Source organism: Paenibacillus physcomitrellae (assembly GCF_002240225.1).
Taxonomy (GTDB): Bacteria; Bacillota; Bacilli; order Paenibacillales; family Paenibacillaceae; genus Fontibacillus; species Fontibacillus physcomitrellae.
In genome coordinates this window covers 115,344-173,014 of sequence record NZ_CP022584.1, presented here as the reverse complement: position 1 = coordinate 173,014, position 57,671 = coordinate 115,344, and the positions used below count along the sequence as shown (strand labels likewise).

Sequence of the window (57,671 nt, the reverse complement as noted above, 5' to 3'; positions counted from 1 at the left end):
ATTTTATTCGGTAAATTCACAACTCATCCTCCCCGTAAAAGTTCCGGACTTTACTTGTCCTTGCTTCTCTCGACCCTAAGCCGTTCATGATGTTTTCCCCCAATGATGCAAATTATTAAACCACCCTAAATATATCCTAACAAGTATAATATACGGCAAAATCAGAGTCAAAATATCCAGTGGAGGAGATCTTTACAAACTTTCTTAAACCAATTAAAGGCCGATGACTACTTAAAGTTCGTAAATTGGAGATCGAGCTGTATGTCGGCATTTCTAAGCAAGGCCATAACCGATTGAAGATCGTCTTTACTTTTACCAGTAACTCGGATCGAGTCTCCTTGGATCTGGCTTTTTACTTTCAGCTTCGAATCCCGAATGAGCGTATTGATTTTCTTGGCCACATCCTGTTCAATGCCCTGCTTAAGCTTGATCCGTTGACGGACGGTTCCCAGAGATGCCGGTTCTACTTTGCCGTAATCGAGATTTTTGATCGGCAGGCCGCGTTTGATCATTTTGGACTGCAAAATATCGATGACTGCTCCCAGCTTATATTCATCATCTGATGCAATAACCAGAGCGTCCTTCTCAAGTGTCAAGCTGCTTTTGCTGTTCTTGAAATCAAAACGGTTGTCGATTTCCCGTTCCGTCTGATTAATCGCGTTGGTGAGCTCCTGCATATCAAATTTGGAAACAATATCAAATGAGCTTTCTGAAGCCATATAATCACTTTCCTTTTCTCTATTTTGTGGTGTTATCTATTATAGGAAAAACAACGCTGCAAGTCCATTTTCTTGAAACTGGCAGGAATGAAAGGACAGCGAAACCGGAACAAACACAAAACAGGCGCTTTTCCGTTTAGAAAAGCGCCTGCTCGGGTTAAGTTTGCCCTCAATGTGTACTTCTTTCGGGCGTTCTGAACATATTTAACACGCCAAGTACAATATGAGCCAATCCAAATCCCAATATTCCGTAACCCCAAGCATTTGGAGTCAGATAGTAGCCGACCAGCGATACGATGATCCCGATTCCCGCCAAAATCCAGCTTGTTATCACGATGCACACCTCTCTTCATAGTCAAGATCCATTGCCGGCTGACCCAAGCAGTAGCAACGTTTATTCTTTCCTATGAAGAAAACGGTTATTCGAACGAGCTTATGAGCTTATGAGCTTATGGGGCTGATGTTTCGGTTCCACCGTTCGTTGTATCATTAGTTGAACCGGTCGAATCGTCGGTAGAACCCGCGGCTGAACCCTCAGTTGAACCTGCCTCATCCGCAGATACCAGGTTCAATTGAATTTTAGCCGTATTACGCTCGTCCACAACTGGCTGGCCTCCAACTGTAATGGTCGTATACGGAGAGGCGCCCGATTTGATGAACATCCCTTGGCTGTCCAGGTCATAGGTAATCGTTTGACCGTCCTCCATCGTAGCATAGAAGAGCTTCTCTCCACTGCTATCTTCCTTACGCACTTCCACCCAGCTTCTGCCCCCGCTTGCCGTGATCACCACGGGAACGGAAGCCCCTTTCGGGCTTTGTACATTAAACTGTACAGCGCTGCCCTTTTTGCCGTCCGGTGTCACGACAACACCATCTGTTGCCGGAGGAGCCGAACCGTCTGCATTCCCCGCTGCATCCGAGGACACGGGATCTGATGCAGGAGGAGCCGTCGGCGGAACCGAAGCTTCGCCGCCTGCCGCCTCGGACGGATCCGGACTTGCCGACGGTATCCCAGCTGCCGCATCGCTTGGCGACACTTCACCGCTTGTGACTGGCGTAGGATCTGCTGTTTGATTCCCGTCTCCTTTGTTGTTGATCACCACCAAATAAATAACCGCAACAATAATCACCAGGAAGGACCACATAAGAACGGTGGAAAGCCATTTGGAATTCCCTTCAGAAGCCGTCTTGGTTCTTCTCCGCTGCAGGACAGGCTCCATAACCGGTTCCGGATCGGCGGAGGGCACCGTTTGCTGGTGTTCATTAAGCAGCTCTTCCGAGCTCACACCTACGGCTTCCGCGTAAGTTTTTATAAAGGCTCTGACATAGAAACTGCCTGGAAGAACTTTATAATCACCGGCCTCGATGGCCTCCAAATATCTTTTTCTAATTTTCGTCATTTCTTGTACATCATCCAGCGATAAGCCGCGTGCCAAACGCGCTTCTTTAAGCTGCTGGCCTAAATCTGACATAACCATCACCTCCTGCTTTTAATATGGCTGAATCTGCCTTTAAATTTCCTCGTTATAAATGGTAACAAACGTATCATAAACGATTTCCTCGTCCGGATTGTTTCGCAATTCGATAATAATGTCAAAATCGTCATAAGTGTATTCGGATTCTTTCATAAATACGTCCGGATGCTCCACCACCTTGGTGGAAGGCATGGACATAATTTGCTGCAGTAGCTGGTAGTGTTTCTCATTAGAACGCAAAGTACTCACAATCCCGTCAATAATGAATACATTTGAAGGATTGCACTCATCTTCAGAAAGCTGACTTCTAACCGTTTGGCGCAGAAGAGTAGAGGAGACAAAAGTCCAATGCTTCATGGCACAAACGCTTCCCGCTATGATGGATTCCGTCTTGCCCACCCTTGGCATTCCCCGCAAACCGATAACCTGATGACCCTCTCTTTTAAATAATTCACCCAAAAAGTCAACAAGCAACCCAAGTTCGTCGCGGGTAAAACGGAAAGTTTTCAAATCGTCTGAATCCCGATCAATATACCGGCCATGACGAACAGCCAGAATGTCCACAAGTTTAGGGTGTCTCAGCGCTGAAACAGTAACGCTGCTGACGGTTCTCAGCATATCGCCAAGCAGCTCAATTTTTCGCTCATCATCTGTTTCCAGCAGCATTCCCCGGGTTTTCCCTTCAACACCGTTGATGGTTAAAATGTTCACCTCAAGCATCCCCAGCATAGAGGCGATATCTCCAAGAAGACCTGGACGATTCTTATGTATGGTATATTCCAGATACCACTGTTGTTGTTCTCCCAAAATCTACACCCTTTCCCCTGCTAAATCTTCATTCGACAATGAAGGCCATGATTCCTCCCCATTCGATCAAAGTCGCTATAGATCACGAACAACACATCATTTTTAATGATATAGAAAATGGTATTGAAAGGCAAGCAGGGGTATAAAATTAAGGACATACGAAAAGCTCCCTCCCGGGAGCTTTCCGCTGCATATGGACCCTATACAACTCAGGATCTTGCTTGCCAGAACATGCGGGAATTTGTTACAGATTAGAAATCCCGCCTGTTTATGCGTGTTTCTTGGCCAGCTTTACCATCAAACGAGCAATGGTTCTGCGCTCTTCATCGTCTCCGACTTCCCAAAGTTCTTTCAACGCACGGTTGGAAGGATTTTGCGGATCTACTTTATCTTCCAGGAATCCCCCGATTTCAAAAGCCAAATTCGCAATGGTTTCTTCACTCATGCCGGAATTTTCAGCGTGTTTGACACGCTCACCAAGGAACTTTTTCCAGGAATCAAAATTATTCAGTACAGATGACATTGCTTTACTCCTCCTATCACTTGAGCGAATGGAATGGGTCAACACTCGTAATATGTGATAAATGGAGCTTATTTATGCAGTCTCCGCACGGTCTTGGCAGATGGTAAAATAAACGCCAGCAGGCTTTGATTTCAAACAAGACTTCTGCTTAGCTTGGAAGGAGAGCCTAGACTGGGCCCGGGCAGCTATCAGGTGATCCAGCCCCCGTTTGGGCTGATGATCTGTCCCGTGATATACCCGGACTCCGGCAGCGCCAGAAAATAGACAAGCGAGGAGATTTCCTCGGCGGTTGCAAGTCTGCCCGCAGGAATTTCTTCCTCCAGCTGCCTAATTTCCTCCTCCGAGAAACTGCTCATCATATCTGTTTGAACCGCTCCGGGAGCAACAGCGTTTACCGTAACTCCGGAAGGAGCAAGCTCTTTGGCCAGCGCTTTCGTAAAAGCGTTAACCCCGCCCTTGGCCGCCGAATATACGACTTCGCAGGAAGCACCGGATATGCCCCAAATCGAGCTGACATTGATAATCCGGCCGTATTTCTGGCTGACCATGTACGGTATAAAAGCCTGACTGCAAAGGAAAACGCCCTTGAGGTTAACGTCCATCACTTCATCCCAGTCATCCTCCGTGACATCAGCGAGCATGCCGTATTTGGCAATCCCTGCGTTGTTCACAAGAATATCCGGATATAATCCATGATCCTCTAAACGGGCTTTCATTCTTGCAATGTCATCCTTGTTTCTCAGATCCGCCGACACCGTGTAAACTTTAGCCCCAAGCTCCATGCAGCGCCTTGCCACTTCATTGGCCGCTTCATGCGACTTGCTGTAATGAATGACAATATTCATGCCAACCGCGGCAAAACGTTCGGCGATTTTGGCGCCGATTCCCCTGCTTCCCCCCGTCACGAGGACGGTCATTTCACCGATATTCTTCTCTCCCCCGTTGATCACTCCGGACTCACCACAAGCGATACCGCCAGCTGGTTCCAGTCCGCATGCTCGCGCAAGCGTTCATTGACCTCATCCAACGTGATGGATTCGTACAGTTGAACCACGGAGAACAAATCGCCGCCGCGGAAGCGGTAGCGGGTGAATTCGTGAGCGATATTTTCCGGTGAGTTCAGCATGCGCAGATGACCGCCGATTTTCTTTTTCACAGCCCGTTCAAAATCGGATCGTTCAAAGCCGCTGCCCGCGAGTTTGGACACTTCTTCCTTTACCGTTGAAAGCAGCAGATCCGGATCGCGTGTATCTCCGCCGACAGCCGAAAAGGAATAATTCTCGTCGCTGTTATATTCATGACCAAAGCTGTCTGAGATCAGTTCCATGTCATAAAGCTTCTGATACAGTTTGGTGCTGGACCCGAACAGCAGATCAAGCATCAATTTGGTGACCAGATCACGCCGGATCAAAGCCTCGCCGGTCAAGCCCACCTTAGTGTCCTTGAAGCCGAACAGGCATTTCGGCAGCGAAACCGGGAGCTTGATGATTTTCTTAGCTTCCGCGACAGCCTCAGGTTCCTGTTCAAACAGCCGTTCGATACTGCCCTGCGGCTTGTAATCCTTGCCCGCTTGATTGTCACGGATCAGCTTAAGCACCTGCTCGGGGTCAACGCCACCAACGACAAACAGCAGCATGTTGCTAGGATGGTAAAAAGCATTGTAGCAGGTGTACAAAGTCTCCTTTGTAATAGTGCCGATTGATTCGACCGTGCCGGCAATATCAATATGAACCGGGTGTACTTTATAGAAAGCTTCGATTAATCCGAAATAAACACGCCAGTCCGGATTGTCCTGGTACATGTTGATTTCCTGTCCGATAATCCCTTTTTCCTTCTCCACGTTCTGATCGGTGAAATAAGGATTTTGAACGAAATTGACCAACGTCTCAATGTTCTCGTATACATGATCTGTCGCCGAAAACAAATAAACGGTCTGATTGAAGCTCGTAAAAGCGTTGGCGGAAGCGCCATGGGAAGCAAAGGTGGAGAAAATATCCCCCTCCGGCTCCTCAAACATTTTATGCTCCAGGAAATGAGCGATCCCGTCCGGAACCTTCACTTCATCTTGGCCTTCGACCTTAAAATGATTGTCAATTGAGCCGTATTTGGTTGAGAAGGTGGCGTAAGTTTTTGAGAAACCGGGCTTCGGCAGTACATATACCTCAAGCCCGTTCTCCATTTTCTCGTGATAGAGCGTTTCCTGAAGTTTATCGTAAGTAATCTTCTCCACCGGTTATTCCTCCTTCTGTCCTGTCAGGAAATAAATCGTATCCAAATGGAAGGTTTGCGCCGCATCGACGATATCCTGCTTGGTAACGGCTTCGACCTGCTCCAGCAGCTGCTCCGCCGGACGGTCCTTACCGGACAAGACGCGGTTGAAATCGTAAGCGATCATCTCAAACGCCGAATCCTGCATTTCCCGCAGCTGGTTACGGATCATCGCTTTGGTCTGGCTCATTTCAAGTTCGCTGATCTCGCCTTGACGCAGGCTTTCAAGCTGTTCTTTAATGATGCCCAGCGCCTTCTCATAATTTTGGATTTCAATTCCCGATTGGATAGTGGCCAAACCTTTATGCCCGTCGTAGCGGGAAGAAGCGTAATAAGCCAGGCTGGCTTTCTCACGAACATTAACAAACAGCTTGGAATGCGGATAACTTCCTAGGATCCCGCTGTACATCAATGCTGAAGCGTATTGATCATCCCCATAGGTGATCGGCGTCCGAAGCCCCATGTTGAGCTTGCCTTGATTCACGTTCAACCGCTCGGTTACGCTGTTCACTTCTCTTGGCTCAAACTCTACCTTCTCATGGGCATATGCCGGAGTGGAGGTGCGTTTCAGCGAGAAATGCTCCTCTACTAAAGAAGTGACTTCTTCCAAAGAAGTGTCTCCGACCACATAAAGGTCTAAATGGGCCTGCTGCAGCCACTGCTCATAAGCTTGGTACAGACTTTGCTCAGTAATGTTCTCCAGCTTCTCACGGCTCCCAAGCGGGTTCAGGCGGTAAACGTCCTGCTTGAACATTTCCTCCATGCAGCGTTCCGCAGCGTATCTGGCTTTATCATTAATGATGGATTCCAGCTTCTTGCGCACATTGTCTTTCTCCGCTTTCACATAGGAAGCTCTGAACGCCCCCTTTTCGGTAAGGGGCCGGGTCACTACCTCCCCCAGGAAAGCAAAGCTTTGCTCCAAAAGGGAATCTTCGGCTTTCACAAATGAATCATTGATCGTATCCATACGGAACGTAATAATCTGATAATTACCTCGTTTATATACGTCAAAACCGAATCCGGCGCCGTACATATGCTCGAGCTGCTCGCGGAAAAGGGTCGTTTCCGGATAGGAGGACGTCCCCCTGCGCAGTACAAACGGTGTCAAAGCCGTTGGTGTGACGAGTTCTTCCTTTAGTGGTATGCCGGCGTAAAGTGAGACGGCAAATGTTTTGAAGCGTTTAGTTGGCAGCACATGAATCCGGATATGATTCGCTTCGCCTCGTTCAAACTGCATCGTTGTCAAGAGTCAAAACCCCTTTTCAAAAGACTGTTTTAAGATGGTCCCGAAAGTAGTTCCATTCTATACCAATTAACAGGAAAGAAGCAACCAAGATGAACTCCCGGCTGCTTCTGCCCAAGCATGGTTACATGCAAAAAATATGTTTGCCAATCGTCTTCACCTGAGGACGGCTGCAAATCCATTTGGAGGTTGCTGTCTCCGGGTTGAAGTAATACAAACATCCGCCGGAAGGATCCCAGCCGTTCAGAGCCTGACGGACAGCTTTCTCGGATGACTCGTTAGGCGTAAGCCAGATTTGACCATCCGCTACTGCGGTAAATGCACCTGGCTGAAAAATAACGCCAGAAACCGTGTTAGGAAAACTTGGCGATTTCACACGGTTCAGAATAACGGCAGCTACCGCTACCTGACCTTCGAACGGTTCGCCCCGAGCTTCACCGTTGACGGCATTGGCCATGATCTTTAGATCATTTTCAGTCAAATTCAAAGCGTTAGCTGAACCTAATGAAGAGGCGTCTTCAGATTTTCCGCCAGCCGGCGCCTCATTCGTTGTTCCCTCCGCTCCGGCTTGATTATTGCCGGCAGCTGCTCCCTGATTCGGATTCGGGTTATAGGAGGAAGCTTCGGGTTTCCAGTTTTTCGTAGCGTTATAAAGCTTTAATTTCGTCTTAGCCCCAACTATGCCGTCCGGCTTCATGCCGAATTGTTTCTGGAACGTATAAACGGCATCGCGGGTTGTTGTGCCGTAATGGCTATCCAGGTCGCCTTTATAGAAACCAAGAAACTTAAGTCGGCCTTGCAATTCGTATACATCCTGGCCATAGGCGCCCGTCTGCATAACCTGGGATGTGAACGCAGGCTTGGACTGATCGGAAACAGGCTGACCTTGTTGCGCAGCGCTGCTTGCAGGCTGATGGAAATATAACGATCCCAAAACCATGCCGACGAGAGTAAGCATCAAACCGGCTGAAATCCAGTTTTTCATGTTTGTCATACGCTTTAGCTCTACCTTTCTCTGTGGTTTAACCAAGTGTGGGTAACTTTAGTATGACAACCCCTTCCCGTTCCTATGCATCAATTTAAAGCTAAAGCAAGCAAAATCACCCGGCGAGCGGGGAGACGGTCCTTTGTTCCCCGAAGCCCTCAGGCGCTTCATTCATAAGGGTTTGCAGCGAGGTGGAAACTTATTGGTTTCAACAAAAAAAGCCGTTCAGCAGGTGAATGCTGAACGGCTTGGTTACACCGGTAGTCAGGAACTTATCCGGCTTTGATTATATTGTTCTACGGATACGAGAACCTCGCGGGGTTTGCTCCCCTCATAAGGCCCCACAATACCGCGGGCTTCCATAGAGTCGATCAAACGTGCGGCCCGGGTATATCCGATCCGCATTCTCCGCTGCAGCAGCGACACCGAAGCCTGCTTTGCTTCCAGAATAATCTGGACAGCTTGGTCATAAAGCTCATCCAGCACTTCTTCCATCTCCTGCTGGGTATCGTCGACTTCCGGCACCAGACTTTCGTCATATTCTGCCTGTCCCTGACTGCTCACATACTGGACGATCGTTTCGACCTCCTGGTCACTCATAAAGGCTCCTTGAACACGGACCGGCTTGGAAGCGCCCATCGGCATAAACAGCATATCCCCCCGGCCCAGCAGCTTCTCAGCTCCGGCCATATCAAGGATTGTACGTGAATCAACCTGCGAGGATACGCCAAAGGCAATTCGGGACGGGATGTTGGCTTTGATTACACCGGTAATAACGTCAACAGACGGACGTTGGGTAGCGATGATTAAATGAATGCCGGCTGCCCGCGCCATCTGGGCCAGACGCGCAATGGCGTCTTCCACGTCATTTGCAGCAACCATCATCAAATCCGCGAGCTCGTCCACAATCACCACAATATAAGGAAGGATCGCGTCAGGGTTATCTTTCATCAGGTTGTTATAGCCTTCGATATTCCGTGTGCCCGATTTGGAGAACTTCTCATAACGTTTCTCCATCTCGACAACAATTTTCTTGAGCGCCAGCGAAGCCCGTTTCGGGTCCGTAACGACCGGCGCCAGTAAATGCGGAATGCCATTATATACATTCAGCTCGACCATTTTGGGATCGACCATCATAAATTTCACTTCATCCGGCTTCGCTTTAAACAAAATGCTGGTGATAATCCCGTTAATACAAACGGATTTCCCCGAGCCGGTTGCACCGGCAACGAGCAAATGGGGCATCTTGGCCAGATTGCCGACAATGGTCTGGCCTGATATATCCCGGCCAAAAGCGATCGACAGCTTGGACTCCGCTTTCTGGAAGGTCGAGGTTTCCATAACCTCCCGCATCGTCACTATGGAGACCTCGCTGTTCGGCACCTCAATGCCGATGGCAGACTTGCCGGGAATCGGCGCTTCCATCCGAATATCTTTGGCTGCCAAAGCAAGCGCAATATCATCCGTCAAATTGACGATCCGGCTTACCTTGACTCCGATATCCGGCTGGATTTCGTAACGCGTCACCGCAGGCCCGCGTACAACCTCAAGCACCCGGGCTCTGACGCCAAAGCTTTCCAGTGTAGCCTCCAGCTTCCTGGCCGTATTCATATAGTCGGCCTGATCTCCGCCCTTGTTCCCGTCGCTCGGTCTGGCCAGCAGGCGGAAAGGCGGCAGCTTATAAGGTTTTGGCGGCGGTTTTGGCGGGTCAACCGGAACGGGCTGTGCCGGATTGTTACCGGCTCCACTATCATCTCCGGCCCCTTCCCTGTTAGGAGTAGGAGCGGCAGAACCTGTATGATCCAGCGGTTCCACGTCTTCAAAATCCCCGCTCGAAACTCCAGGTTCTTGTCCGTCCTGCGATTCTCCCGGCTCCCAGCTACCTGGTTCCGCGTCTTCAAATCCTTCAGGCTCCGTGTCGCTTAAGGCTGGTGATGAGCCGCCATGGTTAGCGGGACCTGTATTCAGTGCTGAGGAGTAGAATTCATCTTCATGATCCTCTGCTTCATCTCCATTTTCCTTGCGGATTTGATCAAAGAAGTCACGGATAATCAGCCCCCGTTCTTTCTCCTGCTGCGGGGTCAGCTCGACGGCAGGTCCTATTGATCCTTCACTCCCTCCAGATCCTATAGCCCCTACATGCCCAGCAGGTTGATCCATGCCGCTGAACTTGACCTCATTCCAGTCCACCGGATTAGAAGCTGGACCCGTTATAATGGCTGGAGAGCCCTGCTCCTCAAAAGAAGCATCAAAATCGGCTTCATCCAGCGGGGCCTGCTCCTGCTGATTTCCTTTAAAACCAAGAAGCTGGAAGAAAACCGGCTTCTTGGCTGCTGCAGGAGCTGCCGGAAGCTCGGATTCCGGATCATAATCTTCGTCGTCATCGTCCAGATCAAACTGGGGGGGAGCTGCCGCTTTAACGGCTGGTTTCGTTTTCCGTTTCTGACCGGCCGGAACAGCCCTTAACAACCTTAATTTTCGGGAGATTAACTCTCCCAGGTTGAACACCCTTGTCCGTACCAGCCGTCCAAGTTCTACTACCGACAAATTCGTAATAAGCATAAAACTGATAGCAAACATCACAATTAAAATCAGCTTGCTGCCGGTAAGGCCAAACAGCATGCTGAGCAGCGCAAATTCTGCCGCTCCTATGTATCCGCCGCTGATATCCAGTTTGAAGATAGATACGGCTCCGCCATATCCAGGCAAACTTAAAGCCTGCTGCAAATCAATCCGGGTCTGGTTAAAAATATGACTTGGCGTTAATGCCCCTACAGGCGCAAGCTTTAATTCCATAGCGGAAATCGTACTCATCAAGGCAAAAGACAAGACGACCAGTACCAGGCCGCTCTTTCTGCTTGTCCATTTATTGGGCCAGCGTCGTTGAATCATTACCGTTAATCCGGCATAAATGCCGATAAGCGGAATAACAAAATAAAATTTGCCTAGCAGCAAGGCTGCCATTTTGGACAACGATCTGCCGACCGCCGCTTCTCCCGACAATGCGATAATTGACAGAGTGATCAGGATGATCCCGTAGATTTCATATTTCAATGTTCGGGTTAATGCTGATTTCTTTTTCTTGCGTTTCTTACCGGCCACAGGAACACCTCCAGATGAATATTATACCATATTCTCCGGAGGGTACCTAGAGGAATCCCGCGCCGTTATGGCTTTTTCATGATCACCGGCATAAAGGCGATCTCTTGGCCTGGCGCATAGGCCGGATTCAAATAATCCTCCAAACCGCAGCGAAGCAAACGGACAATGGTAGCTCTATGATCCGCTTCCAAGCGCACCTGCATGAGAACACCTCCGAGCTCCAGCTCCGCGTAGTTCTCCTGCGAATCATACCCTTCCCACAGCGCTTCTTCCGGCACAATCGTATAAATACTCATTGTGTCAGCCCTCCTTGAGCTGAAAGTGTCTTTTTGGCTTGAATCAAGCTGTTCAGCTTCAGCATCGCGTCTCCGATCCCGCCCAGGGCGTCGATCAGTCCGTATTTCACGGCATCCGAGCCTCCTACGGCCGTTCCGATATCCCGGTTCAGTTCGCCGGTTTTGAACATCAATTCCTTGAATTTCTTCTCCGTTATAGCGGAGTGGCTGGTGACAAACTTGACCACCCTTTCCTGCATCTTCTCAATGTATTCAAAGGTTTGCGGCACCCCGATGACCAGACCGGTCATCCGAATCGGATGAATAGTCATCGTAGCGCTTTCCGCAATCAGCGAATAATCGGAGGAAACAGCTATCGGCACACCTATGCTGTGGCCTCCGCCAATAACTACAGTCACGGTTGGTTTCGTCAGCGACGAAATCATCTCGGCAATGGCTAATCCGGCTTCAACATCCCCGCCCACTGTGTTGAGCATCACTAAAATGCCCTCAATCTTCGGATTTTGTTCCGCCGCTACCAATTGGGGAATCAGATGCTCGTATTTGGTGGTTTTATTTTGCGGCGGCAGCATAATATGACCTTCAATTTGTCCAATGATCGTCAAGCAGTATATATTGGAGCCTTCCGCAGCGGGCACTGTCGTTTGTCCCAACTGCTGAATCGCTTCCACAACAGGCGAACCTGTCCCTTCAGGTGCTGCAGGCACAGGAGAAGGAGCTGGTTCGGGCGTTTCATTCTCTGTATCTTTCATGAAAAATTGTTCGCTCATGTCCTCATTCCTTTCGGCTTCGTTACGCCGATTAGTATGCCGACAAATTTCTTCTGGCATGCAAAAAAGCCCCTTCTCCCCAAGAAGCCGTCCAATGCTTCAGGATAGAGAAGAGGCTCGTGTGCCTGGTTATGCAGAATGAGGTCTGTGATAACTCCGGCAGCCGAACATTAATTGACTTCCATAATGATTGGAAGAATCATCGGTCTGCGGCGGGTTTGTTCGTAAAGGAAACGTCCAAGCGCGTCTTTGACATTGGTCTTCAGTGAAGCCCATTCGTTGACTTTCTCGCTCATCAGCTTCTCAAGCGTACTGCTCACGATCCGGTTTGCTTCATCCAGCAAACCTTCGGATTCACGAACATAAACGAAACCTCGGGAAATGATATCCGGTCCGGAAACGATTTTGCCATCCTGTTTGCTTAGTGTTACGACTACAACCAGAATGCCGTCCTGACTCAGCAGCTTGCGGTCGCGCAAAACGATGTTACCTACATCGCCAACGCCCAATCCATCGATCAAAACGTTGCCTGACTGTACTTTGCCTGCTTTGCGGGCCACTCCGTTTTGAATCTCGACTACGTCGCCGATATCAACCAGGAAGATGTTCTCGTGCTCGACGCCAACGCTCTCTCCAAGCAAAGCGTGTCTGCGAAGCATCCGGTATTCACCGTGGATCGGAATGAAATACTTCGGTTTCATCAGGTTCAGCATCAGTTTGAGCTCTTCCTGACTGCCGTGTCCGGATACGTGAACGCCGGAATTGGAACCGCTGTAAATTACATTTGCGCCAAGACGGAACAATTCGTCAATCGTGCGGCCTACATATTTCTCGTTGCCTGGAACCGGTGTAGCTGCGATGATAACGGTGTCACCTGGCAGAATGTCCACTTTACGATGCGTAGAACGAGCCATTCTTGTCAGCGCTGACATGGGTTCGCCTTGAGAACCCGTGCACAGAATCACTACACGATCAGCAGCCATTTTGTTCACTTCTTCCGGTTCAATAATCAAACCGTCCGGGATTTCAAGATAACCCAGATCAGAAGCAATGCCAACCACGTTTACCATACTGCGTCCAATAATGGTCACCTTGCGACCTGTATTGTAAGCGGCATCCATCACCTGCTGAATGCGATGCACGTTGGAAGCAAAGGTTGCAACCACTACACGCTGAGCAGCTTTGCTGAAAATATCATCCAGCACAACTCCGACATTCTTCTCCGATGGTGTAAAGCCCGGCTTCTCAGCATTGGTACTATCAGACAACAACGCGAGCACGCCGCGTGCGCCAATCTCAGCCATACGCTGCAGGTCCGCAAACTGACCGTTTACTGGAGTATGATCAAATTTAAAGTCACCGGTGTGGACTACATTGCCTTCCGGAGTCTCTACACATACGCCAACCGAATCCGGAATACTATGGTTTGTAGCAAAGAAGGTTGCTTTAAGGGTGCTGCCCAGCTGAATTTCCGAATCAGCATCAATCAGGATCCGTTTCGTTTCACCGAGCAGGTTTGCTTCTTTCAATTTGTTCTCAACAAGTCCGAGTGTCAATTTGGTTCCATAAACCGGAACATTCAAATTTTTAAGTACGTAAGGCAAACCACCGATATGGTCTTCATGCCCGTGCGTCAGTACGATACCTCTGACTTTATCGCGATTCTCGGTCAAATAAGAGATGTCGGGAATGACGATGTCAATGCCGAGCATGTCCTCTTCAGGGAATTTAAGGCCCGCATCAATGACAACGATGTCATTGGCATACTGAATTACGTACATGTTCTTCCCGATTTCGGCTACGCCGCCGAGCGAGAAGATGCTTAGTTTGTCATTATTATTTTTTTTGGACAAGACGATCTAACCCTCCTATAAATTTGGACGTCATATTTTGTTTAACGATATAAGAAAAGGACCTACTCCCCTTAAAAGACAACATAAACGCAGTTGAAGAATAAACTTCCGTTGCCGGCGGCCCCAATGCGCATGTAGAATTTTCTGTGGAAGTTTGTTCTTATACTAAATTTCTAAAATATACCGCACCCAGTCACTTGAACCCATTATACATGATTATTTTGTCAAAACACAAGTCGGCCTTCTCTCCCACTACTGCTTACCTTGTCACGATACAGAAAAACCGATGCCCCCAAGGGAGCATCGGTTTTTAACAGCATGACCTTTATTTGGATAAGTTCTGCAATTCATTTAGGCAAGCAGCGAGCGGATAAAAATCTGTTCTTCTTCCGTTGCAGGAACAAGAGGCAGTCTGACAGAACCGACCGATAGCCCGCGTTCATTCAAAGCAAATTTGACAGCAACCGGATTTGGAACCGGATGCGGAGCTTCAAATAAGCCTTTAAATAACGGAAGCAGCTTCTGATGGAGTTTGGCCGCTTTTTGCACCTCTCCGCTCAAATAAGCTTCGATCATTTCCCTCATCTCGGTACCCGCAATATGACTCGCGACACTAACGATTCCATGGGCTCCGACAGCCAGCGTCGGCAGCGTTGCCGCGTCTTCGCCGGAATACACTCTGAAGCCGGCAGGCGCAGCTGCAGCAATCTGGGCCACCTGCTCAAGCGGAGCGCACTCTTTTACAGCTACAATGTTATGAATCTCAGCCAAACGAAGAATTGTTTGCGTGCTTAAGCTGGCTACCGTTCTGCTTGGAACGTTATATAGCATAATCGGCAGCGTCGTCGAAGTCGCAATGGCTTCAAAATGCCGGAACATGCCTTCCTGATTCGGTTTATTATAATAAGGCACCACCAGCAGCGCACCGTCCACGCCAAGCTTCTCCGCTTCTTTCGTCATCTTAATGGATGCCTCGGTGGAATTGGTGCCGGTTCCGGCAATGATTTTACAGCGGCCCGCAGCATGTTTAACCGCAAAGTCGAACAAAAGCAGCTTCTCCTCGGTCGACAGTGTTGGCGATTCGCCTGTGGTCCCGCTGATCACAAGCGTGTCGGATTTCTGATTTTCCACTAAATAATCTATAAGCTTTGCGGTCTGATCCCAATCAATTTGTCCAGCTTCATCAAATGGGGTGACCATCGCTGTCACTAATCTTCCGAAATCCACAATTCGTCCTCCTAATCTGTATTTGACTTCCTTCAAGCTGCCGATGAATCGGCTTAGATATGAAGCTCAAATTTTTTATGAAGTGCCCTTAAGGCCTGCACCATATCTTCCTTGTGAACCAGCACCCAGATCGTCGTGTTCGAGTCGGCGGACTGCAGGATCTGAATGTCTTTCTCGGCAAGAGCTTCGACAATTTTGGCCATAATCCCCGGTACTCCGTTGATTCCGCCGCCTATGACGGATACCTTGGCGCAGCCGCTCAAGATCTTAGGTGTAAACCCCAGTTCCCTGAGCTTATCGGCTGCTCTCTCAGCCTCATAATCCAAGACCGTATAGACAACTCCGGTTGGGGTAACATTAATAAAGTCTACACTTATATCATTCTCTGCCATGGCTTTAAACACCTGCAATTGAAGTTTGTAACTTCCTTCGCCGGATTCGACCATGATCTGCGTGACATTGCCGACATAGGCTATTCCCGTCACAAAACGGTCCACTACACCCGCCTGGACATCCTTAAAGCCCTCAGGATTGGCGACAAGCGTCCCCTTCTCGTCACTGAACGTAGACCGGACACGAACCGGAACGCCGGCCTGCATCGCGATTTCAACGGCCCGGGGATGAATGACCTTCGCTCCCTGGTGGGCCATATTGCAAATTTCAGCATAGCTGACATAAGTCAAGGGCTTGGCATCTTCGACAAGACGCGGATCAGCCGTAAGAATACCGTTGACGTCTGTATAAATATCGACCATTTCAGCACGCAAAGCCGCTCCGAGCGCCGTAGCCGAAGTGTCGCTTCCCCCTCTGCCCAGCGTGGTGAAGTCGCCATTTGCGCTTACGCCCTGGAATCCGGTCACGATGACTACACTTTTGTCTTCAAATTCCTTGAAAATCCGGTCCGGCACGACATCCAGAATACGGGCGCTGCCAAAATGATCATCCGTTCTGAACCCGGCCTGCGCACCGGTTAAGACGGTCGAAGAGATCCCCTTCGCTTGAAGCAGGCTGCATAAGGTTGCCGCCGATATGATTTCACCGCAGCTCATCAATAAATCCTTTTCCCTTGGAGGGAGCGCATTGCCGTTGGCAGCTGCCAAATCCAGCAGGGTGTCCGTCGCATAGGGGTCTCCCTTGCGTCCCATCGCCGATACGACCACAACCAGGCGGTAACCTTCCGCCAATTCTCTTTCTATATGCTTAAGCACAAATTCTCTCGCTTCCGATGTAGCCAAAGAGGTGCCGCCAAACTTTTGCACCAAAACACGCATGGAACTCAACCTCCAACAGAAGTAAACCTATTTTGCGATTCATGAATGTGATGTATAAAAAATTTTTATTTTGCCGTTATGAAGAAAAGAACGGCCGATTGCTCGGCCGGTCTTGTTTATCCCAAATTAAGATTTGGCTACAAATTGTTCGGCGATTTGAACGGCGTTCCAAGCGGCTCCCTTAAGGAGATTATCCGACACGATCCAGAGATTAAGGCCACGGCTGTTCGTCAAATCGCGACGAAGTCGGCCGACGAACACTTCATTTTTACCAGCAGCCTCAGAAGCCAGCGGGTAAGCCTGCTGAGAAGGATCATCAACCAGCACGACTCCCGGCGTTGCCGAAAGCAGCTGCTTCACTTCCTCAAGATCGTAATCCTGCTTGAGTTCCACGTATACCGATTCGGAGTGTCCGTAAACGACCGGAATACGTACGCAGGTTGCCGTCACTTGAACCGAATCATCACCGAAGATTTTTTTCGTTTCGCGAACCATTTTCATTTCTTCCAGGGTATATCCGTTATCCTGGAACTTGTCGATTTGAGGAATGGCATTAAACGCAATCTGATGCTTCACCGGCAGAGAACCTACCGGAAGAATGTCAGGCGTTGTGGAGCCATTCTCGAGAATTTCACGTGTTTGGCGATGCATCTCGTCGATCGCCCTTGCTCCCGCGCCGGATACGGCCTGATAGGTCGATACGATAATCCGGTCAATACCAAACTTATCATAAAGCGGCTTAAGCGCCGCAACCATTTGAATGGTAGAACAGTTCGGGTTGGCGATAATGCCCTTATGTTCCCAAATCTTCTCAGCGTTGACTTCAGGAACAACCAGCGGGGTATTTTCGTCCATCCGAAAAGCGTTTGTGTTGTCAATACATACAGCGCCATGGCGAACCGCATGAGGGGCCAGCTCTTTCGAAACATCGCCGCCTGCGCTGAACAGCGCAATGTCGATGCCTTCAAAGCTTTCCGGACGAGCTTCTTCAACGACAATTTCCTGTCCCTTAAAGGTTACGACAGTTCCCGCTGAACGGGCGGAGGACAGCAGCTTAAGCTTTCCTACCGGAAAATCCCGTTTCTCTAGTAGTTTTATGATTTGTTCTCCAACGGCTCCCGTCGCCCCTACTACAGCGACATTCCATCTCGTTTTGCTCATCTGGTGCGTCTCCCCTCAACTATCTAATGTTTATAGTATTCGAATTTTGCAGTTACACCGAGCTGCCGCAATCTTCATCAGTCCTGAACCCGCTGAACAAGCATCGGCTGGATTTGTTTGCCCTGCAAAGCCGCATAGCAAGCTTCCGGAATCAAATTCATGTCGGCCACAAGCGAATTCGGCTTGCCGGTCGGATTATCCTGGCCAAACGGCACAAAATAAAAATTCTTGGCCGCCAGCAACTTGGCAATATTAGCTGCATTCAAGCCAAGACCGTCATTAGTGGAAATAGCAATTACTACCGGTTTATGGTTGCGCAGCATTCCTTTGGCTGCCATCAGAACAGGACTGTCTGTCATGGCATTGGCCAGCTTGCTTGTGGTATTCCCCGTGCATGGGGCAATCACAATAATATCGAGCATGTTCTTAGGTCCAAGCGGCTCGGCATCTACAATTGAAGAAATGATATCATTCCCTGTCAATTCTTTCAACTGCTTTTGCCAATGTAATGTGGTGCCAAACCGCGTATCCGTGGTCATTACGGACTGCGATGCGATCGGAATGACCTTGGCCCCGAGCTGCACAAAACGTGAAACCTGCTCCATAACCTCTTCAAGCGTACAATGTGAACCCGTAAGCGCGTAGCCTACCGTTTTGCCTTCAAAATTCACCATTCATCCCCCCGTGTCGTTAACTCCTCTTCCAATGACTGACAAATACAATTGGCCATAATAATTCCGGCCGTTCGGGGAGCGACAATTCCGGGTAGACCTGGCGCCAAAATCGCTTTGATGCCCCGTTTCTCGGCAAACCGAAAATCGGTGCCGCCCGGGGCGGAAGCAAGATCGATAATGACTACCTTTGGCGATAATTTTGATAGGACTTGTGCTGTGATAATCATATTCGGAATTGTATTAAAAATCAAGTCAGCGCCGCTCGCCTCATCGGCCAAATCCTGCGTCAGAAAAGGGTTCCAGCCCATCTCTTCCGCTCTAGCAAAATGATCCTTCCTTCTGACGCCCATCTTCACCCTGGCTCCGATTCCCTGCAGCGTCCTTGCCATCGTAAATCCTGTCCTGCCCATGCCAAGCACTACACTTGTTGAACCGTGCAGGGTGATATCGGTATTTTGTATCGCCAGCATCAGCGCGCCTTCAGCAGTAGGAATGGAATTGTAAATCGCAACATCGTCCCGGTCCAGCACCTGAATGACCTTTATGCCGTACTTCTCGCACAGCTTAAGCAGGTAAGGCTTCGCCACACCTGTATAGATCAAAGCATGCTTGGGAAGCGCAGCGATCAGCTCCTCTTTAAGCACCGGCTTCTCTTCTGAGAATGAGGTGCTTATGACTCCGGTGTCACTGCAGCTGAGTACGGGCAAAATGAGCACATCCGCTTCCGACATCAGATCTTCGGTCAGCTTCCCCCCCGTAACTCCCTGAGGCAGCGGCTGCAGCTGATCGAACCCCGCAAGCTTGACGGTAGCATCCTGTTCGGTGCACTTACCAATCACTTCCAGTTGGCGCGCATCGCCACCCAGAAATACAATCGTCAGTCCGGTAAGCATTATAGGATGTCACTCCCTTCAGACTAACTTAATCGATGTATCTTATGCAGCTAAACGTCCAGGGGTGAAGCGCCCTGAGTGAAGATAAGATGAGGTCCAGGATCCGGATCACAAGCTCACTTCCTTGGACAACAAAAAAACCGCCTGACAGTCAACAGTTTCGTTGACCGCACAGACGGTTTCATCGATCCATTTACATGAATAATCCAAAATAATCTAATCAATTTCGGCCAGTGTGGCCAAACCCGCCGCTGCCGCGTACGGTTTCAGACAATACGTCCACCTGCTGAAGCTCTACAGCCGGTACGGTCTGGAACACCATTTGCGCGATCCGCTCGCTGCGTTTGATTGTAAACGGCTCCTGCCCGAGATTGATTAGCAGCACTTTGATCTCTCCACGATAATCGGCGTCAATCGTTCCCGGCGTGTTCAGGCAGGTTATGCCCGCTTTAAGCGCCAGTCCGCTTCTCGGACGGATTTGGGCTTCCAAACCGGCCGGCATCGCCAGCGCAAAGCCGGTCGGCACAAGTCCGCGTTCGCCCGGTTGCAGCACGAAATCTTCCGCTACAGCGGCATAAAGGTCAAAACCCGAGGCCAGCTCAGACATTTTACGGGGAAGTTCAATATCTTCATTGCCCGGAAGGCGATTAATTTGTACCAGATACGACAAGCTCATCTCTCCTTAATCCTGATATTACTTTGTCCGAAGACCCAACCATGGCAAGCGCAAAAGGCTGCTTGAACATGCGGGCGATAACCTCCTGGACATCCTCCATTTTAACCGCTTCAATGCGGCTGATGATCTCGTCCAAGGTGTAGTGTTTGCCCAGCATCAATTCGTTTTTGCCCAGCCGGTTCATACGGCTCCCTGTCCCTTCCGATCCCAGGATCAGACTGCCTTTCATCTGTTCCTTGCCTTTGTGCAGCTCGTCTTCGGTCAAACCCTTGTCACGAACCTCGAGCAGCAGCTCTTTCGTTAGCTCCAAAACCTCTTTGGTTTGTTTCGGAGCCGTTCCGGCATAGATCGAAAACAAACCGCTGTCCACATAAGAGCTGTGGTATGAATAAACCGAATAAGCGAGTCCGCGTTTCTCCCGGATTTCCTGGAACAGCCTGGAGCTCATACCGCCGCCAAGCGCGTTGTTCAGCAGCAGCATGGCATATTGGTTGTCATGTCCGCTCGGGAGACCCGGGAAGGTCAAGCAAATATGGTTCTGCTCGGTCTTTTTCTTGTAAAAGCGCAGATCGCCCATGAAATCGGGATCGACCAGCTGCTGCGCGCCCCCGGAAATGTTGAAGCCGCCGAAATATTTCTCCAGCAGTTCGATAATCCCGTCGTTATAATTACCGGCAATACTGATGACCGTATTGTCCAGCGTATAATGCTCCTTCATATACTGGTGCAGCTTGGCGGAATCCATGGGCTGAAGACGTTCCTCTGTACCCAGAATCGGAAAAGCCAAAGAATGGCTGCCATAAGCCGCTTCAGCAAGAAGATCATGCACCATATCGTCAGGTGTATCTTCGTACATGGAGATTTCTTCGAGAATTACATTTTTCTCTTTTTTCAGCTCTTCTTCATCAAACTGGGAATGGAAAAACATATCCGAAAGAACGTCCATGGCGATCTCCAAATGCTGATCCAGCACTTTGAAGTAATAACACGTATATTCTTTGGAAGTAAAGGCATTCACGTTCCCGCCGATCGCATCAAACTGCTCTGCGATTTCCTTGGCGCTGAAGCGTTCCGTGCCTTTAAAGAGCATGTGCTCGATAAAATGGGAAATTCCATTCTCCTCGATCTTTTCGTTTCTGGAACCCGTCTTCACCCAGATGCCGAAGGAGACGGAGCGGAATGTCGGAATTTTCTCCATCACGACTCTAAGGCCGTTGTTTAGCTGCGTCTTGATCACGAAAGGACCTCCTAGAGTTCCTTGCCTGCTGTCTTCAGCGGCAAAATTAATAAAACCATTGGTTATGATTGCATGCGGCCGGCTTCTCGTTCATCCGCTTTCGAAACAGCCTCTTCCGAAACAGCCCCTTCCGATGCGCGTCTTACTGATCGTACCAAAAAAAGGCGATGCACTCAACCTTCGGGATCATCAAGCCGGTCAGGGGATAAGGTTTCGGCCACTGTGCCCGGCTTAAGCCCTTTCGATTTCAGCGCCTGGATGATGCCTTTCAACGAGGCTTTGGAGGAGGCGGTCGGATGCATCAGGATGAGTGATCCCGCTTCGGCTTTTCTGGAAATCTTGGTAACGACTGAACCTGGATCAGGATTTCTCCAATCGACCGTATCGACCGTCCAAAGGACGGTTTTCAGCCCCTGCGCTGCCGCAATCTCTACCGTACGTTGATTGAAATCGCCTGAAGGCGGGGCAAACCAGGTATTATTGACTCCCAGCGTGTCCTTGAGCAGCTGTTTAGTTTTGACGATCTCGAGTGTCGCCCGTTCCTTGCTAAGCTGGCTCATGTTCGGATGCGAATAAGCGTGATTTTCGATTTCGTGTCCGCGGGCCTGAATTTCCTTGGCCATTTCGGGATTTTTCTTCAGCCAGCTTCCATCCAGGAAGAAAGTAGCCTTAACCCCTTCTTGTTCCAGCGTATCCAGCATCGGCTTTATGTACTCGTTGCCCCAGGCAACATTGATCATCAGGGCAGCCATTTTCTTATGCGGATTCCCCTTATAAATAGGCTGAGGCCCCAAATCCTCCAGCGACTTCTGCGGTTTGATTTCCCGGTAGACATAATAAATCTTCGATGCATCGGCACTTCCCGGCTCTGCCAGCTTCCGTTTCTCTATCGTCCTTTGATACGTGGCCTCAACATCCACTTCACGTCCGTTATAGCCCGGAATGGCTTTCCAGACGCGGTCGACGACGGCATCAATCGGCTGCTCATTTAATTTCTGCGCCTCAGTCTCAATCTCCCGCTTCAGATCTGCTTCCGCTTGCCCCTGTTCATCTTCAGGCTGCATAGCCCATACAGCTTCAGCCTTCGGCTGCCCGCCTGAATACCAGCCCTCTTGAATAAACTCACGCACTCCCCCTGCTTGTCCGAGCAGAAGAATCGCCCCTGCTCCCGCCACAACCGCTATCGCCGTTCCCCTCTTTCGATTCACCGATCATTCTCCCTTTCACCTGTATGTCCCATTATTATGTTGGTCACGGGGGGATTATGAATCGGCGAGGAAGCTCTTAACGGTGGACACTTATAAACGGGCACGTAAAAAAAGAGCCAGAATCTGTGTTCTGCCTCTTTCTTTCCCGGTCACCCTGCGGATAACTGGCAATGTTAGGTTTAGTCTTGTTTAACCGCTTCCGGTGTCAGCGTAGCTTTACGGGAAAGGTTGACGCGGCCCTGCTGATCGATTTCGGTAACTTTTACCGTAATTACATCACCAATGGCAACTACATCTTCTACCTTGCCTACACGTTCTGTCGACAATTGCGAGATATGCACCAAACCGTCTTTACCCGGCAAAATCTCCACAAATGCGCCGAACTTCTCGATACGTTTAACCGTACCGGTATAAATTTCGCCGACTACTACTTCCTTCACGATACCTTCGATGATTGCACGGGCTTTATCGTTCATTTCCGGGTTGGAGGAAGCGATAAATACACGGCCATCCTGTTCGATATCGATCTTCACGCCGGTGTCTTCAATAATTTTATTGATAACTTTACCGCCTGCACCGATCACGTCGCGGATTTTGTCCGGATTGATCTGCATAACCATAATCTTAGGCGCATAAGGGGACAGATTTTCTTTTGGTTTGGAAATGACTTCCGTCATTTTATCCAAAATGAACATCCGGCCTTCTCTCGCCTGCTCCAGCGCTTCATTCAAAATCTGGCGGTCGATGCCGTCGATTTTGATGTCCATCTGAATAGCGGTTACGCCTTCTCTTGTACCGGCCACTTTAAAGTCCATGTCGCCGAGATGATCTTCCATGCCTTGAATGTCAGTCAAGATGGACACATGATCTTTGTCTTTGATCAGACCCATTGCTACACCGGCTACTGGAGCCTTAATCGGTACGCCAGCATCCATCATAGCCAGCGTGCTGGCACAGATACTAGCCTGGGAAGTCGAACCGTTGGATTCGAGCACCTCGGAAACAAGGCGGATTGTGTAAGGGAATTCCGTTTCGGAAGGAATAACCTTGGACAGCGCACGTTCACCCAAAGCGCCATGACCGATTTCGCGGCGGCCAGGTGCGCGGAGCGGACGAGCTTCGCCTACGCTGAACGGCGGGAAATTGTAGTGGTGCATAAAGCGTTTGGTTTCTTCCAGATCGATACCGTCCAGAATCTGCACATCACCAAGCGCGCCAAGCGTACAAATACTGAGAGCCTGGGTTTGTCCACGTGTGAACAAGCCGGAGCCGTGCGTACGCGGCAGCAGGTTGATGTCGCATTCAATCGGGCGGATTTCGTTAAGCTTACGACCGTCAGGACGCACTTTATCATGCGTAATCAGGCGGCGCACTTCTTCTTTGACAATATCATGCAGCACTTCTTTGACATCGCTCAAGAGCTCTGGAGTCTCTATGTACTCTTGCTCAAAGAAAGTAACGGCATCATCGTTAATGGCGTCGATCGCATCCTGTCTGGCATGTTTCTCGGCGATTCTCACCGCTTCTACCAAACGTTCTGCTGCAAATTCACGAACAGCACGGTTCACTTCCGCATCTACCGCGTGGAGCTTGACTTCCATCTTCTCCTTGCCCGCAATCTGCGCGAACTCCTCGATGACCGCTACGATGTTCTTGATTTCGTCATGGCCAAACATAATCGCTTCCAGCATGACTTCTTCCGGAACCTCGTTGGCTTCGGCTTCTACCATCATGATCGCATCTTTAGTCCCTGCAACCACGAGATACATGTCGCTGGCTTCCTGCTGGGCGATGTCCGGGTTGATAACAAACTCGCCGTTAACCCGCCCTACTGCTACACCACCGATAGGCCCGTTAAACGGAACATCGGAAATGCTCAGCGCTGCGGAAGTACCGATCATCGCCGCGATTTCAGGTTCGCAGTCCTGATCCACACTCATAACCAGGTTTACGATCTGTACGTCATTGCGGAATCCTTCCGGAAACAGCGGACGAATCGGACGGTCTGTCAAACGGCTGGCCAGAATGGCTTTTTCACTTGGGCGTCCTTCACGTTTAATAAAGCCGCCTGGAATTTTGCCGACCGCATACAATTTCTCTTCATAGTTGACCGTAAGCGGGAAAAAGTCGAGGTCTTTCGGCTCCGAAGACGCCGTTACCGTACAAAGTACAGCCGTTTCGCCGTAGCGTACCATCACAGCCGCGTTGGCCTGCTTGGCCAATCGGCCCGTTTCCAGCACAAGAGGTCTTCCTCCAAGCTGCATTTTCACTTGCTTCTCCATGAAATCCCTCCTTCAAAGGTTACCTTCTATATTCGGTTCTATACCATTATTTCCTGCAAGACCGGCGTAATTCATGCCTACGCTAAAAAGCAACCAGGCAGGCCGCCGTTCGCTTTCATACGAGCGGTAACAGCGGCAACCAGGCTGCTTCCAAAGTAAGGTTAAAAATTAGCGGCGCAGACCGAGTTTTTCGATCAATGCACTGTAACGTCTAACATCTTTGTTCTTCAAGTAAGCCAAAAGCTTACGGCGTTGTCCGACCATTTTCAACAATCCACGGCGGGAATGATGATCTTTCTTGTGTGTACGCAAGTGGTCAGTCAAGTTAACGATGTTCTCAGTAAGGATAGCAATTTGCACCTCTGGAGATCCTGTATCGGACTCGTGAGTTTTGTGCTCTTCGATCAGTTGAGTTTTACGTTCTTGAGTCAATGCCATCCTGTTCACCTCCTTCATTATAATCGCCATTAGCCTCGTAGCCGCCGGTGAGAACGGACAACCAAGCTAAGGTTATGTGTCCCATAAGAACACTTTGAAAATTATAACACAACATAAGTGCAAAAGTAAACTTGTATCTCTTAATAAGCAGATAAAGTTAGGAGAGCAGTTCTCTTGCCGTATCCGCGTCCCGGCCGATTTGCGCAATCAATTCGTCGATGGACGAAAACTTCCGTTCGGGTCTGATATAAGAGATGAGTTCAATCGTAAGCTCATGTTCGTAGATGTCCTGGCTGAAATCGAACAGATGAACCTCCAGCGAAGGTTTCGTCACCCCTTCATGAAAGGTTGGTTTCACCCCAAGGTTCATGACTCCGGGCAGCCAGCGGTCCTCACCTTCAAGCTGTGCTTTCACCGCATATACGCCTTTTACCGGCAGAACAAAATGCTCGGAGGGTTCGACGTTCGCCGTCGGAAAGCCGATGGTACGGCCTCTCTTCTCTCCGTTGATAACCTTGCCTCTTACGAGATAAGGACGCCCGAACCAGCCAGCCGCAAGATCAACGCGGCCTTCATGCAGCCATTTTCGGATGCCGGAACTGCTGACCTTCTCCCCATCTATTAAAAAAGGCGGAACGGTATGTACCGTAAACTGCGGCTTACCCAGCTCGCAAAGCATGCCGGCGTCTCCGGCGCCTTTGTGTCCAAAATGAAAATCAAAGCCGATCACAGCCGTTTGAATGTTCAGCGGCAGCAGCATGCCGGCCACAAATTGTTCAGGGCTTACCTTCGAGAACGCTTCGTTAAATTCCACGACGTAAAAATAATCGATGCCAAGCTCCCGGAGCAGACGCTCCTTCTCGGCCGGCGGGGTCAAATACCCATCGTAATCCCCTTTTTTCATGACTTCTTTGGGGTGCGGATAAAACGTCATGACTGCGGCGGGAAGACCAGCTTCCCTTGCCAAAGAAATAGCGGCTTTGATGACGCTAATATGGCCTAAATGCAGCCCGTCGAACTGACCCAGGGCCAGCACCTGCGGAGCCGCAAAACGTTCCACCACATTTTCCGATAACGGATAAGACAAATTTACGGTTTCCATAAACCTCTCACCTGCATTCCAATAAGTTGTCCCCGGCAAACCGGCGTACATCCTAGAGGGCCGGCGTTGCGGAATTAGGCTAAAAGCCTTTATATCTATTGATTCTGGGCGAATACTTTAACCGGAGCAATGGCTCCTGATTCGGCTTCCCGTTTGTAAATACCAAGAAAACGCTGCTCCGGATCATACAGCCGAATAACCTCATCCCGCTGCGGAACCGGCTGGACAGCTGAAGGAGACAAGCGCTGTCCCTGCAGTGCCGCTCTGACTTTCTCATCCGCAACCTGGACGGCTGTTAAATGGGACACAGCCTGATCGACCGGAATCAGATGCTGCTGAAGTGAACCCTCCGCGGCATAACGGGCGATCTCCTCAAAAGTCAGACAGCGGTCGTCAGTAATCCCTGCAGAAATGGTCCGTTTCAGAACGGACATCGCGGCCGGCACACCAAGCGCCTGACCGATATCGACGCACAAGGTCCGGATGTAGGTGCCTTTGGAGCACAAAACACGAATCGAAATTTCCGGATAAGGCAGCTCCGCCTTAAACCCGGTCAATTCCAGTTCGTGGATGGTGACCTCGCGAGCCTTGCGTTCAACAGTTTTGCCTTCGCGCGCCAGCTCGTACAGCCTTTTGCCGTCCTGCTTCAGCGCCGAATACATCGGAGGCACTTGAGAAATGGTCCCCTGGAATTTCGCCAAGGCCTGCTTAACCTGCTCCAGGCTGACCAGAACTCCCTCGTCAAGCTGACGGGTAACGGTGCCTGTCATGTCCTCCGTATCCGTTGCGATACCAAGCACCAGGGTAGCTTCATATTCTTTAGGCAGCTCCTGCAAATACTCGACCATTCGAGTCGCCCTGCCCAAGCAGAGCGGCAGCACGCCGGTAACCTGAGGATCCAGGGTTCCGGTATGGCCGATCCGTTTCATTTTCAGAATGCCCCGCGTTTTGGCTACCACATCATGGGAAGTGAAACCCGCCGGCTTCAGCACCGGCAATATGCCTTCGTATTCCATCATAACTCCTGTTTCACCCGCTCTACAACTGCAATTACCGCTTCTTCCAGCGTAGTCTCCAGCCGGGCACCAGCGGCCCGAACATGTCCTCCGCCGCCAAAGCTTTGGGCAACCGCCGCTACGTCAACCTTGCCGGCCGAGCGCATACTCACCTTGACAGCCTGGTCGTTGATGACCTTAAAGAGCATGCCAACTTCTACACCGGTAATGTTGCGCGGATAATTCACGATGCCTTCCAGATCCTCATGAATAGCCCCTGCTTCCTGCATATCGGCGTCCGTGATGCTGACCCAGGCCAATTTGCCGTCTTTGCTGAGCTGCAGCTTATTTAGAGCAATCGATAAAATACGCAGCTGCGGGTAGGTCATCTGCTCCAAAAGGTGCTCGGAAATCCAGGGTCCGTCAATTCCATACTCAAGCAGCTTGGAGGCGATCGCCATCACCTTCGGCGACGTGTTCGAATACCGGAAACCGCCGGTATCGGTCAGCATGCCGGTATAGATCGCGGTTGCAACGTCTTGATCCAATTCTACTCCCGCGTCCGCTATAAGGTCGAATAAAATTTCCGCCGTAGCTGCTGCCTCAGGAACGATAACATTCACTGCCCCATAAGCATCATTGGTCGGATGATGATCGATATTCAGCAACACCGCGTCTTCAGCAAAATATTCCATGGTTGCGCCCACTCTCTTGAAATCTGCGCAATCGACGCAAATCACGTGTTTGTATGTACGTGAAAGAGGCTGCGATGAAAGGTCCACAATTTGATCGGCATGCCACAGAAAGGACATCCGGCGCGGGATAGGCCCTTCATTGACCATAACATAATTTTTGCCCAGACATGAGAGAAGCCAGCCTACCGCAAGGGTAGAGCTGACTGCATCTCCGTCGGGCTGCACATGCGATACGATAAGAAAATCGTCGTGCTTCTTGATGTAATCAACAGCACTCTGGAATTCCGGTTCGCTAATCTGCATAGCCCTCTCCTTTATTACCTTTTATTTATCTTCCTTCGTAATCTCGCCGAGCAGCTTCTCAATATGGCTGCCGTATTGGATCGATTCGTCGAATTTGAAGATCAGCTCCGGCGTATGACGCAAGCGGATTAATTTCCCAAGCTCACTGCGCAGAAATCCGCTGGCTCTTTCAATGCCTTTGAGTGACGCCTGTTTCTCTTCCTCGCTGCCAAACACGCTGAGGTAAACTTTAGCCTGAGACAAATCGTTGGTCACATCAACGCCCGTTACGGTTACGAAACCGATGCGCGGGTCTTTCAGCTCGCTTTGAATCAGCAGGCTGAGCTCCTTTTTGATTTGTTCGCCAACACGGCCAGGACGATTATTTGCCATCAATAACACCTCTTTATCTATCTTGAAAGCACCGGCCGTACTTTCAGCCGGTGCTCATCAAAGCGGTCAAACCGCATTTTTAAATATCATGTCCAAGCGTTCCCCGGAAAATAGCCGAGATTAATGTTTAACCTCTTCCATAATGAATGCCTCGATAGTGTCGCCCTCTTTGAGGTCGTTATAGCCGTCGAGCGTAATGCCGCACTCGTAACCTTGTGCAACCTCTTTGGCATCGTCTTTGTAGCGTTTGAGGGAATCGATCTTGCCTTCAAAGATAACAATGCCGTCGCGGATCAAGCGGGCTTCGGCAGAGCGGGAAATCTTACCGGAGGTAACCATACAACCGGCAATCGTTCCGACTTTGCTGATTTTAAAGGTGTTACGCACTTCGGCATGGCCGATAACGGATTCCTTGAAGACCGGATCCAGCATGCCCTTCATCGCCTGTTCGATTTCCTCGATCACGTTGTAGATAACGCGATGCAGACGAATATCCACTTTCTCCTGCTCAGCTGTCGCTTTCGCCTGAGCTTCCGGACGAACGTTAAAGCCGATTACGATAGCGTTGGAAGCTGCCGCCAGGATAATATCGGATTCAGTGATTGCACCTGCACCGCTGTGAATGATCTTAACGCGTACGCCTTCAACTTCGATCTTGGCGAGGGAGCTCTTCAAGGCTTCAACCGAACCCTGAACGTCACCTTTGATGATTACGTTCAAATCTTTGATTTCGCCTTCCTTGATCGCATTAAACAGATCATCCAGCGTAACGCGGGTATTGCTGCTGAGTTCGGACTGACGATGAGTGATCGAACGTTTGTCGGCGATGGAACGCGCTTTGCGCTCATCCTCGAACACCATAAACGGATCGCCCGCGCCAGGAACCTCAGTCAAACCGGTGATTTCTACCGGAGTAGAAGGTCCTGCTTCTTTCAGACGACGGCCTTTGTCGTTGACCATGGCGCGCACGCGTCCGAAGCAGTTGCCGGCTACAAACGCGTCACCGATCTTCAGCGTACCGTGCTGTACGAGCACGCGGGCTACAGGACCGCGGCCTTTATCCAGCTCGGCTTCGATAACCGTACCTCTGGCACGTTTGTTAGGGTTAGCTTTGTATTCGTTCACTTCTGCTACCAGCAGAATCATTTCGAGCAGTTCTTCAATTCCGAGCTTCTGTTTAGCAGAAACGTTAACAAAGATCGTATCGCCGCCCCATTCTTCCGGAACCAGTTCATATTCCGTAAGTTCCTGTTTAACTTTGTCCGGATTAGCGCCCGGTTTGTCGATTTTGTTGACCGCTACGATAATCGGCAGGCCTGCCGCTTTCGCATGGTTGATCGCTTCGACGGTCTGCGGCATAACGCCGTCATCGGCCGCTACCACGATAATCGTCATATCCGTTACCTGGGCACCACGCGCACGCATAGCCGTAAAGGCTTCGTGGCCCGGTGTATCGAGGAACGTGATTTTCTTATGGTTAATTTCGACCTGATAAGCACCGATATGCTGGGTGATGCCGCCGGCCTCGCCAGCGGTTACGCTGGTAGAGCGGATAGTATCCAGCAAAGTCGTTTTACCATGGTCAACGTGACCCATGATCGTTACGACTGGCGGACGAACTTCCAAATCGGCCGGGTCGTCGTTTTCTTCTACAGTTTCAAAGCGGTCGTCTTCAACCGGGATTTTGACTTCTACTTCCACGCCGAAATCACCAGCAAGAAGCAGAATTGTATCCATATCCAGCTCTTGGTTGATCGTCGCCATAACGCCTAAGGAGATAAGCTTCTTGATCACTTCGGAAGCATCTTTATGGAGCAGTTTAGCCGTTTCGCCTACGGTCATTTCACCGCGGACGATGATTTTCTTAGGCGTATTGTCGATCTTCTCGCGTCTTTCCTGCTGCTGACCGCCTCTTCCGCCGCGGCCGCGGTTATTGCCGCCACGGTTGTTGCCCCCGCGGAAACCACCTTTGTTGCCATCTTCAAAACGTTTCTGGCCGCCGCCGCGGTTATTGCCGCCACCGCCATCGCGTCTTGGTCTGTCCTGCGCGGAGCCTGAACGAGAGGCATCTCCGCCGCTGCGGTTTGCAGAGGACTGAGGACGGTTTGTACCCCCCTGTCCGCCACCTTGCGACGGACGGCTTCCGCCTTGGCCTCCACCCTGAGTTGGGCGGCCGCCGCGGTTTTGACCGCCGCCCTGGTTCGGACGGTTATTTTGTCCTTGCGGACGTGCGGAACCTTGACGATCTCCACCTTGGGAAGATGGTCGATTTCCGCTGTTATTCTGACTGTTTCCGTTAGATTGACTATTTCTGGTCTGTGTCGCCACTCCGGCGCTCTTCGTTTGATTTGGCGTTTTATTGTTATTCATGCTTACCTGCTTTTCTGATTGATTTTTGTTGTTACTCGCGCTTGTTATAGCGGTGTGGTCATTGCTGGCAGACGCCGCGGATTTCGATCCCGCTTTGCCTTCACTGCCTGAAGAAGAGGCAGCGGCCGCTTTTGCCGATCCTCCGCTTGAAGCGGCAGCGCCGTCACGTTTGGCTGCTGCATTATTTTTGATATCTTTAAAAAATTGTTCCACCCTGGAGACCGTGTCATTCTCCATAACACTCATGTGATTGTTCACAGGAATATCCAGGCGTTTAAGAATCGTAATAATTTCCTTGCTGCTCATATTCAGCGACTTGGCATATTCGTACACTCTTAGTTTATCTTTGTTCTCTTGTTTACTCAATATACTCCACCTCCGACGTCATACTCACGGTTTTACGCAATAAGTTTGCGAATCCTTGATCCGTCAGCGCGAGCACCACCCTTTCCGGCTTGCCCACGCTGGCTCCAAGGCTTTCCCGATCAAATCCAATCAGCAAAGGAACTTGATAAGTTCCGCATTTATCGCGGAATTTCTTACGTGTATTGAGTGAAGCATCACCGGCCACAATGACCAGCTTTGCTTCGGATGAGCGGATGGATTTGGTTACAATTTCATCCCCCGATATCACCTTGCCGGCACGCATGGCCAGCCCAAGCTGCGACAAAGCTTTGTTACTCATCGTCTTCGCTCCCGTTCCGGGAGTTGATAAACTCTTCTTCCACAGCAACGAAATCTCTGGCAAGCTGCTCATAAATTTCCGATTGCACCGGAGATTTCAGTGCCCGGTCGAGCGAACGGTTCTTGTGCGCCAGCTTGAAGCAAGCTACGCTTCCGCACAAATAAGCTCCGCGTCCCGACTTCTTGCCGGTGAGGTCGATCATAACCTCTCCTTCAGGAGTCTTGACTACTCGAATCAGCTCTTTCTTAGGCATCATCTGCTGGCATGCCACACATTTGCGCAGCGGTACTTTTCTTGTCTTCATGACCTAGCCCCCCGTCCTACTCTAACTTAATCTACAGAGACGGAATCCTGCGGCATTTCCTCGCCATCCGAAATCGGTCTGCCAAATTCTTCTTCCGCCTGTGTTTCGCTCTTGATATCGATCTTCCAGCCGGTCAATTTGGCTGCCAGGCGTGCGTTTTGTCCCTTGATGCCGATGGCTAGAGAAAGCTGGTAATCCGGCACGATCACGCGAGCCATCTTCTCCGCTTCAAACACCTGTACCTCCAGTACCTTGGACGGGCTGAGCGCATTAGCGACATATTCCTCGACGCTTTCGGAATAACGGACGATGTCGATTTTCTCACCGCGCAGCTCATTCACAATCGTTTGGACGCGCTGGCCTTTAGGCCCCACGCAGGAACCAACCGGATCTACCTCAGCGTTACGGGAATAAACGGCGATTTTGGAACGGAAGCCGGCTTCACGGGCCACGGATTTAATTTCGACAACACCGTCGTAAATTTCCGGAACCTCAAGCTCGAACAGACGTTTCAGCAGACCTGGATGACTGCGTGACAGCAGGATCTGGGGACCTTTGGTCGTATTCTCAACTTTTGTAATATAAGCTTTGATGCGGTCATTGTGCTTGAATTTCTCGTTCGGCATCAGTTCGTTAAGCGGAAGATGAGCTTCCACTTTACCGAGATCCACATAAATGTTACGAAGATCCTGACGCTGGACGATACCAGTCACAATATCCTCCTCTTTATCGACGAAGGCGTTATAAATCAGCCCGCGCTCCGCTTCGCGAATGCGCTGCGTAACCACCTGCTTAGCGGTTTGTGCGGCAATACGTCCAAAGTCGCGAGGCGTAACCTCGATTTCAGCCACATCGTCGATTTGGAAGCCGGGATGGATTTCACGCGCAGCCGGCAGCGAAATTTCCGTGCGAGGATCCAGCACCTCTTCCACGACCAGCTTGCGCGCAAACACTTTAATACCGCCGGTATTGCGGTTCATATCAACACGAACATTTTGTGCCGTATTGAAATTCCGCTTATAGCTGGAGATCAGCGCTGCTTCAATGGCTTCGAACAATATATCTTTGCTGATCCCTTTCTCCCTTTCCAATTCATTTAAGGCTTCAATAAAATCCATACTCATTTACCTCAAGCTCCCCCTTTCAAAATATACCCGTAACCCAATCGCCTTAAAAAATAATAGCCAGTCGTGCACTGGCGACTTTGCCGTATGGGATGCTGTATTCCTTCTTGCCAACTTGAATGAGCAGCTCCTCCTGCTCAAACGAAAGCAGGCGCCCTTCAAATTCCTTCTGGCCGTTCACGGGTTCGTATGTAGTCACAAACACGTCTTTGCCAACAGCCTTCTTCACGTCCTCCGCTTTCTTCAGCGGACGTTCCGCTCCCGGAGAAGATACTTCAAGGAAATAAGCTGCAGGAATCGGATCGTTCTTGTCCAGCTTCTCGCTGAGAACCTCGCTGATTCGGCCGCAGTCATCAATATCAATGCCGCCCTCCTTGTCAACAAAGACGCGAAGGAACCAGTTGCTGCCTTCCTTCACATACTCGACATCGACCAGTTCAAATCCGTTATCCTCCAAATAGGGCAAAATCATTTCTTCCACAGCCGCTTTGATCTTCGGTGTGCTCAAGCTTTCAACCTCCATACCCTCATTCATCTATACCAAAGATTAAAGAGTGGGTTTCCCCACTCTTTAAACAACGGTTCTATCTTCATGATTGACAATAAAATTATAACATAATCCGAAAATAGTGACAAGTGAACGAACCTCGTTCAAAAGCCGCAAAGCCTTATGCCACGCCCGTTTGAAGCTATTACAGACTATAGCATGCTGTTAAAACAAGGAAAGCTGATTGCTTTCCGGCAGGCCGCGGAAACATCCGAGCTGGCTAAGCAGCTCGATAATCGTTTTACTTGCTTTGGATTTCTGCTGGAAATCCTCGATGGATAAAAATTCGCCCTGATCCTTGGCAGCCGCGATATTTTTGGCGGCGTTCTCCCCAATTCCGGCCAGCGCCGAAAACGGAGGAATCAGCGAATCTCCATCTACGATAAATTTCGTAGCATCGGAACGATACAAATCAATGCTCTTGAAGCTGAAGCCGCGCGCCGTCATTTCCAGCGCCATTTCCAGAATCGGCAGCATGCTTTTCTCTTTCGGCAAAGCCTGGAAGCCTTTTTGCTCGATTTCGTCGATTTTCTTATTGATCGCTTCGTAACCTTGGCAGAACAGCTCAATATCAAAGTCTTCGCCGCGGACCGAGAAATACGTAGCGTAATATTCGATCGGATGGTAAAGCTTGAAATAGGCCGTCCGCACAGCGGAAATAACATAAGCAGCAGCGTGCGCTTTCGGGAACATGTATTGAATCTTCAGGCAGGAATCAATGTACCAGTTCGGCACTTTGCACCGCTTCATTTCCTCAATCCATTCCGGCGAGAGGCCTTTACCTTTACGTACGCTTTCCGTGATTTTAAAGGCCAGACTCGCATCCATTCCCGCTTTATAGATCAGGAACAGCATGATGTCATCACGACAACCGATTACGGTCTTGATGTTGCAGGTACCGTTCTTGATCAAATCCTGCGCGTTGCCGAGCCATACGCCCGTCCCGTGCGACAACCCGGAAATCTGCAGCAAGTCGGCGAAAGAGGACGGCTGGGACTCAATCAGCATCTGCCGTACGAATTTGGTCCCCATCTCCGGAACCCCGTAAGTCGCCACCGGAGTACGAATCTGATCCGGCCGGACGCCAAGCGCCTCCGTCGAGTTGAACATGCTCATAACCTTAGGGTCATTCATCGGAATCGTTGTCGGATCCACCCCCGTTAAGTCCTGTAGCATACGCATCATGGTCGGATCATCGTGTCCCAGAATATCGAGCTTGAGCAAGTTCGCATCAAAAGCGTGATAGTCAAAATGAGTCGTCTTCCATTCCGAGCTTGTATCATCCGCCGGATACTGTACAGGCGTAATATCGTCAACTTCCATATAATCCGGTACAACCACGATCCCGCCCGGATGCTGGCCGGTACTGCGCTTAACGCCTGTACAGCCTGAGGCCAGCCGGCTCAGCTCGGCGCCGCGCCATTTCTTGCCGTGTTCCTCTTCATATTTCTTGGCGAAGCCAAACGCGGTTTTCTCTGCCACCGTACCGATCGTTCCGGCCCGGAACACGCTTTTCTCACCGAAAAGCACCTTCGTGTAATTATGCGCATGCGGCTGGTATTCCCCGGAGAAGTTCAAGTCAATATCGGGAACTTTATCGCCTTTAAAGCCCAGGAATGTTTCGAACGGAATATCCTGTCCTTCACCCTTCAGCTTCTCCCCGCATTTCGGACAGTCCTTGTCCGGCAGGTCGAATCCGCTCGGTACGCTGCCGTCCAGAAACCACTCGCTGTGTCTGCAATCCGGATTTCGGCAAATATAGTGAGCCGGCAGCGGATTAACCTCCGAAATGCCCAGGAATGTCGCGACGACGGATGAACCGACGGAACCCCGGGAACCAACGAGATAGCCGTCCTGATTCGACTTCTTAACAAGACGTTCCGAAATCAGATAGTTTGCTGAGAAACCATATTTGATAATCGGCTCGAGTTCCTTCTCCAGACGCGCTACCACTACCTCCGGCAGATCCTCGCCGTAAATGGATTTGGCTGTATTGTAGCAAGTGCTGCGAATCTCCTCATCCGCTCCTTCGATGATCGGTGTGAACAGCTTGTCCGGGAACAGCTCGATCTCCTCGAAACGATCAGCCAACTCTGAGGTGTTCGTAACCACAACCTCCAAAGCCTTCGCTTCGCCCAGGAAGCTGAATTCCTTCAGCATCTCATCCGTTGTCCGGAAATGAGCGTCAGGCTTGCGAATATCCTTAAGCGGGCTGAACCCGGTAATGCCGTGGATCGTAATGTCGCGGAACAGCTTGTCGCGCGGCTCAAGGTAATGAACATTGCCGGTAGCAACGACCGGCTTGCCTAGCTTGGCGCCGATGTCGCAGACTTTGCGGACTGCCGTTTCAAGCTCCTCGACGCTGCCCACCAGTCCTTTGTCGACCAAATGCATATACATGGTCAGCGGCTGGATTTCCAGCACATCGTAGAACTCAGCCACCGCTTCCGCTTCCTCGACGGATTTGTTCAGTACAGTTTCGAAGAACTCGCCTTTCTCACAGCCGGAAATGACGAGCAGCCCTTCACGCAGCTTCTGAAGCAGCGTCCTCGGAATGGTGGGTACCCGGTTGAAATGTTCAGTGTGAGAGAGTGAAACCAGCTTGAACAGATTTTTTTTGCCGACCTGGTTCAGCGCATAGATGCCGCAGTGGAATGGCCGCACATTGGAGAGATCCTTGCCGACGTTATCGTTTAACCGGTCCAGCATGGTAATTCCCTGTATTTTCTCGGCATCGGAAAGCAGGCAGTTCAGAATCTCGCACAAGGCAAGGGTATCGTCTATCGCGCGGTGATGATTTTCCAGTGAGACTTTATATTTGGTAGCCAGCGTGTTAAGCCGGTGATTCTTCATGGAAGGGAACAGCATTCTTGCCAGCTCCAGCGTATCCAGAACCGGATTGCTCATTTGCTCGATACCGAGCTCTTTCAGCTTGGCATTGATAAATCCAACGTCGAATCTGGCGTTGTGCGCTACCAGAATGCCGTCTCCGGCAAATTCAACAAACTGTCTGAGCACAGGTTCGACTTCCGGAGCATCCCGCACCATTTCATCGTTAATATTAGTCAACTGCTGGATATGATAAGGAATACGAACATGCGGGTTGACGAAAGTCGTATAACGATCGATTTCTTTGCCTTCAACTATTTTAATAGCCGCGATTTCTATAATTTTATTCTGTGTAACTGACAGGCCGGTGGTCTCGATATCAAATACGATATAAGTTGCCGTTTTGAGTTCCCGGGGTTCCGGATTCAGTACAACCGCCACATCGTCATTCACCACATTAGCTTCAACGCCGTAAATCATTTTGATTCCGTTTTTCTTAGCGGCCTTCGCCGCATCGGGAAAACTTTGCACACCGCCGTGATCGGTGACGGCTATGGCTTTATGCCCCCATTTGGCAGCCATTTTGACGTATTGGTCGATCGGAGTTACCGCGTCCATGGCACTCATTGTGGTGTGCAGATGGAACTCGACTCTCTTCTCGGCCGCCTGATCCTTGCGTCCCGCAGGAGCACCAACCTCATGCAGATCGGATGGAATCATCACAAGCTCCGGCACCTGCATGAACCGGTCATATTCGATGCGGCCGCGCGCTTTGACCCATTTTCCATTGGCTAACTTGCCCATGATTTTAAGGTCTTCCTTGTTTTTGGCGAACATTTTCATTTGCAGCGAATCAGTGAAATCGGTCAAGTAGAAAGTGAAGAGCGTGCTTCCATTGCGGAGTTCTTTGCTGTCCAGGCCAAAAATAGTTCCCTGAATCGTCGCCTTCTTCTCTTCATCCTGGATGTTTTGCAGCGGGATCGGCTGGTCTTTGATATCATAGCCAATCTGCAGCTTGACTTCTTCCCCGTCTTCTTCTGCAGATTCCAGGGCAATCTCCTGCTCGACACTTTCCATAAGCTGCTGAATCGCTTCGCGATTCTCTTCCATCACACGCTGCTGGAATTCTTCGAAAGCTTCTGCGCTATTGTCACCCGTTTGCAGCTTCACCCGCAGCGATAAACCAAAATACCGATCGTAAAAAGTAACGATAGCGCGGTCAATTGCCTTCTTTCGTGCCAATTCAAGTGACATCGAATCCGTTAACTGTACAGTCACGAGATCTCCATCGACTTCAAATACAGCTCTGATCATCCATCCGTTTACCGAAGGGATTTCGCGCTGCACCCATTCAAGAAACAGCTTCCAATATTCCTCAACTACCTCTTGGGCCGTCAAATTCGAACCGTACCGGAACTGGAAGGTAATCTTGGCGATATGCTCCATCCGCTCGCGGATTTGCAGGCAAAAGGTCCGGTAAACCTGCGCCGGCACCAATGTCTCCTTGGCGATCGCAATTTTCCATTCCTTGTTGGAGCGACTAACCTCAACCTGTTCTATCCATCCATCCAGAAAATAAGGATCTACAATGCCATTAGATAGATCGGCCTGCTTCATCAGCAGTTCCAGCCGTGTTCTCTTATCGTTTACTCCGCTCAACTTCTCTTCCCCCTTATTGCCACAAACTCTCTGAAAAAATAAAACCATACAACGTGTTCCCCGCCCCTAATGCCTGACAGGTTCTATTCCAAAATTCCGAAATCTATATATTCTGTCATTTAAAAAAGGGCTTCCGGCACACGCCTTGTGTCTTGCCTTAAGGCTGTTTGTTGCCGAAAGCCCGATTTGCGGCGGAATTGCAGCACTCTCCTGCTGTAATTCCGCTTTTCCCTGTGCTTCATTCCGCAGCTGCGGACTCCGAAAGCTTAGAATCAGCCGCTGATCAATCTTAATATGTCATTGTAAGTTACAGCAATCATTAGCAGGAACAACATCGCAAAGCCAATAAAATGCACCATGCCTTCCCGGTTCGGATCTATCGGTTTGCCGCGCAGCGCTTCTACACCGAGGAACACCAAACGGCTTCCATCAAGAGCCGGGATCGGGAACAGATTAAACAGTCCCAGATATAAGCTGAGGATACCGGCCCACTGTGTCAGCTGAGCAATGCCCTGCTTGGCAATTTGTCCGGTCACTTGAGCGGTCCGGACAGGTCCTCCCAAGTCATCCATCGAAAATTTATTAATCAATTGGCGGAAGCCCTGGAAGATCATCTTCGTTGTATCCACCATTTGAACGCCGGCAGTGCTGAAGGTTTCGCCAAAACCAGCTTTACGGGTCGGCTGATAGGTAACGATCGTAGTGCCGACCTTTCCGCCTTCCTGACCTGCCATTGCCCGAGGCGTAATTTTCACTTCAAGCTCCTGATCGCCGCGGCGAATCTTCCAGGTCATCTGCTTATCCTGGGATTCGCTGATCAAGCCCACCATCTTCTCTGCGTCGATACCAACGGCTACCCCGTTAATACTCTCTATAATATCGCCTTTCTTCAAACCGGTCTCCGCAGCCGGCATTCCTTCGGATACCTCACCAATCTCCAGATGAGTCGGGTCCATAGGAATACCTGCCATTTGAATATGGAGCGCAAACAGGACGAAAGCCAAGATGAAGTTCATTGCCGGCCCTGCAAAAATAGCCAAAGCCCGCTGGCCTACCGTCTTGCTTCCATACTGCCGATCCTTTGGCGCAATTTGCGTATCTTTGCCCTTAACCGTAAGCATAGCTTGTCTGTGTACCGGATAACGCTGGGGTTCGCCATCCACATCGAGCTCAATGCTCAGCTTCTCTTCCAGATCTACAAAGAGAACTTCGCCGCGAATGACGTTTCTGCGAGTATCCAGACGGTCCAGGTAAATCTTCGTTACTTCATTGCCAGTCAGCCTTACGGCTACCGTTTGCCCCGGTTCGATTTCAATCAATTCGGGGTCTTCCCCCGCCATTCGGGCATAACCCCCAAAAGGCAGCAGCCGGAGCGTAAATTGGGTTTCGTTTCTTTTATAAGAGAAAATCTTCGGTCCGAAACCGATCGCGAACTCGCGCACCAGAATGCCGGCGCGCTTGGCGAAATAATAATGTCCCCATTCATGAACGGTAACGATGAGAAAAAACATCAGGACCGTTAATATGATGATCTGCAGCGTTTCCAATCGAAAGCATCCTCCTTCGGGTCTCGTTCCTGTTCGACCTGCCTATTTACTCCACTATCAGGTCTTCTCAAAACAACCGTCCTTGTCTATTAAAGTGTATCATGGTAACAGCCCGGATATACCCATCCAGCTGTCCAAACGGCCGATGACTTTCAGAGAATTAACTTTCAGCTTCAGGGGACAAAGCCGGGGGAAACGCCAAAGAAAGGAAAATCAGAGCTGGCGTGCTTTTGACCTTGCCCAAGCGTCCGCCGCTTCAATGGCTTCCAAATCCGGTTGTGCTGCCACCTGATGCTCTTCAAGCACACGTTCCAGGATCGTTTCGATCTGCAGGAAGGAAATCTCTTTATTCAAAAAGCGGGCAACCGCAATTTCATTGGCAGCGTTATAAGCCGTTGGAGCTGTCCCACCTATTTTACCACATTCGAAGGCCAGTCTTAAACACGGGAAACGATCGTAATCCATTTCGCGGAAATGCAGCTGCCCGATTTGGGCCAGTGACAACCGTTTCCCCGGCGCTTTCATACGCTGCGGATAAGTTAATGCGTACTGGATCGGAACCCGCATATCCGGGGTGCCCAGCTGTGCAATGATGCTTCCATCTACAAATTCCACGTAGGAGTGGACGATGCTCTCCGGATGCAGCAGCACCTGGATCTGCTCATAAGGCACGCCAAACAGCCAATGGGCTTCGATAACCTCAAGCCCCTTGTTGACCATCGTCGCCGAGTCGATCGTAATTTTGGCGCCCATAGACCAATTGGGGTGCTTCAAGGCATCTTCTACCGTTACGTGACTAAGCTGATCTCTGGTCAAATCACGGAAAGATCCGCCGGAGGCCGTCAGCGTAATGTTGGAAATTTCGGCTCTATGCTCGCCGTTCAAACACTGAAACACGGCCGAATGTTCACTGTCCACCGGCAGGACGGACACACCTTTAGCCGCGGCCCGCTCCATAACCAGATGACCAGCGGTGACCAGTGTCTCTTTATTGGCCAGGCCGATCTGTTTGCCCGCATCAATCGCCGCCAAGGTGGAACGCAGTCCCACACTGCCCATAACAGCTGTGACCAGCATGTCCGCATCGGAACCGGCAGCCACCTCGATCAACCCCTCGTTCCCATGATAAAGCTGGACGCCGCTAGGGAGATACGGCTTGATTTCCTCGGCCAAAGCAGCCGTGCCTACCGAAACCATACGCGGCTTGAATTGCTGGACTTGTTCCAGCAAAAGTTTGATGTTGCCGCCTCCAGCAAGCGCCTCAACCTGAAATTGATCGGGATGGGCGGCAGCCACATCCAGCGTTTGGGTTCCAATGGAGCCGGTAGAGCCGATAATTGCAATCTTTTTCATCTGTATAACCTCTATATCCTAGTTTGGGGAATATGTACTAGCTGGGCAGCAGCGTCAAAAAATGAACAAAAGGAAAAACGATGATCCAGCTGTCGCAGCGATCGAGAATCCCTCCGTGTCCGGGCAGCAGGTTCCCCGAATCTTTGATTCCGTAAACCCGTTTATAGGCCGATTGGACAAGATCCCCCATTTGTCCGACCACAGCCGCGCAGGCTCCAATCAGAACCGCTCTTGGCAAACCCAGCAGTCCGCCTGAGAACAGCGCAAAAATAACCGCCACCACGATAGCAATAATAACACCGCCCAAAGCGCCTTCCACGGTTTTATTCGGGCTGATCGCAGGCCACAATTTCGTTCTGCCTATCGCTTTACCGACAAAATAGGCCCCCGCATCGCTTGCCCAAATGGAGCAAAGCAGAAGAAAGGTCCAAAACAGCCCATGTCCATCGACCGAACCTCGCATACCGGATATAGCCGAGAACCCTATTCCGACGTAAACCGCTCCAAACAGCAGCAAAGCGGCTTCCTTAATTGAAAATCGGTTTTTGCTGAATACCGTGATAGACGCAAACAGCAGCAGCAGCAGCCAAATTAAAGCCGATGAACCCCAATTGAGCGGCAGATGAAGCTGGCCCCAGGGCAGAAAAAATAAAACCACACCCATGTATCCCAGGACTGACGCAGCGCTCTTTGGCGATACTCCCGTCATTTTAACAAATTCATAATATCCGATAAGTGCCATCAGCAGAATCAACAATTCAAAAGCCGTTCCACCGACCAGACATAACCCTAGAAAAAAAGCACCTGCGATAATCCCTGTGATCAAACGTTGTTTCAATCCGGTTCCTCCCTTCTTCAGGTTTAAGTTAACCCGCCGTATCTGCGCGTCCGCCGCTGAAATTCAGCGACTGCCGAGATCAGGTGCTCCTTGCCGAATTCAGGCCAGTAGACATCGGTAAACCACAATTCGCTGTAAGCAAGCTGCCACAGCATGTAATTGCTGAGACGAATTTCTCCGCCTGTGCGAATCAACAGGTCCGGATCCGGTATATCTGCCGTCAGCAGCCGGGATGAAACCCATTCTTCGTTCAGGTCCTCGAGCCGCAGCTTGCCGCTAGCCACTTCCTCAGCCGCTTTGCGGATGCTGTCAGAGATTTCCCTCCGGCTTCCGTAGTTCAGCGCAAAATTCAGAACAAGTCCTGTGTTGTGCTGGGTTCGTCTGACGGCTTCTTCCATTGCATCAATGGTATATTTGGGAAGGCCATCTGTGTGGCCCATCATCCTAACCTGCACATTCTTCTCAACCAGTTCATCCAGCTCAAGTGCCAGAAACTCCTGGGGGAGCTTCATCAGGAAATCCACTTCGTCTTTTGGACGTTTCCAGTTCTCCGTAGAAAAAGCATACATCGTCAAATATTTGATGCCGAGCTCATCAGCAGCAATTGTAGTTCTTTTGACGGCCTTCATCCCGGTTTGGTGTCCCACGATTCTTGGCATTCCCCGCCGGTTCGCCCAGCGGCCGTTGCCGTCCATAATGATGGCGACGTGCTTTGGAATGTTGGCTTGATCCAGGCTTACAGGCGTTTCCTGTTGATCTTGCTTCCACCTTGGCCGAAATATTTTCTTCATTGTAATCCTCCATAAGGTGACAAGTAGTACGGCAGGCGTTACGCCTGTTCGCCGCAGCGTTCTTTCTCCCTTTCTGCGCATTCGCGGCTTAAAAGGACTGGGCAACCGTTCCAGTATCATCGAAAAAGAGACAAAACCCCACCATAATAGGAGGGGCGGTTTGGTCTCTTACACTTCCATAATTTCTTTTTCTTTAGCAGCGAGCACTTTATCCACTTCCGCAATAAACTTGTCGGTCGTTTTTTGAATATCCTCCTGATGTCGACGCGACTCGTCTTCGGAAATGTCCGTCTTCTCCAGTTTCTTGATGTCATCATTGGCATCTCGGCGGATGTTGCGGATCGCTACCTTAGCTTCTTCGCCGAACTTTTTTGTGGTCTTCACAAGCTCCAGACGGCGTTCTTCCGTCAAGGCCGGGATCACAAGGCGGATCGCAGTGCCGTCGTTAGCCGGCGTCAAACCAAGATCCGATTTCATAATAGCGCGCTCGATATCCGCAAGAGAAGATTTGTCCCATGGCTGAATCAGCAGGGTTCGGGTATCCGGAGTATTGATGTTCGCAAGCTGATTAACAGGAGTCGGGGCTCCATAATATTCGACCTGTATGCGGTCAAGCAGTGCGGGAGTCGCTCTCCCGGCCCGAAGCGTCGCCAGGTCTCTCTTCAAAGCCTGGATGGCTTTTTCCATCCGTTCTTCAGCGCTTTTCTTAATCGATTGAGGCATTAGTCTACACTCCCTTTTACGATCGTACCAATTTTCTCTCCGACTACAACGCGTTTAATGTTGCCTTGTTCCGTAATCGCGAACACAATCAGCGGAATGTTGTTGTCCATGCAGAGAGAAGATGCAGTGGAATCCATAACTCCAAGGTTTTTGTTAAGGACTTCAAGGTAAGTCAATTGTTCGTATTTCACGGCTGTCGGATCTACAAACGGATCTGCAGAGTATACGCCGTCGACTTTATTCTTGGCCATCAGGATCACTTCGGCTTCAATCTCAGCGGCCCGCAGCGCTGCGGTAGTATCCGTAGAAAAGAAAGGATTGCCTGTTCCGGCTGCAAAAATAACGACGCGGCCTTTCTCCAAATGCCGGATCGCCCGGCGGCGAATATAAGGTTCAGCAATTTGCTGCATGGCAATTGAAGTTTGCACACGAGTCGGCACATCAATTTGCTCAAGCGCATCCTGCAGAGCAAGCGAATTCATCAGAGTGGCAAGCATGCCCATATAGTCGGCCGTAGCGCGGTCGATGCCTTTGGCGCTTCCAGCAATCCCGCGCCAAATGTTGCCCCCGCCGCATACGATAGCGACCTGAACGCCAAGTTCTACCACATCTTTAACCTGCTGCGCAATCGATGTTATGGTCTCTGCGTCAATTCCGTAACCGTTCTGACCGGCGAGGGATTCCCCGCTGACTTTAAGTACAACACGTTTAAATATAGGCTGTTCCAATGCATACCCTCCACTTTCCAACAAGACAGATTCAACATCCGCCTCAGGTTAAAATAACCCCACAAAATGGCGCAAATGCCCTTAAGCTTATGCTGACTACTTTGTGGGGATCTTAAACAGTTAAACTTCATATTCTTATTTACCCCACCAGGTGGGCCATGGATCCGTAAGATCACTCAGACTCTGACGTGAGTACGGAATCTATTGGAAATCTCTTTAAAAAAGAAGGAACACACTGTGTTCCATCTCTTAAGTAAAAAAACTGTAAATTTACGATTAGTTTTTAACTTGAGCCATAACTTCTTCTACAAAGTTATCGACTTTTTTCTCCATACCTTCGCCCAGTTCGTAACGAACGAAACGACGGATCGAGATATTTTCGCCGATTGTGCTGATTTTTTCGTTCAGCAGAGTAGCGATCGTTTTGTCTGGATCTTTAACGAACTGCTGGTCAAGCAAGCAGATTTCTTCGTAGAATTTGCTGATACGGCCTTCTACCATTTTTTCAACGATTTTTTCCGGTTTGCCTTCGTTCAAAGCTTGAGCTTTCAAGATTTCTTTTTCTTTCTCCAGCTCTTCAGTTGGAACTTCTTCACGACGAACATATTTAGGGCTTACAGCCGCAATGTGCATAGCGATGTCGCGAGCGAATTCTTTAAATTGATCCGTTTTAGCAACGAAGTCCGTTTCGCAGTTGATTTCTACGAGAACGCCGATACGTCCGCCAGCGTGGATGTAGGATTCAACAACGCCTTCAGTAGCGATACGTCCAGCTTTGTTAGCTGCTGCTGACAGACCTTTTTCACGAAGGAGTTCAGCGGCTTTAGTCAGGTCGCCGTTTGCTTCCTCCAAAGCTTTTTTGCAATCCAGCATACCTGCGCCTGTTTTTTCGCGAAGTTCTTTTACGGATTTTGCGTCAACTGCCATTATAAATTACCTCCAAAATGTGTATATATTTTTTGCTTTAAAAAAAGGGTAGTGAAAGGTTTATCGCACCTACCAACCACCCTTTTTCATTTAATTTATCGGTTTATAGACCAAGCTATGATTAAGCAGTCGTTTGCTCGCCTTGGTGAGCTTCGATTACAGCGTCTGCCATTTTGCCAGTCAGCAATTTAACAGCGCGGATCGCGTCGTCATTACCTGGAATTACATAATCGATTTCGTCCGGATCGCAGTTTGTATCTACGATACCTACGATTGGGATACCCAATTTGCGAGCTTCCGCAACTGCGATGCGCTCTTTACGAGGGTCGATGACGAACAAAGCGCTTGGCAAGCCCTTCATGTTCTTGATACCGCCCAGGAATTTCTCAAGACGATCTTTCTCTTTGCGGAGAAGGATAACTTCTTTCTTAGGCAGTACTGCAAAAGTGCCGTCCTCTTCCCATTTCTCCAAAGTTTTCAAACGATCGATACGTTTTTGAATTGTGGAGAAGTTAGTCAGAGTACCGCCGAGCCAACGTTGGTTAATGTAGAATTGACCGGCGCGTTCAGCTTCTTCTTTAACAGAGTCTTGTGCTTGTTTCTTAGTGCCAACGAACAGGATTGTACCGTTCTCTTCAGCAATGCTTTTCACAAAGTTGTAAGCTTCCTCAACTTTTTTGACCGTCTTTTGCAGGTCAATGATGTAAATACCGTTTCTTTCGGTGAAGATATAACGATCCATTTTCGGGTTCCAACGACGAGTCTGGTGACCGAAATGAACACCTGCTTCAAGCAGTTGTTTCATGGAGATTACTGCCATCTTCACGCACCTCCTAATTGGTTTTATTTGATGCCCCTCCGGCGACTTCATTTCCCGTCAAGACTCTCCAGATCCCTCTGCAAAGCACCCTTGACGAAATCCGTCTTCCGTGTGTTTTAACACCATCAATTAATATATCATAACAATTTGGGCGTTGCAACAAAATCCAACAAAATGATCTCAAAACCAAATCTGGCTACTTGTTTTTAGTTATTTTGTCAGTAATGCTTTTAAAAGATTCGCCTTTGGTGAACGTGTAAGTACCCGTTTGGATGGTTCTGGTTGCGTTCCATTCCTTAGCCAGCAGCACAAAAGCCTCCTCGTCCGAAATAATGCCGGCTGCTTTCAGCATTCCGGCCACTTCGGTCAATGTCGTTCCGGCGGGGATCGTGACCTCCGCCTTCTCCTCTGACTTATTGGAAGGAGCCGGGGAAGCTGGAGGGGCAGGAGCCTTGGAAGAAGCTGCCGGCTCAGACGGTTTGTCAGGAGAAACAGGTGAAGAAGGCTCCGCAGGCGCGCTTGGCGTTACGGATGATCCTTTGCTGGAAGTCCCGCTGGCCTGCCTTTCCTTCCATTCCTGCTCGCTGTATACCTGCTCACTGCTGCCATAAACCCTAAGTCCCAAGGCTTTGGCCGCATCCCGAACCGCTTCTTCGGTATTCAGCATTTGCGGCTGAGTTTGAGCAACGTTCATTAACTGAAGCAGCAGAGCTCCGATAATCAAGCCGGCTCCCAGACCAAACAGAAACTGACGATTACGCATCATAGAGAGGACCCCTCTCTTTTGGCCAGCTGCAGGATAAGCTGAACTTCTCCGCGTGCCATTCCCGTGGCTTTAGCTACTGTGTCAATGGATTTCCCTTCATCATACAGTTCGAACAACTCAGGATAACGTTCGCGGACGGTAGGCAGCGGCTGTTCCGTTTCGGTAGAAGACTCTAAAGGCTGTTGTTCCACATGGGGCGCCGCATCTGCCTGTACGGCCGGTGTGAGCATCTCGTTAACGTTAACATCCCTGCCGGCATTTGTGTTTGTGACCAAAGCCGATTTCTCCAGCTGCTCCAAACGAGTTTCGAGCATCAGGTTCTGCCGCTCATAAGCCTGCAGCCTTTGGCGGAGCTCCGTAATCAGTTCCTGCTGAGACATCTGTTTGGAGAGCGTCTCCTGCTTCATGTCAGCAATCAGGCCAATAATCTCCTCGTTATCCCGTTCCATTTCAGCCATAAACTGCTCCAGCGTTTCTTCCACATTACCAGTTTGTCCATCTATAGTGGTTTGCTGCTGTCTGATTTTGGGCTGCATCCAACCGTAGAGGATCGCCGCAAAACCTAATAAAACAATGTAAACCCAAGGGCTCCAAGACAATATTCTCACCTTTGCACTTCAAATTAGAAAGAGAAATCAATATGTTTTCCTTTATAAGGATGCTCCGCTAAATGCGGCTCCGACTGCGAGCCTGGTTTCTCTTCAGCTGATGTACGGCCTTCCTGACGTTCACCGGAGCTGGCAGAGTCAGAGCTTTCATGATCCCGAAGCTCCGATTTCGGAGAGTCATCCACTTCACTGGATCTTATTCTTCGCAGCTCACTGTCCTTGATATTCTGAGCGCCTAGCTGCTGCTGATCAACAGTCGGCCTAAACTGCTGCTCCTGTTGAATCCGCCCCGCATCACTTGTCCGGGGTACAGCTATCTGCAATTCTACCGGCTTTAGATCCATAACTCTCACCCCGAAAAAGAAGTTTAGAAGCTGGAGCTTGTAACGCTTTCAAATCCAGGTCGATAAAAAGGCAATGCTAGCACTTTTGAACTGATTTACGCTTCATATATTAGCAGTCATGCTGATATCACCATCACTATAAGAGAAGCTCATATTCGTTATCGGATCTTTGATAAATTTGGTGTATCTACCGATCACAATTTTGGAGCCTCCGTAAATCGTTTTGATGACCTTCACTTTAGCCCTGCCGGTATCCTCCAGCGTCTTCTCGATCTCGAGAATGCGTTCTTTAAGTTCGGTTTGTTCTTTGGCAGAAGACTTTTTGGACAAAGAGAGCTTTGAACGCATCGCCAATTTGTCGGACGACAGCTTTCCTTGTGAAGCCAACTGATCAAGCAGGACTAAGGCTTTCTCCGTTTTGTCCAGCGATACAACGAGTTCTTTCAGCTGCTCACGCAGCTGAGTCAATTCATTCCGGAGCTCCGGAAGTACACCTACTTCAATTACCGTATTGGTAGACATAGGATTGCCGATCGTCCGGGCGACTACCGTTTCACCTGCCTGGATATGTCCGCCGACAATCAATCCTTTTGCGCCGTTGCACAGAACTCCGGCGCCCGCTCTGACATTGGAATGCATAATGCTTTGCGACACCACGACATTTTCTCCGGCCTCTACGTTGCCGTCCTGAATGAACGAGCTTTTCACATTGTGACCGGCTTTGACCAAACCTTTATTATAACCGATAATGCCGCCTGCGATTTCAATCGATCCCTCAGCCTCCAGCTCAGCGCCTTCGACGCCTCCCGTAACTCGAATGTCTCCGGAGGCCACGATTTTAAATCCGGTCAAAACATTTCCGCGGACAACCACTGTCCCGACAAAATTGATATTGCCAATGCTGTAATCCACGTCCCCATTGATTTCATAGACAGGAAAAACATTAATCTTTCCTTTGTCTGTCAAAGTTACCAGGCCGTCAATCGCCGCATACATGGCTTCGTTTTCTCCGGTGACGACGACATTTTTGCCTACTTTAAAACGAGCCTCTTTGCCGGGCTTAAAAGGGATTTCCTGACCGGAAACATCCTTTCCCGGCCGGCCTGGCAGCGGGGGGATACGCGTGGCGATCAGCTGTCCCCTGGTCACATTATTAAGCCGGGTAACTTCCTTGTAATCGACTTTGCCGTCTTCCGTCTCCAAAGGCTGCAGGCCTTTGCTGTGCAAATCGAAGGTGTAATTGATTTTTCCGTCTATCCCGTCCTGGGGCGACTCTCCAAAAGCAATAGGGGTGCGACTTCGAGAATAATCCTCCGGATTTTTGACGATCCGCTGGACGTTTTCTGTTTGTATACCAAAATGGATGCCGTTCGCTTGAATGAATTTAAGCAGCTGATCTTCGCTAATATGAACTTCACTAGTCATTTCTGATAATTCCAAATAAGCATTCAATTTATCATCCGACATCGTAACATTTACTAACTTTTCAAGATCCGCAAGCTCCTTCACTACCCATTCCCCCTCCCAATGACTTCCGATACGTGCATTTCTAATACATGAACATTAATCCTCCTGCATTAATAAATTTCTGCTCTTCTCCAGAGTAGCACGAAGCCGCAATATCGCTTTCGAATGAAGCTGTGAAATACGAGAAGGAGACAAGGACATGACTTCGGCAATTTCACTCAAGGAAAGGTCTTCGTAATATAATAATGAGACAACGGTTCGTTCTTTCTCCGTCAGCTTCTCGATTCCTTTAGTTAATGATTCCTGTAGAAAAAATTCACGGACTTTATGGTCCGGATTTTTGGCTTTGTCGTCAATCAGCATCGACATCCGGGTTTCGGATTCTTCCTCGCGGATTGGATCCTCCAGGGAGCAAAGCGTCATGACCGCAACATCCTGAAGCATTTGTTGAAACTCTTTCTCTGAAATTTCGAGGTACTCACTCATTTCCTCGTCGGTCACCGTCCGCAAATATTTCTGCTCAAGCTTCTGATAACCTTCTTCAATTCTTTTTGCTTTCTCTCTGACTGATCGCGGAACCCAGTCTCCTTGACGAAGACCGTCAAGAATTGCTCCCCTGACTCTCCAGGAAGCATAAGTTTCAAATTGGAGACCTCTCTTGTAATCAAACTTCTCAATGGCATCCATAAGACCCATTACTCCGTTACTGAACAGGTCATCTTTGGAAATATTCCTTGGAAGACCCACAGCTAAACGGCCGGAAACATAGTCAACAATATTTAAATACTTTTCTATCAGTTCTTTCTTCGCTTCTAAATCGCCATTTTCCTTCCACTTCTCCCATAAATCGGCATGGCCGAGAGGAGAACTTTTTCGTTCGCTCACTAAATTTCACCCTCTCTAGTCTTCTGTCAGGTGACGGACAGCTTTTGCTAGCTCTTCAGGATCCCGGTCAGCGGTTTTAACGAGACGCGGAGGATTCAGAGGCTCAAACATCGCCGTTCCCTGGCTTTTCTCGGATGCCTTGCTCTCTGAGGGTTTCAGCATTTCGTTTATAGCTTCTTGTTCGTCCGGCGTAGTTAAATCTACTCGGAGTCCTTTTTCTGCCTCTTCGCTATCGGATCGTTCACTTTCTTCTATGGAAACGGGGTCTGCTTTGGACAGACCCAACATCCAGCGAATGGCGAAAGCCAGAAGGAACCAAATTACGAAAGCAATAAGGCTCCGTATTAATGAAGTGATGAATAAGTTATGAGATGAAGAAACGAGAAACGTCAGTACCAGACCAACAGCGCCAAACAACCAGTTAAAAAGCATTTTTCCTGCCATAACTACAATTCCTTTATCCCCATTTGTACACTGCGTATAAACAATATACCCGTTTGACAATCCAGTTCGATGGTTCTGCCAAAATTTCCGCCGGTATCTTCCCCAAGAAGGGGAATTCCCAGCTCATTCAGGCAGACCTTGCACGATTCCACGTTGCGCGGACCGATTCGCATCGTATCACTGCCGCCCGCAAAAGCGAACATTTGGGAACCTCCCGCCATTTTGGCGACCAGACGCCGGGCAGATGCCCCCATCTGCAGCAGCTGCTGATACAGAGCGGGTATGGCTGTATCCGCATATTTCGCCAAGTTCAATGAACCTTCTTTGGCGATATCTGATGAAGGAAGCATCACATGCGCCATCCCTGCCAGATGCATCTCCGGATCAAATAAAGTGAGGCCGACACAGGAACCTAACCCGGTGGTCCGGATCAAACCATGGGAACAGACGGTTCCCATCTCAGCCATTCCGACTTTAACGACTGGCTGCTCTTCAATCATGCTCCGCCGGCACTCCTAAAGCAGAAAAGATTTGGTCGAACGATTCAGGATCCGGTATTAGGAAAAACTGGCCCTCTACTTCATGCTGCCCCTCAATGAAGGTAGTGTCAATCAACAGCGCGTCATTCCCCATTTCGCCGAATTGAAGCAGTCCATAGCTCAAAATAGCGCCGGCCATATCCATCGCAACCGCGGGAACTGTGGGATTCATGCTCAGTCGGGTGAAATCGGCCAGAGAGGACAGGTAGGAACCGGCTAAAATGTTGCCGATTTCGGAGATGGCCGACCATTCCATCTCCGAAAAGCTCTCATCATCCGATATTTCAATGGCGGCAAGACGGTGCAGCAGTTTCTTGGCCGCCTCCGGGGTCAAGATGAAAAACAGATTGCCCGGCGCCTCTCCTTCAACCCGGAAGAATACAGCCAAAACGATATTTTCAGCCCCGCCAACTTTGTCCGCTATTGCATCAAACGGAAGCATTTGGACTTTGGGCACAGCCATATCAATGGGTTTGTCCAGCAGACGCGATAGAGCCGTAGCGGCGTTGCCCGCGCCGATATTACCGACTTCCTTAAGCACGTCCATTTTAAAATCGGCAAACCCTTTAAACAAATCTTTCAACCTTAAGCCTCAATACCTTCAAGCTGAATAATCTCACTTTTGTTCAACACTTCGGACAGGTTCAGCATGATCAGAAGACGATCATCCGAAATACGGGCAACTCCGTCCAGATATTTCGCCTTGATTCCGCCAACCACTTCCGGCGGCGTATCGATAACATCTGTATCCAGATCAATAACATCGTTCGCCGAATCGACGATAAAGCCGACCTGCATATCTTCTACATTTACAATGATAATACGAGTCTGATCGGTCGGCTCCGTTTCAGGCAGACCAAAACGTCCACGCAAATCGATAACCGGAATGACCACACCACGAAGGTTTACCACCCCTTTTACAAAAGCGTAGGTTTTAGGCACTCGAGTAATCGGCAGTATACGTTCAATCGTTTCCACCTTGTCTACATCAATCCCGTATTCTTCTGAGCCCAATTTAAATACAATAACTTTTAATTCCTGTCCCATGCTTAATTCCTCCTCATCTTATCAATCGAATGCTACTATCCAACATCCCTGCTACTTGATAAAGGCGTTAGGATCAATGATCAAAGCGACCTGACCGTCACCGAGAATGGTTCCACCGGCAACGCCTTCAACCGAAGGCAGATATTTGCCCAAATTCTTGATCACAATCTCGCTTTGGCCAATAAATTCCTCGACCGTCAGGGCCGCTACGCGATCCCCTTTGCGGATAACGACGATTTCGGTTTCCTCTTCATTCTCCTCATCAAAGCCGGGAATATCAAAAATCTGTTTTAAAGACATAATTGGAATATTGGAATTCCGGTAAGGAATCATTTTGTAACCATGAACTTCGCGAATTTGGGAACGTTTGATTAAGCCCGTCTCCACGATCGAAGACAGCGGAATCGCATATTTCTCGTCGCCCGTCTTGATCAGCATAGCCGAAATGATGGACAAGGTAAGCGGAAGCTGTACAGAGAACTTGGAGCCTTGTCCAAGCGTCGATGTAACCAGCACTGTGCCGCCCAAAGACTCGATCTTGGATTTGACGACATCCAGGCCTACCCCGCGTCCGGAAATATCGGAGATTTTCTCCGCCGTACTAAAGCCTGGAGCGAACAGCAGCAGTGCCACTTCGTCATCGCTCATCGCATTGGCCTGCTCTTGCGTAAGAATGCCATTCTTAATGGCTTTGGCCGCTACACGCTCGCGATCGATGCCATGTCCGTCGTCGGTAATTTCAATAAAGACATGGTTGCCGCTGTGAAAGGCTTTCAGGTGAATGGTGCCTGTTTCCTGTTTGCCGGAAGCCACACGCTCTTCGATCGTTTCTACTCCGTGGTCAACCGCATTTCTGAGCAAATGAACAAGCGGATCGCCGATTTCATCGATAACCGTACGGTCCAGCTCTGTTTCCGCGCCGGTAATCACCAGGTCGATTTTTTTGTTCAGGGATTTAGCCAGATCACGTACCATGCGCGGGAACCGGTTAAATACAGTATCCACAGGAACCATGCGCAGCTTCAAAACAACATTTTGCAAATCTGCGCTGACCCGCGTCATGTGTTCAACCGTTTCGGTCAAATCATTGCGTTTGATTTCTCCCGCCAGCTGCTCCAGACGAACACGATCAATCAGCAGCTCGCTGAACAGGTTCATGAGTACATCCAGACGTTCGATATCAACGCGGATCGTCCGGGAGGGCGCAGGCGTTCCTCCCCCAGCTGCAGGTTTCTTGGCAGGCGCCTCTTTAGAGGCCTGGACCGGCGCTGCCGCCGGCTTCGATGCCGCTGCTCCTGCAGGTTGAGCCGCTTCCGCCGCCGGGGCTTCCGGCGCTTCAACGGTCGCTGCCGCTTGACTGCTCGCCGAAGAGGTCAACTGAACCAAAGATTCTTTGTCTAGGGGCGTCACAACTGCTGAACCGATCTCCGAAACATTCATGATCATGCCTTGGAGGTCATCGGCATCCTTCTGAGTTATGTAATACAAGGAGAAGCTTTTATCAAACTTTTCTTGCTCAATGTCCTGTACCGTCGGATAAGATTTAATTACTTCCCCGAAGCGTTCCAGAAGATCAAACACCATATATGCACGTACTGCTTTCAATTGACAATCTTCACGAATCGATACTTCGATATAATGAGCTTTGTGACCTTCACCGATGGACTGCTCCAAAATGGACTGCTGGAATTCGTCAAGCTCAAGCGCCGCTTTCAAGGTGCTCTCTGCGGACGAGGCTCCCGCCGAACTAGCCGCCGCAGCCGCTCCCGGCTTCTCTCCCCGGACAATCGCTTGGAGATTATCTACAATAGACGTAACATCGGCTTTTCCTTCGCCGCCCTCCATAATATCCTGCACCATCGACTGCAGGGCATCCAAGCTTTTAAACAGGGTGTCAAAAATATAATCCTGCATCTTCAGCTTTTCATTTCGGACCAAATCCAGGACGTTCTCCATTTGGTGCGTCAGAGACGCCAAATCTTCAAAGCCCATTGTCGCCGCCATGCCTTTTAGGGTATGCGCCGATCGGAAAATAACCTGAACGATCGCAATGTCTTCCGGGTTGTTCTCAAGCTCAAGCATGTTTTCGTTTAGGGACTGCAAGTGATCATTTGACTCATCAATAAACATGGATAAATATTGATTCATGTCCATAGCGAGCACCTCCTCAAGGGATCAGTTGTTATTTCACGATTTGAACTAATTTTGGTGCAATATCTTGAAGCGGCAGCACCGAAGTGACGCAGCCGAGTTCAACAGCAGATCGGGGCATCCCGTAAACGACGCAGGTTTCTTCACTTTCCGCAATCGTTGAGGTTACTCCTTTGTCATAAAGCAGTTTCATCGCTTTGGCTCCATCACTGCCCATCCCCGTCATCAGCACCGCATGTCTCTGCAGCATTTCAAGAGGCAGCAGGGATTCAAACAGCACATCGACCGAAGGACGGTGCCCGCTTCTCAGCTCATCATTGCCAAGAGCAATTCGGCAGGCCCCGTCGTCCCCAAGCTTAACCCGGGTATGTTCCCCGCCCGGCGCAATATATGCTGTGCCTTTCTCCAGCACCATTCCCTCTTCGGCCTCAACCACGGTAATCGGGCTGAGACTATTCAAGCGCTGCGCCAAAGATCTGGTAAAGTTCGGCGGCATGTGCTGGACAATCACGATAGGAGCCGGAAACTCTGCCGGTATGGACTCGAGCAGCACTTTAAGCGCTTTGGGTCCTCCTGTCGAGCAGCCGACAGCCACAATATGCTGAAACCCTCCCGGAACAACATTCCTTTTGGACGTGTTCACGCCTTTGTCAGGAGCGGCCGCAGGAACCGCTGCTGCTAGCTTTCCAGCAGGTGGTGCTCCCTCTTTTTGGCGCTCCTTTGCCGGAACCTCCGGCAATTTCTTAGGCTTGAGCAAGGATTCCTTCCCTGCAGCAGCTCCCCCCGGCTTAACCGAACTGCGGTGATCCGGCTTATATTCAGCCGCTTTAGCCGGTTCGACAGTCTGGCTCCGTTTCTTGCCTTGAACCGCAGCATTGTTAACACTTCCGTTATTTCCCTCAATTGATTCAGGCAGCTGTGCGGATGTTTCTGATTTTGCGGGTTTTGCGGACTTTACAGGTTTTGCAGCGGATTTGGGTTGGGTTTGCGGAAGAACCTTCGGCTCCTCCGCCCGCTTGCGAAGCGCTTCTTCCCTGGCCAGACGTCTTTCACGGCTGGCCATGGCCGCCTGCATCTGCATGCGGAGCGCTTCTCCGATTTCGGCGATGCTCTGCGTATTGCCGGTAATGGATGGTTTGCGGATGAAATCAAAAGCGCCAAGCTCCAGCGCCATGATGGTTTCCCGCATCCCCTGTTCATTTATGCCGGAAAGCATGATAACCGGAACCGGATGTTCATGCATAATGCTTTTCAGCGCTTCAAGACCATTCATTTCCGGCATCTCCACGTCCATCGTGACGAGATCCGGGGACAGCTCCTTAATCAGCTTTACGGCTTCCAAGCCGTTTGCGGCAGTCCGTTCCACCCAGAAAGCGGGGTCCTGCTCAATAAGATCGGTAATAATTTTGCGCATAAAAGGCGAATCATCGACAACCAAGATCCGATAAGGTTTCATAGTTCACCTCTGTTCTTGTAAAGAATCATTTTGTACGAAGCCACTTGTGTAAAAATCCCTTGATTCCCGTCAAAGCGCCTTCCTGTCTAACTTCTTCTTTGTCTTCCGCAAAAGCTTGGGCCATCTGCCGGATATCCTTGGCGGCCGAGCAGTGGGGGTAAGCCACCAGAAACGGAATTTGCCGTTTGACGGCGTTCACCACATAAGGTTCATCATGGATATAGCCAAGCAAAGGAATGTTCAACTCGAGAAAACGCTGCGCGACCAGCGTAATTTTATCCGCTACAAACCGCGCTTCCTTCTCCCCCTCCGCCCGGTTAATAACCAGCCTGAAGGCTACATCCGGACGCGAGCCGCTAACCACCTTGATCAAAGCATAGGCATCGGTGATCGACGTCGGTTCCGGCGTTGTAACGACCAAACATTCATCTGCTGCGGTGATAAAATTAAACGTTTCTTTGGATAAACCCGCCCCGGTATCAAACAGGATAAAATCCATTTCCCCGGCCATCGCCTCGATTTGAGAAGTGAAATACTCTAAGTCCTGCTCCGATAAAGAAAACAAGTCTGCCAGCCCCGAACCTCCGGCAATAAAAGGCAGCCCGTTTTGCCCGTATTCCACAATCTCCGAAATGGTTTTCTCCCCTTTAAGCAAATGGTAGAGGCTGTATTTGGGGCGTACGCCCATTAATACGTCGATATTGGCCATACCGATATCTGCGTCAAAGAGCAGCACCTTTTTGCCCAAAGCTTGCAGCCCTAAAGCCAGATTCAAAGTGAAGTTGGATTTGCCGACACCACCTTTCCCGCTGCTGACCGTGATGATTTTAGCGGATTTAACCGGATCCTTAGGCTCCGCCTGCTTCTCCTGAAGGGTCTGGGACTGAACGAGAGCCCTTAAAGCTTCTGCCTGATCCGTCATACACTTTCATCTCCCAGAAGCATATTGAGCAGCAGCTCTTGGTCAGCCGAAACGAGATCATCCGGCACATTTTGGCCGTTGGTCAGGAAAAGCAGCTTCAACGGGTATTCCGAAAGAAGATTAAACAGGCCTCCACAGCTTTCCGTTTCATCAAGTTTGGTAAAGATGACCTTGTCCAAACCGTATTTGGAGAAATGCTCCGCGATCGTCTTCATGTCCTTGGACTTTGAAGTCAGGCTGAGCACAAGACAGGTTTCGCTTTGTTCCTTAACCGCCAGAAGGCTATGCAATTCAGCCACATAAAGCTCATTTAAATAATTTCTTCCGGCTGTATCCATAAAGATCAAATCGCAGTGTTCCAATCTGGCGGCCGCCCTCTTCATGTCGCCCGGCGACTGCACGATTTCGAGTGGAACATTTAGAATGGATGCATAAGTTCTAAGCTGTTCTACGGCAGAGATCCGGTAAGTATCCGCGGTAATAAAGCCTACTTTTTTTTGTTTGCGGAAAATTTGATCTGCGGCCATTTTGGCAATCGTCGTTGTTTTGCCGACGCCTGTTGGTCCCGCTACATATACCATCCTGGCCGTATCGGCAATCCCTTCAGATAAGCGTGTTTCAAGAAAACGGCCGATTTCTCCGCGAACCTTCTGTTTCAGCTCAAGCTCTCCCAAGCTTTCGCCTGAAGCCTCCCAGGCTTCATAAGCCGGCTTGATCCAGCTTTCAGCCAACTCGGGATCGATTTCCTGCGCTTTCAAACGATTTAAGATGCCCTCAAGCGGTTCAGGCAAAATTCGTTCATCACTATGCTCCCGGGCTAGTTTGTTCATCATCGTTTTCATTTGCTGAATGTCATTCAAAAGCAAACTTTTGAATAAATCCTCATTGGGATGACTGGCTTCCTTGGTTATTGCCTCTCGCATTGCTGCGGGTACTTCTATAGAAGCAGCAGACTCCTCCATCCACAAAGCTGTCTTTCCAGCTTGCTCCGCGTTTGGCCCATTCTGACTGCCCGGATCCGCTTTCGGCAGGATTTCAGCCGATGCGCTTTGGGTTTGTGGATGGCCTTGAACTTGCGGAGTATCTTCAATACTCACGCCTGACACCAAATCAGCAGTCCGGCGATAAGCCTGCGCGCCAACCCGCCCAGCCGTTTGGGCTTGGCCAGCCGGTGAATGCCGGACAACAGGCGGTTCCGCAGCTCTGCCTCTCCCCTCTTCCT

At 49.9% G+C, this 57,671-nt stretch carries 55 protein-coding genes (2 of these 55 cut by a window edge); all 55 read right to left on the bottom strand.

Annotation, left to right across the window (positions count from 1 at the left end; translation table 11 throughout):
- Positions 1-20 carry the 5' portion of a CDP-diacylglycerol--glycerol-3-phosphate 3-phosphatidyltransferase gene (gene pgsA, locus CBE73_RS00850; RefSeq protein ID WP_094092582.1) on the bottom strand. Its footprint begins 565 nt before the window's first position, so the window shows 20 of its 585 coding nt (coding positions 1-20); it begins with the start codon at positions 18-20; its stop codon lies beyond the left edge, outside the window.
- Between the two features lie 207 nt (positions 21-227).
- Positions 228-719: a YajQ family cyclic di-GMP-binding protein gene (locus CBE73_RS00845; protein WP_094092581.1), complete on the bottom strand. Its 492-nt coding sequence runs from the start codon at positions 717-719 to the stop codon at positions 228-230.
- A gap of 169 nt (positions 720-888) precedes the next feature.
- Entirely contained in the window at positions 889-1,053 is a 165-nt protein-coding gene (locus CBE73_RS22025) for a hypothetical protein (RefSeq protein ID WP_174704632.1), read from the bottom strand.
- A gap of 115 nt (positions 1,054-1,168) precedes the next feature.
- On the bottom strand, positions 1,169-2,191 hold the full coding sequence (locus CBE73_RS00840) for a helix-turn-helix domain-containing protein (RefSeq protein ID WP_094092580.1): 1,023 nt from the start codon (positions 2,189-2,191) through the stop codon (positions 1,169-1,171).
- Between the two features lie 39 nt (positions 2,192-2,230).
- Positions 2,231-3,001, bottom strand: coding sequence for a DUF3388 domain-containing protein (locus CBE73_RS00835; protein WP_373286369.1), 771 nt, complete (start codon positions 2,999-3,001; stop codon positions 2,231-2,233).
- A 268-nt stretch (positions 3,002-3,269) separates the two neighbouring features.
- Positions 3,270-3,524 carry a DUF3243 domain-containing protein gene (locus tag CBE73_RS00830; RefSeq protein WP_094092578.1) on the bottom strand — a complete coding sequence of 85 codons (255 nt, stop codon included), beginning with the start codon at positions 3,522-3,524 and terminating at the stop codon, positions 3,270-3,272.
- 188 nt (positions 3,525-3,712) lie between these two features.
- Complete coding sequence (ymfI, locus tag CBE73_RS00825; RefSeq protein ID WP_094096050.1) at positions 3,713-4,441, bottom strand: elongation factor P 5-aminopentanone reductase; 729 nt, start codon at positions 4,439-4,441, stop codon at positions 3,713-3,715.
- Between the two features lie 29 nt (positions 4,442-4,470).
- On the bottom strand, positions 4,471-5,754 hold the full coding sequence (gene yfmH / locus CBE73_RS00820; RefSeq protein ID WP_094092577.1) for an EF-P 5-aminopentanol modification-associated protein YfmH: 1,284 nt from the start codon (positions 5,752-5,754) through the stop codon (positions 4,471-4,473).
- Positions 5,755-5,757: 3 nt separating this feature from the next.
- Positions 5,758-7,038 carry an EF-P 5-aminopentanol modification-associated protein YfmF gene (gene yfmF / locus CBE73_RS00815; protein WP_094092576.1) on the bottom strand — a complete coding sequence of 427 codons (1,281 nt, stop codon included), beginning with the start codon at positions 7,036-7,038 and terminating at the stop codon, positions 5,758-5,760.
- Positions 7,039-7,159: 121 nt separating this feature from the next.
- Positions 7,160-8,029, bottom strand: coding sequence for a spore cortex-lytic enzyme (gene sleB / locus CBE73_RS00810; RefSeq protein WP_094092575.1), 870 nt, complete (start codon positions 8,027-8,029; stop codon positions 7,160-7,162).
- Positions 8,030-8,284: 255 nt separating this feature from the next.
- On the bottom strand, positions 8,285-11,122 hold the full coding sequence (locus CBE73_RS00805) for a DNA translocase FtsK (protein ID WP_094092574.1): 2,838 nt from the start codon (positions 11,120-11,122) through the stop codon (positions 8,285-8,287).
- A 65-nt stretch (positions 11,123-11,187) separates the two neighbouring features.
- Positions 11,188-11,418, bottom strand: coding sequence for a YlzJ-like family protein (locus CBE73_RS00800; protein ID WP_094092573.1), 231 nt, complete (start codon positions 11,416-11,418; stop codon positions 11,188-11,190).
- Positions 11,415-12,170, bottom strand: a complete 756-nt coding sequence (locus tag CBE73_RS00795; protein WP_094096049.1) for a ClpP family protease — start codon at positions 12,168-12,170, stop codon at positions 11,415-11,417. Before CBE73_RS00795 ends, CBE73_RS00800 begins: the two co-directional genes overlap by 4 nt.
- A 188-nt stretch (positions 12,171-12,358) precedes the next feature.
- Complete coding sequence (locus tag CBE73_RS00790) at positions 12,359-14,041, bottom strand: ribonuclease J (protein ID WP_094092572.1); 1,683 nt, start codon at positions 14,039-14,041, stop codon at positions 12,359-12,361.
- 351 nt (positions 14,042-14,392) lie between these two features.
- On the bottom strand, positions 14,393-15,271 hold the full coding sequence (gene dapA / locus CBE73_RS00785) for a 4-hydroxy-tetrahydrodipicolinate synthase (RefSeq protein WP_268237163.1): 879 nt from the start codon (positions 15,269-15,271) through the stop codon (positions 14,393-14,395).
- Positions 15,272-15,321: 50 nt separating this feature from the next.
- The gene (gene dapG, locus CBE73_RS00780; protein ID WP_094092570.1) at positions 15,322-16,539 is read right to left on the bottom strand and encodes an aspartate kinase; all 1,218 of its coding nucleotides are present in this window, start codon (positions 16,537-16,539) and stop codon (positions 15,322-15,324) included.
- Between the two features lie 126 nt (positions 16,540-16,665).
- Positions 16,666-17,700 carry an aspartate-semialdehyde dehydrogenase gene (locus CBE73_RS00775; RefSeq protein ID WP_094092569.1) on the bottom strand — a complete coding sequence of 345 codons (1,035 nt, stop codon included), beginning with the start codon at positions 17,698-17,700 and terminating at the stop codon, positions 16,666-16,668.
- Between the two features lie 77 nt (positions 17,701-17,777).
- Positions 17,778-18,371: a dipicolinate synthase subunit B gene (locus CBE73_RS00770; protein WP_094096048.1), complete on the bottom strand. Its 594-nt coding sequence runs from the start codon at positions 18,369-18,371 to the stop codon at positions 17,778-17,780.
- Positions 18,368-19,267, bottom strand: coding sequence for a dipicolinate synthase subunit DpsA (dpsA, locus tag CBE73_RS00765; RefSeq protein ID WP_094092568.1), 900 nt, complete (start codon positions 19,265-19,267; stop codon positions 18,368-18,370). The genes CBE73_RS00770 and dpsA overlap by 4 nt, the downstream gene beginning before the upstream one ends.
- Positions 19,268-19,487: 220 nt before the next feature.
- Positions 19,488-19,943 carry a dUTP diphosphatase gene (dut, locus tag CBE73_RS00760; RefSeq protein WP_094092567.1) on the bottom strand — a complete coding sequence of 152 codons (456 nt, stop codon included), beginning with the start codon at positions 19,941-19,943 and terminating at the stop codon, positions 19,488-19,490.
- Entirely contained in the window at positions 19,915-21,180 is a 1,266-nt protein-coding gene (locus tag CBE73_RS00755) for a M16 family metallopeptidase (protein WP_094092566.1), read from the bottom strand. Before CBE73_RS00755 ends, dut begins: the two co-directional genes overlap by 29 nt.
- Before the next feature lie 173 nt (positions 21,181-21,353).
- Complete coding sequence (locus CBE73_RS00750) at positions 21,354-22,388, bottom strand: polysaccharide deacetylase family protein (RefSeq protein ID WP_229752667.1); 1,035 nt, start codon at positions 22,386-22,388, stop codon at positions 21,354-21,356.
- A gap of 179 nt (positions 22,389-22,567) precedes the next feature.
- Positions 22,568-24,670 (bottom strand): polyribonucleotide nucleotidyltransferase, encoded by a 2,103-nt coding sequence (gene pnp, locus CBE73_RS00745; protein ID WP_094092565.1) that lies wholly within the window; start codon positions 24,668-24,670, stop codon positions 22,568-22,570.
- A 168-nt stretch (positions 24,671-24,838) separates the two neighbouring features.
- A complete protein-coding gene (gene rpsO / locus CBE73_RS00740) occupies positions 24,839-25,108 on the bottom strand; it encodes a 30S ribosomal protein S15 (RefSeq protein ID WP_094092564.1) in 270 nt (89 codons plus the stop codon).
- A gap of 157 nt (positions 25,109-25,265) precedes the next feature.
- A complete protein-coding gene (locus CBE73_RS00735) occupies positions 25,266-26,210 on the bottom strand; it encodes a bifunctional riboflavin kinase/FAD synthetase (protein WP_094092563.1) in 945 nt (314 codons plus the stop codon).
- A 95-nt stretch (positions 26,211-26,305) separates the two neighbouring features.
- On the bottom strand, positions 26,306-27,229 hold the full coding sequence (gene truB / locus CBE73_RS00730) for a tRNA pseudouridine(55) synthase TruB (RefSeq protein WP_094092562.1): 924 nt from the start codon (positions 27,227-27,229) through the stop codon (positions 26,306-26,308).
- Positions 27,226-28,203, bottom strand: a complete 978-nt coding sequence (locus tag CBE73_RS00725; RefSeq protein ID WP_094092561.1) for a DHH family phosphoesterase — start codon at positions 28,201-28,203, stop codon at positions 27,226-27,228. The genes truB and CBE73_RS00725 overlap by 4 nt, the downstream gene beginning before the upstream one ends.
- 21 nt (positions 28,204-28,224) lie before the next feature.
- The gene (gene rbfA / locus CBE73_RS00720) at positions 28,225-28,575 is read right to left on the bottom strand and encodes a 30S ribosome-binding factor RbfA (RefSeq protein ID WP_094092560.1); all 351 of its coding nucleotides are present in this window, start codon (positions 28,573-28,575) and stop codon (positions 28,225-28,227) included.
- 120 nt (positions 28,576-28,695) lie between these two features.
- Positions 28,696-31,311 carry a translation initiation factor IF-2 gene (gene infB, locus CBE73_RS00715; protein WP_094092559.1) on the bottom strand — a complete coding sequence of 872 codons (2,616 nt, stop codon included), beginning with the start codon at positions 31,309-31,311 and terminating at the stop codon, positions 28,696-28,698.
- Positions 31,304-31,630: a L7Ae/L30e/S12e/Gadd45 family ribosomal protein gene (locus tag CBE73_RS00710; protein WP_094092558.1), complete on the bottom strand. Its 327-nt coding sequence runs from the start codon at positions 31,628-31,630 to the stop codon at positions 31,304-31,306. Before CBE73_RS00710 ends, infB begins: the two co-directional genes overlap by 8 nt.
- Entirely contained in the window at positions 31,623-31,934 is a 312-nt protein-coding gene (gene rnpM / locus CBE73_RS00705; RefSeq protein ID WP_094092557.1) for an RNase P modulator RnpM, read from the bottom strand. The genes CBE73_RS00710 and rnpM overlap by 8 nt, the downstream gene beginning before the upstream one ends.
- 26 nt (positions 31,935-31,960) lie before the next feature.
- Entirely contained in the window at positions 31,961-33,058 is a 1,098-nt protein-coding gene (nusA, locus tag CBE73_RS00700; RefSeq protein ID WP_094092556.1) for a transcription termination factor NusA, read from the bottom strand.
- A 46-nt stretch (positions 33,059-33,104) separates the two neighbouring features.
- Positions 33,105-33,566: a ribosome maturation factor RimP gene (gene rimP, locus CBE73_RS00695; RefSeq protein ID WP_094092555.1), complete on the bottom strand. Its 462-nt coding sequence runs from the start codon at positions 33,564-33,566 to the stop codon at positions 33,105-33,107.
- 204 nt (positions 33,567-33,770) lie between these two features.
- Complete coding sequence (locus CBE73_RS00690; RefSeq protein ID WP_373286371.1) at positions 33,771-38,051, bottom strand: PolC-type DNA polymerase III; 4,281 nt, start codon at positions 38,049-38,051, stop codon at positions 33,771-33,773.
- A 314-nt stretch (positions 38,052-38,365) separates the two neighbouring features.
- Positions 38,366-39,640 carry an RIP metalloprotease RseP gene (rseP, locus tag CBE73_RS00685; RefSeq protein ID WP_094092553.1) on the bottom strand — a complete coding sequence of 425 codons (1,275 nt, stop codon included), beginning with the start codon at positions 39,638-39,640 and terminating at the stop codon, positions 38,366-38,368.
- Positions 39,641-39,853: 213 nt separating this feature from the next.
- Positions 39,854-40,993 (bottom strand): 1-deoxy-D-xylulose-5-phosphate reductoisomerase, encoded by a 1,140-nt coding sequence (locus CBE73_RS00680; protein ID WP_094092552.1) that lies wholly within the window; start codon positions 40,991-40,993, stop codon positions 39,854-39,856.
- A gap of 37 nt (positions 40,994-41,030) precedes the next feature.
- On the bottom strand, positions 41,031-41,831 hold the full coding sequence (locus tag CBE73_RS00675) for a phosphatidate cytidylyltransferase (protein WP_094092551.1): 801 nt from the start codon (positions 41,829-41,831) through the stop codon (positions 41,031-41,033).
- 23 nt (positions 41,832-41,854) lie between these two features.
- Positions 41,855-42,622: an undecaprenyl pyrophosphate synthase gene (locus CBE73_RS00670; protein ID WP_094092550.1), complete on the bottom strand. Its 768-nt coding sequence runs from the start codon at positions 42,620-42,622 to the stop codon at positions 41,855-41,857.
- A gap of 168 nt (positions 42,623-42,790) precedes the next feature.
- Positions 42,791-43,345 (bottom strand): ribosome recycling factor, encoded by a 555-nt coding sequence (frr, locus tag CBE73_RS00665; protein ID WP_094092549.1) that lies wholly within the window; start codon positions 43,343-43,345, stop codon positions 42,791-42,793.
- Positions 43,345-44,073, bottom strand: a complete 729-nt coding sequence (gene pyrH / locus CBE73_RS00660) for a UMP kinase (protein WP_094092548.1) — start codon at positions 44,071-44,073, stop codon at positions 43,345-43,347. The genes frr and pyrH overlap by 1 nt, the downstream gene beginning before the upstream one ends.
- 276 nt (positions 44,074-44,349) lie before the next feature.
- Positions 44,350-45,000 (bottom strand): translation elongation factor Ts, encoded by a 651-nt coding sequence (gene tsf / locus CBE73_RS00655; protein ID WP_094092547.1) that lies wholly within the window; start codon positions 44,998-45,000, stop codon positions 44,350-44,352.
- Positions 45,001-45,121: 121 nt separating this feature from the next.
- A complete protein-coding gene (rpsB, locus tag CBE73_RS00650) occupies positions 45,122-45,820 on the bottom strand; it encodes a 30S ribosomal protein S2 (RefSeq protein ID WP_094092546.1) in 699 nt (232 codons plus the stop codon).
- 196 nt (positions 45,821-46,016) lie between these two features.
- Positions 46,017-46,586: an endolytic transglycosylase MltG gene (locus CBE73_RS00645; protein ID WP_094092545.1), complete on the bottom strand. Its 570-nt coding sequence runs from the start codon at positions 46,584-46,586 to the stop codon at positions 46,017-46,019.
- Positions 46,583-47,194: a hypothetical protein gene (locus CBE73_RS00640; protein ID WP_229752668.1), complete on the bottom strand. Its 612-nt coding sequence runs from the start codon at positions 47,192-47,194 to the stop codon at positions 46,583-46,585. Before CBE73_RS00640 ends, CBE73_RS00645 begins: the two co-directional genes overlap by 4 nt.
- Before the next feature lie 14 nt (positions 47,195-47,208).
- Positions 47,209-47,538, bottom strand: a complete 330-nt coding sequence (locus CBE73_RS00635; RefSeq protein WP_094092543.1) for a hypothetical protein — start codon at positions 47,536-47,538, stop codon at positions 47,209-47,211.
- 102 nt (positions 47,539-47,640) lie between these two features.
- Positions 47,641-49,047, bottom strand: coding sequence for a flagellar assembly protein A (locus tag CBE73_RS00630; RefSeq protein ID WP_373286370.1), 1,407 nt, complete (start codon positions 49,045-49,047; stop codon positions 47,641-47,643).
- 54 nt (positions 49,048-49,101) lie between these two features.
- Positions 49,102-49,890 (bottom strand): FliA/WhiG family RNA polymerase sigma factor, encoded by a 789-nt coding sequence (locus CBE73_RS00625; protein ID WP_094092542.1) that lies wholly within the window; start codon positions 49,888-49,890, stop codon positions 49,102-49,104.
- Positions 49,891-49,905: 15 nt separating this feature from the next.
- Positions 49,906-50,334: a hypothetical protein gene (locus CBE73_RS00620; protein WP_094092541.1), complete on the bottom strand. Its 429-nt coding sequence runs from the start codon at positions 50,332-50,334 to the stop codon at positions 49,906-49,908.
- 2 nt (positions 50,335-50,336) lie between these two features.
- Positions 50,337-50,834 carry a chemotaxis protein CheD gene (locus CBE73_RS00615; protein ID WP_094092540.1) on the bottom strand — a complete coding sequence of 166 codons (498 nt, stop codon included), beginning with the start codon at positions 50,832-50,834 and terminating at the stop codon, positions 50,337-50,339.
- The gene (locus CBE73_RS00610; protein ID WP_094096045.1) at positions 50,827-51,420 is read right to left on the bottom strand and encodes a chemotaxis protein CheC; all 594 of its coding nucleotides are present in this window, start codon (positions 51,418-51,420) and stop codon (positions 50,827-50,829) included. The genes CBE73_RS00615 and CBE73_RS00610 overlap by 8 nt, the downstream gene beginning before the upstream one ends.
- A 38-nt stretch (positions 51,421-51,458) precedes the next feature.
- Positions 51,459-51,920, bottom strand: a complete 462-nt coding sequence (locus tag CBE73_RS00605) for a chemotaxis protein CheW (RefSeq protein WP_094092539.1) — start codon at positions 51,918-51,920, stop codon at positions 51,459-51,461.
- Positions 51,921-51,971: 51 nt separating this feature from the next.
- Positions 51,972-54,074, bottom strand: a complete 2,103-nt coding sequence (locus CBE73_RS00600; protein ID WP_094092538.1) for a chemotaxis protein CheA — start codon at positions 54,072-54,074, stop codon at positions 51,972-51,974.
- 28 nt (positions 54,075-54,102) lie between these two features.
- On the bottom strand, positions 54,103-55,527 hold the full coding sequence (gene cheB / locus CBE73_RS00595; protein WP_094092537.1) for a chemotaxis-specific protein-glutamate methyltransferase CheB: 1,425 nt from the start codon (positions 55,525-55,527) through the stop codon (positions 54,103-54,105).
- 25 nt (positions 55,528-55,552) lie between these two features.
- Positions 55,553-56,449, bottom strand: coding sequence for a MinD/ParA family protein (locus CBE73_RS00590; protein ID WP_094092536.1), 897 nt, complete (start codon positions 56,447-56,449; stop codon positions 55,553-55,555).
- A protein-coding gene (flhF, locus tag CBE73_RS00585) for a flagellar biosynthesis GTPase FlhF (protein WP_094092535.1) crosses the window boundary here: on the bottom strand, positions 56,446-57,671 show its 3' portion. It continues 292 nt past the right edge of the window; only the last 1,226 of its 1,518 coding nucleotides appear in the window; its start codon lies beyond the right edge, outside the window; it ends in the stop codon at positions 56,446-56,448. The genes CBE73_RS00590 and flhF overlap by 4 nt, the downstream gene beginning before the upstream one ends.

Excerpts from the sequence above, each read along its gene's own strand:
- CBE73_RS00845 (WP_094092581.1), bottom strand. The coding sequence starts at position 719 with ATGGCTTCAGAAAGCTCATTTGATATTGTTTCCAAATTTGATATGCAG.
- CBE73_RS00840 (WP_094092580.1), bottom strand. The coding sequence starts at position 2,191 with ATGTCAGATTTAGGCCAGCAGCTTAAAGAAGCGCGTTTGGCACGCGGC.
- CBE73_RS00830 (WP_094092578.1), bottom strand. The coding sequence starts at position 3,524 with ATGTCATCTGTACTGAATAATTTTGATTCCTGGAAAAAGTTCCTTGGT.
- ymfI (WP_094096050.1), bottom strand. The coding sequence starts at position 4,441 with ATGACCGTCCTCGTGACGGGGGGAAGCAGGGGAATCGGCGCCAAAATC.
- sleB (WP_094092575.1), bottom strand. The coding sequence starts at position 8,029 with ATGACAAACATGAAAAACTGGATTTCAGCCGGTTTGATGCTTACTCTC.
- CBE73_RS00800 (WP_094092573.1), bottom strand. The coding sequence starts at position 11,418 with ATGAGTATTTATACGATTGTGCCGGAAGAAGCGCTGTGGGAAGGGTAT.
- CBE73_RS00795 (WP_094096049.1), bottom strand. The coding sequence starts at position 12,170 with ATGAAAGATACAGAGAATGAAACGCCCGAACCAGCTCCTTCTCCTGTG.
- dapG (WP_094092570.1), bottom strand. The coding sequence starts at position 16,539 with ATGCGTGTTTTGGTGCAAAAGTTTGGCGGCACCTCTTTGGCTACATCG.
- CBE73_RS00775 (WP_094092569.1), bottom strand. The coding sequence starts at position 17,700 with ATGAGCAAAACGAGATGGAATGTCGCTGTAGTAGGGGCGACGGGAGCC.
- dpsA (WP_094092568.1), bottom strand. The coding sequence starts at position 19,267 with ATGCTTACCGGACTGACGATTGTATTTCTGGGTGGCGATGCGCGCCAA.
- dut (WP_094092567.1), bottom strand. The coding sequence starts at position 19,943 with ATGAGCTTGTCGTATCTGGTACAAATTAATCGCCTTCCGGGCAATGAA.
- pnp (WP_094092565.1), bottom strand. The coding sequence starts at position 24,670 with ATGGAGAAGCAAGTGAAAATGCAGCTTGGAGGAAGACCTCTTGTGCTG.
- rpsO (WP_094092564.1), bottom strand. The coding sequence starts at position 25,108 with ATGGCATTGACTCAAGAACGTAAAACTCAACTGATCGAAGAGCACAAA.
- CBE73_RS00735 (WP_094092563.1), bottom strand. The coding sequence starts at position 26,210 with ATGGAAACCGTAAATTTGTCTTATCCGTTATCGGAAAATGTGGTGGAA.
- truB (WP_094092562.1), bottom strand. The coding sequence starts at position 27,229 with ATGATGGAATACGAAGGCATATTGCCGGTGCTGAAGCCGGCGGGTTTC.
- CBE73_RS00725 (WP_094092561.1), bottom strand. The coding sequence starts at position 28,203 with ATGCAGATTAGCGAACCGGAATTCCAGAGTGCTGTTGATTACATCAAG.
- rbfA (WP_094092560.1), bottom strand. The coding sequence starts at position 28,575 with ATGGCAAATAATCGTCCTGGCCGTGTTGGCGAACAAATCAAAAAGGAG.
- CBE73_RS00710 (WP_094092558.1), bottom strand. The coding sequence starts at position 31,630 with ATGAGTAACAAAGCTTTGTCGCAGCTTGGGCTGGCCATGCGTGCCGGC.
- rnpM (WP_094092557.1), bottom strand. The coding sequence starts at position 31,934 with ATGAAGACAAGAAAAGTACCGCTGCGCAAATGTGTGGCATGCCAGCAG.
- nusA (WP_094092556.1), bottom strand. The coding sequence starts at position 33,058 with ATGAGTATGGATTTTATTGAAGCCTTAAATGAATTGGAAAGGGAGAAA.
- CBE73_RS00690 (WP_373286371.1), bottom strand. The coding sequence starts at position 38,051 with ATGAAGCAGGCCGATCTATCTAATGGCATTGTAGATCCTTATTTTCTG.
- CBE73_RS00680 (WP_094092552.1), bottom strand. The coding sequence starts at position 40,993 with ATGAAAAAGATTGCAATTATCGGCTCTACCGGCTCCATTGGAACCCAA.
- CBE73_RS00670 (WP_094092550.1), bottom strand. The coding sequence starts at position 42,622 with ATGAAGAAAATATTTCGGCCAAGGTGGAAGCAAGATCAACAGGAAACG.
- frr (WP_094092549.1), bottom strand. The coding sequence starts at position 43,345 with ATGCCTCAATCGATTAAGAAAAGCGCTGAAGAACGGATGGAAAAAGCC.
- tsf (WP_094092547.1), bottom strand. The coding sequence starts at position 45,000 with ATGGCAGTTGACGCAAAATCCGTAAAAGAACTTCGCGAAAAAACAGGC.
- rpsB (WP_094092546.1), bottom strand. The coding sequence starts at position 45,820 with ATGGCAGTAATCTCCATGAAACAACTGCTTGAAGCAGGTGTTCATTTC.
- CBE73_RS00645 (WP_094092545.1), bottom strand. The coding sequence starts at position 46,586 with ATGATGCGTAATCGTCAGTTTCTGTTTGGTCTGGGAGCCGGCTTGATT.
- CBE73_RS00635 (WP_094092543.1), bottom strand. The coding sequence starts at position 47,538 with ATGGATCTAAAGCCGGTAGAATTGCAGATAGCTGTACCCCGGACAAGT.
- CBE73_RS00620 (WP_094092541.1), bottom strand. The coding sequence starts at position 50,334 with ATGGCAGGAAAAATGCTTTTTAACTGGTTGTTTGGCGCTGTTGGTCTG.
- CBE73_RS00615 (WP_094092540.1), bottom strand. The coding sequence starts at position 50,834 with ATGATTGAAGAGCAGCCAGTCGTTAAAGTCGGAATGGCTGAGATGGGA.
- CBE73_RS00610 (WP_094096045.1), bottom strand. The coding sequence starts at position 51,420 with ATGGACGTGCTTAAGGAAGTCGGTAATATCGGCGCGGGCAACGCCGCT.
- CBE73_RS00605 (WP_094092539.1), bottom strand. The coding sequence starts at position 51,920 with ATGGGACAGGAATTAAAAGTTATTGTATTTAAATTGGGCTCAGAAGAA.
- CBE73_RS00600 (WP_094092538.1), bottom strand. The coding sequence starts at position 54,074 with ATGGACATGAATCAATATTTATCCATGTTTATTGATGAGTCAAATGAT.
- cheB (WP_094092537.1), bottom strand. The coding sequence starts at position 55,527 with ATGAAACCTTATCGGATCTTGGTTGTCGATGATTCGCCTTTTATGCGC.
- CBE73_RS00590 (WP_094092536.1), bottom strand. The coding sequence starts at position 56,449 with ATGACGGATCAGGCAGAAGCTTTAAGGGCTCTCGTTCAGTCCCAGACC.